The sequence below is a fragment of the Bifidobacterium sp. SKU genome (assembly GCF_026016405.1).
GTDB classification, from domain to species: Bacteria; Actinomycetota; Actinomycetes; order Actinomycetales; family Bifidobacteriaceae; genus Bifidobacterium; species Bifidobacterium bifidum.
The window spans coordinates 1,324,159-1,381,829 of record NZ_CP092890.1 but is presented as its reverse complement, the minus strand read 5'-3'; the positions used below and the strand labels follow the sequence as shown (position 1 = coordinate 1,381,829).

49 protein-coding genes and 7 pseudogenes (2 of these 56 only partly in view) are annotated in these 57,671 nt (G+C 60.4%); 44 read left to right on the top strand and 12 right to left on the bottom strand.

Going from position 1 to position 57,671, the window contains the following annotated elements; all coding sequences use genetic code 11:
- The 5 genes from MMB49_RS05955 to ychF form a co-directional block, all read left to right on the top strand.
- A protein-coding gene (locus MMB49_RS05955; RefSeq protein WP_047272380.1) for an alpha-ketoacid dehydrogenase subunit beta crosses the window boundary here: on the top strand, window positions 1-253 show its final stretch. 782 nt of this gene lie to the left of the window's left edge; 253 of the gene's 1,035 nt are visible here — the last part of the coding sequence; the start codon falls outside the window, past its left edge; its stop codon occupies window positions 251-253.
- On the top strand, window positions 250-1,392 hold the full coding sequence (locus tag MMB49_RS05950) for a methionine ABC transporter ATP-binding protein (protein WP_070097757.1): 1,143 nt from the start codon (window positions 250-252) through the stop codon (window positions 1,390-1,392). The genes MMB49_RS05955 and MMB49_RS05950 overlap by 4 nt, the downstream gene beginning before the upstream one ends.
- Window positions 1,385-2,065: a methionine ABC transporter permease gene (locus MMB49_RS05945; protein ID WP_003822142.1), complete on the top strand. Its 681-nt coding sequence runs from the start codon at window positions 1,385-1,387 to the stop codon at window positions 2,063-2,065. Before MMB49_RS05950 ends, MMB49_RS05945 begins: the two co-directional genes overlap by 8 nt.
- Window positions 2,066-2,246: 181 nt before the next feature.
- Window positions 2,247-3,449 (top strand): pyridoxal phosphate-dependent aminotransferase, encoded by a 1,203-nt coding sequence (locus MMB49_RS05940; protein WP_047272378.1) that lies wholly within the window; start codon window positions 2,247-2,249, stop codon window positions 3,447-3,449.
- A 236-nt stretch (window positions 3,450-3,685) separates the two neighbouring features.
- Window positions 3,686-4,780: a redox-regulated ATPase YchF gene (ychF, locus tag MMB49_RS05935; protein ID WP_003813598.1), complete on the top strand. Its 1,095-nt coding sequence runs from the start codon at window positions 3,686-3,688 to the stop codon at window positions 4,778-4,780.
- A gap of 393 nt (window positions 4,781-5,173) precedes the next feature.
- Here ychF and MMB49_RS05930 read toward each other — a convergent pair whose 3' ends face one another.
- Complete coding sequence (locus MMB49_RS05930; RefSeq protein WP_052773317.1) at window positions 5,174-6,496, bottom strand: Fic family protein; 1,323 nt, start codon at window positions 6,494-6,496, stop codon at window positions 5,174-5,176.
- Window positions 6,497-7,075: 579 nt separating this feature from the next.
- Here MMB49_RS05930 and MMB49_RS05925 point away from each other — a divergent pair.
- On the top strand, window positions 7,076-7,804 hold the full coding sequence (locus MMB49_RS05925; protein WP_003817222.1) for a GNAT family N-acetyltransferase: 729 nt from the start codon (window positions 7,076-7,078) through the stop codon (window positions 7,802-7,804).
- A 34-nt stretch (window positions 7,805-7,838) separates the two neighbouring features.
- On the opposite strand, the gene MMB49_RS05920 is transcribed toward MMB49_RS05925, so the two are convergent.
- The gene (locus MMB49_RS05920; RefSeq protein WP_003813590.1) at window positions 7,839-8,204 is read right to left on the bottom strand and encodes a YccF domain-containing protein; all 366 of its coding nucleotides are present in this window, start codon (window positions 8,202-8,204) and stop codon (window positions 7,839-7,841) included.
- Between the two features lie 289 nt (window positions 8,205-8,493).
- Here MMB49_RS05920 and MMB49_RS05915 point away from each other — a divergent pair, with 289 nt between their 5' ends.
- Window positions 8,494-9,360 (top strand): class I SAM-dependent methyltransferase, encoded by an 867-nt coding sequence (locus MMB49_RS05915; RefSeq protein ID WP_047272375.1) that lies wholly within the window; start codon window positions 8,494-8,496, stop codon window positions 9,358-9,360.
- A 214-nt stretch (window positions 9,361-9,574) separates the two neighbouring features.
- Entirely contained in the window at window positions 9,575-10,186 is a 612-nt protein-coding gene (locus tag MMB49_RS05910; protein WP_022173454.1) for a cupin domain-containing protein, read from the top strand.
- A gap of 133 nt (window positions 10,187-10,319) precedes the next feature.
- Here MMB49_RS05910 and MMB49_RS05905 read toward each other — a convergent pair whose 3' ends face one another.
- Both MMB49_RS05905 and MMB49_RS05900 read right to left on the bottom strand, forming a co-directional pair.
- A complete protein-coding gene (locus MMB49_RS05905) occupies window positions 10,320-11,990 on the bottom strand; it encodes a serine/threonine protein kinase (RefSeq protein ID WP_047272373.1) in 1,671 nt (556 codons plus the stop codon).
- Between the two features lie 182 nt (window positions 11,991-12,172).
- Window positions 12,173-12,613, bottom strand: coding sequence for a helix-turn-helix domain-containing protein (locus tag MMB49_RS05900; protein WP_003817229.1), 441 nt, complete (start codon window positions 12,611-12,613; stop codon window positions 12,173-12,175).
- Between the two features lie 288 nt (window positions 12,614-12,901).
- Here MMB49_RS05900 and MMB49_RS05895 point away from each other — a divergent pair, with 288 nt between their 5' ends.
- The 4 genes and pseudogenes from MMB49_RS05895 to MMB49_RS05875 all read left to right on the top strand — a co-directional run bounded on the left by MMB49_RS05895 (window position 12,902) and on the right by MMB49_RS05875 (window position 16,107).
- Window positions 12,902-13,027 carry a hypothetical protein gene (locus MMB49_RS05895; protein ID WP_003817230.1) on the top strand — a complete coding sequence of 42 codons (126 nt, stop codon included), beginning with the start codon at window positions 12,902-12,904 and terminating at the stop codon, window positions 13,025-13,027.
- Window positions 13,014-14,488, top strand: a pseudogene (locus MMB49_RS05890) (DUF6591 domain-containing protein). The gene MMB49_RS05895 and the pseudogene MMB49_RS05890 overlap by 14 nt, the downstream one beginning before the upstream one ends.
- 48 nt (window positions 14,489-14,536) lie before the next feature.
- A complete protein-coding gene (locus MMB49_RS05880) occupies window positions 14,537-14,770 on the top strand; it encodes a hypothetical protein (RefSeq protein ID WP_003817232.1) in 234 nt (77 codons plus the stop codon).
- 95 nt (window positions 14,771-14,865) lie between these two features.
- Entirely contained in the window at window positions 14,866-16,107 is a 1,242-nt protein-coding gene (locus MMB49_RS05875; RefSeq protein WP_047272372.1) for an SPFH domain-containing protein, read from the top strand.
- Between the two features lie 272 nt (window positions 16,108-16,379).
- On the opposite strand, the gene MMB49_RS05870 is transcribed toward MMB49_RS05875, so the two are convergent.
- Window positions 16,380-16,925 (bottom strand): helix-turn-helix transcriptional regulator, encoded by a 546-nt coding sequence (locus tag MMB49_RS05870; protein ID WP_047272370.1) that lies wholly within the window; start codon window positions 16,923-16,925, stop codon window positions 16,380-16,382.
- A 204-nt stretch (window positions 16,926-17,129) separates the two neighbouring features.
- Here MMB49_RS05870 and MMB49_RS05865 point away from each other — a divergent pair, with 204 nt between their 5' ends.
- From MMB49_RS05865 to MMB49_RS05855, 3 genes are all read left to right on the top strand, one after another.
- Window positions 17,130-17,498 (top strand): metallopeptidase family protein, encoded by a 369-nt coding sequence (locus MMB49_RS05865; protein ID WP_003813571.1) that lies wholly within the window; start codon window positions 17,130-17,132, stop codon window positions 17,496-17,498.
- Window positions 17,499-17,950: 452 nt separating this feature from the next.
- A complete protein-coding gene (locus MMB49_RS05860) occupies window positions 17,951-18,160 on the top strand; it encodes a zinc ribbon domain-containing protein (protein ID WP_003813569.1) in 210 nt (69 codons plus the stop codon).
- A 133-nt stretch (window positions 18,161-18,293) separates the two neighbouring features.
- The gene (locus MMB49_RS05855) at window positions 18,294-18,644 is read left to right on the top strand and encodes a hypothetical protein (RefSeq protein ID WP_047272368.1); all 351 of its coding nucleotides are present in this window, start codon (window positions 18,294-18,296) and stop codon (window positions 18,642-18,644) included.
- Between the two features lie 71 nt (window positions 18,645-18,715).
- Here the strand turns inward: MMB49_RS05855 and MMB49_RS05850 are convergent, their stop codons facing one another.
- Complete coding sequence (locus MMB49_RS05850) at window positions 18,716-19,141, bottom strand: peptide deformylase (RefSeq protein WP_003813566.1); 426 nt, start codon at window positions 19,139-19,141, stop codon at window positions 18,716-18,718.
- 377 nt (window positions 19,142-19,518) lie between these two features.
- On the opposite strand from MMB49_RS05850, the gene MMB49_RS05845 reads away from it, so the two are divergent.
- On the top strand, window positions 19,519-20,166 hold the full coding sequence (locus MMB49_RS05845) for an alpha/beta hydrolase (RefSeq protein WP_047272365.1): 648 nt from the start codon (window positions 19,519-19,521) through the stop codon (window positions 20,164-20,166).
- Between the two features lie 11 nt (window positions 20,167-20,177).
- Here MMB49_RS05845 and MMB49_RS05840 read toward each other — a convergent pair whose 3' ends face one another.
- Entirely contained in the window at window positions 20,178-22,505 is a 2,328-nt protein-coding gene (locus tag MMB49_RS05840) for a PASTA domain-containing protein (protein WP_047272363.1), read from the bottom strand.
- Between the two features lie 171 nt (window positions 22,506-22,676).
- On the bottom strand, window positions 22,677-23,330 hold the full coding sequence (locus MMB49_RS05835; RefSeq protein ID WP_229941010.1) for a hypothetical protein: 654 nt from the start codon (window positions 23,328-23,330) through the stop codon (window positions 22,677-22,679).
- A 366-nt stretch (window positions 23,331-23,696) separates the two neighbouring features.
- On the opposite strand from MMB49_RS05835, the pseudogene MMB49_RS09510 reads away from it, so the two are divergent.
- The 7 genes and pseudogenes from MMB49_RS09510 to MMB49_RS05805 all read left to right on the top strand — a co-directional run.
- Window positions 23,697-24,722: pseudogene (locus tag MMB49_RS09510) on the top strand (glycosyltransferase family 2 protein); the annotation flags it as partial.
- Between the two features lie 84 nt (window positions 24,723-24,806).
- Window positions 24,807-25,196: pseudogene (locus MMB49_RS09505) on the top strand (nucleoside 2-deoxyribosyltransferase); the annotation flags it as partial.
- A 41-nt stretch (window positions 25,197-25,237) separates the two neighbouring features.
- Window positions 25,238-25,876, top strand: coding sequence for an HAD family hydrolase (locus MMB49_RS05825; RefSeq protein ID WP_047272361.1), 639 nt, complete (start codon window positions 25,238-25,240; stop codon window positions 25,874-25,876).
- 84 nt (window positions 25,877-25,960) lie between these two features.
- A complete protein-coding gene (locus MMB49_RS05820) occupies window positions 25,961-26,776 on the top strand; it encodes a LysR family transcriptional regulator (protein ID WP_047272360.1) in 816 nt (271 codons plus the stop codon).
- A gap of 248 nt (window positions 26,777-27,024) precedes the next feature.
- Window positions 27,025-28,089, top strand: coding sequence for a YeiH family protein (locus MMB49_RS05815; protein WP_047272462.1), 1,065 nt, complete (start codon window positions 27,025-27,027; stop codon window positions 28,087-28,089).
- 651 nt (window positions 28,090-28,740) lie between these two features.
- Window positions 28,741-29,553: a histidine phosphatase family protein gene (locus MMB49_RS05810; RefSeq protein ID WP_003813549.1), complete on the top strand. Its 813-nt coding sequence runs from the start codon at window positions 28,741-28,743 to the stop codon at window positions 29,551-29,553.
- Between the two features lie 157 nt (window positions 29,554-29,710).
- On the top strand, window positions 29,711-31,000 hold the full coding sequence (locus tag MMB49_RS05805; protein WP_014760342.1) for a uracil-xanthine permease family protein: 1,290 nt from the start codon (window positions 29,711-29,713) through the stop codon (window positions 30,998-31,000).
- A gap of 207 nt (window positions 31,001-31,207) precedes the next feature.
- Here the strand turns inward: MMB49_RS05805 and MMB49_RS05800 are convergent, their stop codons facing one another.
- Window positions 31,208-31,654: a cupin domain-containing protein gene (locus tag MMB49_RS05800; protein ID WP_225840977.1), complete on the bottom strand. Its 447-nt coding sequence runs from the start codon at window positions 31,652-31,654 to the stop codon at window positions 31,208-31,210.
- Between the two features lie 255 nt (window positions 31,655-31,909).
- Between MMB49_RS05800 and MMB49_RS05795 the strand changes: the two genes are divergently transcribed.
- Both MMB49_RS05795 and MMB49_RS05790 read left to right on the top strand, forming a co-directional pair.
- On the top strand, window positions 31,910-32,086 hold the full coding sequence (locus tag MMB49_RS05795; RefSeq protein WP_192575673.1) for a hypothetical protein: 177 nt from the start codon (window positions 31,910-31,912) through the stop codon (window positions 32,084-32,086).
- Window positions 32,087-32,279: 193 nt separating this feature from the next.
- Window positions 32,280-32,453 (top strand): annotated as a pseudogene (locus MMB49_RS05790) (short-chain dehydrogenase); the annotation flags it as partial.
- A 60-nt stretch (window positions 32,454-32,513) separates the two neighbouring features.
- Here the strand turns inward: MMB49_RS05790 and MMB49_RS05785 are convergent.
- Together MMB49_RS05785 and MMB49_RS05780 are read right to left on the bottom strand one after the other, a co-directional pair.
- The gene (locus MMB49_RS05785) at window positions 32,514-33,305 is read right to left on the bottom strand and encodes an ABC transporter permease (RefSeq protein ID WP_003817259.1); all 792 of its coding nucleotides are present in this window, start codon (window positions 33,303-33,305) and stop codon (window positions 32,514-32,516) included.
- A complete protein-coding gene (locus MMB49_RS05780; protein ID WP_013390027.1) occupies window positions 33,302-34,063 on the bottom strand; it encodes an ATP-binding cassette domain-containing protein in 762 nt (253 codons plus the stop codon). The genes MMB49_RS05785 and MMB49_RS05780 overlap by 4 nt, the downstream gene beginning before the upstream one ends.
- A 137-nt stretch (window positions 34,064-34,200) precedes the next feature.
- On the opposite strand from MMB49_RS05780, the gene MMB49_RS05775 reads away from it, so the two are divergent.
- From MMB49_RS05775 to MMB49_RS05715, 13 genes and pseudogenes are all read left to right on the top strand, one after another.
- On the top strand, window positions 34,201-35,070 hold the full coding sequence (locus MMB49_RS05775) for a TrmH family RNA methyltransferase (RefSeq protein ID WP_047272356.1): 870 nt from the start codon (window positions 34,201-34,203) through the stop codon (window positions 35,068-35,070).
- A gap of 84 nt (window positions 35,071-35,154) precedes the next feature.
- Window positions 35,155-36,222 (top strand): phenylalanine--tRNA ligase subunit alpha, encoded by a 1,068-nt coding sequence (gene pheS / locus MMB49_RS05770; protein WP_003813536.1) that lies wholly within the window; start codon window positions 35,155-35,157, stop codon window positions 36,220-36,222.
- Window positions 36,223-36,229: 7 nt separating this feature from the next.
- Window positions 36,230-38,839 (top strand): phenylalanine--tRNA ligase subunit beta, encoded by a 2,610-nt coding sequence (gene pheT, locus MMB49_RS05765; RefSeq protein WP_047272355.1) that lies wholly within the window; start codon window positions 36,230-36,232, stop codon window positions 38,837-38,839.
- A 19-nt stretch (window positions 38,840-38,858) separates the two neighbouring features.
- Complete coding sequence (locus MMB49_RS05760) at window positions 38,859-39,494, top strand: DUF4190 domain-containing protein (RefSeq protein WP_047272353.1); 636 nt, start codon at window positions 38,859-38,861, stop codon at window positions 39,492-39,494.
- A gap of 102 nt (window positions 39,495-39,596) precedes the next feature.
- Window positions 39,597-40,691 carry an N-acetyl-gamma-glutamyl-phosphate reductase gene (argC, locus tag MMB49_RS05755; protein WP_047272351.1) on the top strand — a complete coding sequence of 365 codons (1,095 nt, stop codon included), beginning with the start codon at window positions 39,597-39,599 and terminating at the stop codon, window positions 40,689-40,691.
- Window positions 40,688-41,857 carry a bifunctional glutamate N-acetyltransferase/amino-acid acetyltransferase ArgJ gene (gene argJ / locus MMB49_RS05750; RefSeq protein ID WP_047272350.1) on the top strand — a complete coding sequence of 390 codons (1,170 nt, stop codon included), beginning with the start codon at window positions 40,688-40,690 and terminating at the stop codon, window positions 41,855-41,857. Before argC ends, argJ begins: the two co-directional genes overlap by 4 nt.
- 59 nt (window positions 41,858-41,916) lie before the next feature.
- The gene (gene argB / locus MMB49_RS05745) at window positions 41,917-42,873 is read left to right on the top strand and encodes an acetylglutamate kinase (RefSeq protein ID WP_003813526.1); all 957 of its coding nucleotides are present in this window, start codon (window positions 41,917-41,919) and stop codon (window positions 42,871-42,873) included.
- Complete coding sequence (locus MMB49_RS05740) at window positions 42,863-44,152, top strand: acetylornithine transaminase (RefSeq protein ID WP_047272348.1); 1,290 nt, start codon at window positions 42,863-42,865, stop codon at window positions 44,150-44,152. The genes argB and MMB49_RS05740 overlap by 11 nt, the downstream gene beginning before the upstream one ends.
- Window positions 44,153-44,254: 102 nt before the next feature.
- Window positions 44,255-45,220: an ornithine carbamoyltransferase gene (gene argF / locus MMB49_RS05735; protein WP_003813521.1), complete on the top strand. Its 966-nt coding sequence runs from the start codon at window positions 44,255-44,257 to the stop codon at window positions 45,218-45,220.
- Window positions 45,221-45,292: 72 nt separating this feature from the next.
- A complete protein-coding gene (gene argR / locus MMB49_RS05730; protein ID WP_003817270.1) occupies window positions 45,293-45,811 on the top strand; it encodes an arginine repressor in 519 nt (172 codons plus the stop codon).
- Between the two features lie 104 nt (window positions 45,812-45,915).
- The gene (locus MMB49_RS05725; RefSeq protein ID WP_003813515.1) at window positions 45,916-47,154 is read left to right on the top strand and encodes an argininosuccinate synthase; all 1,239 of its coding nucleotides are present in this window, start codon (window positions 45,916-45,918) and stop codon (window positions 47,152-47,154) included.
- A 118-nt stretch (window positions 47,155-47,272) separates the two neighbouring features.
- Window positions 47,273-47,731 (top strand): annotated as a pseudogene (locus tag MMB49_RS05720) (restriction endonuclease subunit S); the annotation flags it as partial.
- Window positions 47,732-47,836: 105 nt separating this feature from the next.
- Complete coding sequence (locus tag MMB49_RS05715; protein ID WP_047272344.1) at window positions 47,837-48,766, top strand: site-specific integrase; 930 nt, start codon at window positions 47,837-47,839, stop codon at window positions 48,764-48,766.
- Window positions 48,767-48,790: 24 nt separating this feature from the next.
- Here the strand turns inward: MMB49_RS05715 and MMB49_RS05710 are convergent.
- Window positions 48,791-50,023 (bottom strand): annotated as a pseudogene (locus MMB49_RS05710) (restriction endonuclease subunit S); the annotation flags it as partial.
- Here MMB49_RS05710 and MMB49_RS09500 point away from each other — a divergent pair.
- The 6 genes and pseudogenes from MMB49_RS09500 to MMB49_RS05685 all read left to right on the top strand — a co-directional run.
- Window positions 49,935-50,141: a YlcI/YnfO family protein gene (locus MMB49_RS09500; RefSeq protein ID WP_003818347.1), complete on the top strand. Its 207-nt coding sequence runs from the start codon at window positions 49,935-49,937 to the stop codon at window positions 50,139-50,141. The pseudogene MMB49_RS05710 and the gene MMB49_RS09500 overlap by 89 nt on opposite strands.
- Before the next feature lie 18 nt (window positions 50,142-50,159).
- Complete coding sequence (locus MMB49_RS05705; RefSeq protein ID WP_232782763.1) at window positions 50,160-50,984, top strand: GIY-YIG nuclease family protein; 825 nt, start codon at window positions 50,160-50,162, stop codon at window positions 50,982-50,984.
- The gene (locus MMB49_RS05700) at window positions 50,977-53,544 is read left to right on the top strand and encodes a type I restriction-modification system subunit M (RefSeq protein ID WP_047272339.1); all 2,568 of its coding nucleotides are present in this window, start codon (window positions 50,977-50,979) and stop codon (window positions 53,542-53,544) included. The genes MMB49_RS05705 and MMB49_RS05700 overlap by 8 nt, the downstream gene beginning before the upstream one ends.
- Window positions 53,544-54,167, top strand: coding sequence for a restriction endonuclease subunit S (locus MMB49_RS05695; protein WP_101357271.1), 624 nt, complete (start codon window positions 53,544-53,546; stop codon window positions 54,165-54,167). The genes MMB49_RS05700 and MMB49_RS05695 overlap by 1 nt, the downstream gene beginning before the upstream one ends.
- Window positions 54,168-54,181: 14 nt before the next feature.
- Window positions 54,182-55,780 (top strand): RNA-binding domain-containing protein, encoded by a 1,599-nt coding sequence (locus MMB49_RS05690; RefSeq protein WP_047272338.1) that lies wholly within the window; start codon window positions 54,182-54,184, stop codon window positions 55,778-55,780.
- A pseudogene (locus tag MMB49_RS05685) lies at window positions 55,767-57,671 on the top strand (type I restriction endonuclease subunit R, EcoR124 family) (it continues 1,364 nt past the right edge of the window). The gene MMB49_RS05690 and the pseudogene MMB49_RS05685 overlap by 14 nt, the downstream one beginning before the upstream one ends.

Here is a 57,671-nt window from a genome sequence, read left to right as displayed (position 1 = left end):
GCACGAGGCCATCAAGATCGGCGGCGTGGGCGGCGAGATCGCGGCGCGCGTGGCCGAGAACCATTTCGATTATCTGCGCGGGCCGGTGCTGCGCGTCGGCGCGCGGTTCACGCCGCTGCCGTTCAGCCCGGTGATGGAGGACTTCGTGCTGTCCGGCGAGAAGGAGATCCTCGACGCCGTGCTCGCGGCGGCCGGCAAGTCCGCCGTCGATGGGGCGGATGGTGCTGCGGGTCGGGCGGGTGAGGCCGCGTGAGCGATGCAACCGTCAACGCAACCGCAGCCGCAGCGGCGGAGGCTTCGGATTCCGTCGCCGCCGGCGCCCCTCTGATCTCGCTTGACCACGTCACCGTCGAATTCGGCCGCGGCAAAAACCGCTTCCGCGCCGTCGACGACGTGTCCCTGACCATCAACAAGGGCTCCATATACGGCATCATCGGTTTCTCCGGCGCCGGAAAATCGACGCTGGTGCGCACGATGAACGTCCTGCAGCGTCCGACCAGCGGCACCGTGACCTTCAATGGAACCACCATCAGCACGCTCGGCGAGGGCCGGCTGCTACCGCTGCGCCGCAAGATTGCGATGATCTTCCAGCACTTCAACCTGATGCCATCCAGAACCGTGCTTGACAATGTCACCCTGCCGCTCATCCACGAGAAGGTATCCCGCAAGGACGCCCGCGCGAAGGCCATGCATCTGCTGGAACTCGTCGGTATCGCCGACAAGGCCAAGGCGTATCCGCGGCAGCTTTCCGGTGGCCAGCAGCAGCGCGTCGCCATCGCGCGTGCGCTGATCGGCGACCCGGAGGTGCTGCTGTGCGACGAGGCGACCAGCGCGCTCGACCCGCGCACCACCCGGTCGATCCTCGCCCTGCTCAAGGACCTCAATGCACGGCTTGGCCTGACCATCGTGCTCATCACCCACCAGATGCAGGTCGTCAAGGACATCTGCACCGACCTGGCGGTCATGAGCCACGGCAAGGTCGTCGACGACGGGTCCATCCTCGACGTGTTCGACCACCCGTCCAACGAACTGACCCGCGAGTTCATCTACACGTCCGGCAACATGAACAAGGGCATCACGCTCGTCCAGGAGCACCCGCTGTTCAGCAAGGAGCGGGAGAGCGGCAGCGTGTATCTGCTGTTCTCGGTCGGCTCCGGTGCGGAGGAGACGCTGATGGCCGACATACGCGAACGGTTCGGCGTGAGAGGCAACATCATGTTCGGCAACGTGGACGTGATTCACGGCACGCCGGTCGGCATGATCCTGGTCAGTCTGGATGGTCCGGCCGAGGCGGTCAGCAAGGCGCTCGCGTATTTCCCGACGGTCGGGGTGAGCGCGACGCCGCTCGCCGACCTGCATGTGAACGAGGTGGAGGAGAACGACAATGAATGATCTGCTGGAGACATGGCTGCCGAATGTGTCGATGATCTGGCCGGAGGTCTGGGACGCGACCTACGAGACCCTGTACATGGTGATCGTCGGCGCGGTGATCGGATACGCGATCGGCCTTGTGCTCGGTCTGCTGCTGTTGCTTACCAGACGCGGCGGGCTCACGCAGAACGTGATCGTCTACAACATCCTCGACAAGATCGTCAACATCGTGCGATCCATCCCGTTCATCATCCTCATGGCCCTGCTGGTCGGCGTGACGCGAGTGATCGTCGGCACCTCCATCGGCACCGAGGCGATGATCGTGCCGATCGTGGGCGCGACCGTGCCGTTCTACGCCCGGCAGGTCGAGAACGCGCTGCTGGAGATAGACCCCGGCCTGGTCGAAGCGGCCAAGGCATCCGGCCTGGGCACGCTCGACATCATATGGCGCGTGTACCTGCGCGAAGGGCGCGTGCCGATCATCCGAGTGTCGGCGCTGTCGTTCATCAACGTGGTCGCCTTCTCCGCCATGGCTGGCGTGGTCGGTGGAGGTGGTTTGGGTAACCTCGCGATCATCCGCGGCTACAACCGGTTCCAGAGCGACGTGACGCTGGTGGCTACACTGATCATTCTCGTCATCGTGTTCGTCAGCCAGCTGATCTGCAACCTGCTCGCCAAGCGGCTGCAGCACTGAGATTCGCTTCCTCCCCGGACCGCCCGAAGTCGGCTACGCCGACAGTCCTTCGCCAGCGGGGCGACGGCATGCCACCTCCCGCTGGCGGGAGATGGCGCGTAACGCCGGAGGGCGGTCCTTGCCACATGTCCCCTCTTTTCCCGTTCCTATATAACCCCCATCCCAAAGGAGCAATACCGCAATGAGCGCCGCACAAGACGACGACACCCGCGATGGAGTATGGGCGCCCCGGTTCGCGCCGGTCGCCCAGATCATCCCGCCGAACGTGTTCGCCGACATGGACGTGAAGGTCGCCGCAGCCGTGGCGTCCGGCGCCGACGTGATCGACCTGGCGAAGGGCAACCCCGACGCATACCCGGCCGAATTCATCCGCGACGTCGCCAAATCGTCGGTCGACGACCCGCTCAACGCGCGATACACGCCGTTCGATGGTAAGCCGGCGTTCCTGCAGTCCGCCGCGAACTGGTACCGCAACGTGCATGGTGTCGAACTGGACTGGCGTTCCCAGCTGTTCGCCGTGGAAGGCGCGGTCGACGGGCTCGCCGGACTGTTCGCGATTCTGATCGACCGCGGTGACGCCGTCGCGTTCGTCGACCCCTACTATCCGTCGTACCATTGCATGTCCGTCATGCACGGGGCGGAGGAGATACTGCTGCCCGCCCGCGCCGAACTCGGCTGGCTGCCCGACCTGGACGCGGTGGATGAATCGGTGTGGCGCCGGCTGCGCATGCTGATACTCAACTATCCGAACAACCCCACGGGCGCGCAGGCGCCGGCGTCATTCTTCGAGCACGCGGTGGAGCTCGCCAAGCGGTACGGCTTCCTCATCGTGCATGACTTCGCATACACGGGACTCGGCGTGAGCGACCAGCAGGTCAGCCTGCTGACGGTGCCGGGCGCGTCCGACGTGTCCGTTGAAGTGGATTCACTGTCGAAGATGTACGCGATGGCCGGGTGGAGGGCCGGGTTCGTCGCCGGAAACCGGGACGTGGTCGCACGGCTCAAGCAATACCATTATCAGATGGGTTCGATGGTCACCGGCATGATCCAGGATGCCGGCGCCGTGGCACTGAACAGCGACCAGTCGTGCGTCGACGAACTGGCCCGGCGGTATGCCGGGCGGCGCGAGATCGTCGCCGGGGGACTGCGCTCGCTCGGATTCGACGTGTTCGACTCCGCCGGCGGTATCTACGTGTGGTTCAAGGCGCCTGAGGGGTGGAGCGGGCAACGTTTCGCCGACGCGTTGCTTGACGTGGCGCAGGTGGCCGGGCTGCCGGGCACGTGCTTCGGCCGCGTCGGCAAGGATTGGGTGCGGCTCAGCCTGCTGAAGGACGAATCGCTGCTGCGCGAGGCAGTGCGGCGCATCGGCGCGGCCGAGCTGTGACGTTTTTGCTGTCTGCCAATCGCAGCGAATCGTTCTCAATAAGAAACGTGTGAGGAAAACGAACAAAACCACTCAACCGCACATTGTCCAGAACCCTTATATTCCGGGCAATATACGGTGTTCATGTTCGTTTTGCCGAGCGTGAGACTCGCACTTTTGCTATTGAGAACGATTCGCTGCAACGAATTGCGTCATCGGCGCGGCCAACGTCCACCTTGACACCAATACTGGATACTATGTCTCTAACTATCGGAATCGTTGGCCTGCCGAATGTCGGCAAGTCCACCATGTTCAACGCGCTGACGCGCAATAATGTCCTCGCCGAAAACTACCCGTTCGCCACCATCGAGCCGAACACCGGCATCGTTCCGCTGCCGGACAAGCGCCTTCCCGTGCTCGCCGAGCTGGTGCACACCGAGAAGATCGTGCCCGCGACCGTCACCTTCGTCGACATCGCCGGCATCGTCAAGGGCGCCTCCGAAGGCGAAGGCCTGGGCAACAAGTTCCTGGCCAACATCCGCGAGGCCGACGCGATCTGCGAGGTCGTGCGCGCGTTCGAGGACGACGACATCGTGCATGTCAACGGCAAGGTGGATCCGGCCGACGACATCGACACGATCAACACCGAGCTGATCCTCGCCGACATGCAGACCATCGAGAACGCGCTGCCGAAGCTCGAAAAGGACCTGCGCGGCAAGAAGATCGAGCAGGCGTACATGGACGCGGTCAAGAAGGCCAAGGAGATCCTTGAAGCCGGCGAGACCATCGACCATGCCGCCGCCGCAGGCAAGATCAACAAGGACGACATCTACGACCTGCACCTGATGACCGCCAAGCCGTTCATCTACGTGTTCAACGTGGACGATAACGAGCTCGCCAACAAGGAGTTGCAGGCCAAGCTCGCCGCATCCGTGGCGCCGGCGCCGGCCGTGTTCCTCAACGCCCAGTTCGAATCCGACCTGACCGACCTCGACGAGGCGGACGCCCGCGAGATGCTGGAGGACGCCGGGCTGTCCGAATCCGGTCTCGACCAGCTCGCCCGCGTCGGCTTCGACATCCTCGGCCTGCAGACCTTCCTGACCGCTGGAGTCAAGGAGGTGCGCGCCTGGCAAATCCACAAGGGCTGGACCGCCCCGCAGGCGGCCGGCGTCATCCACACCGATTTTGAAAGGGGCTTCATCAAGGCCGACATCGTCTCCTACGACGACTTCGTGGCCGCCGAAGGCTCCATGGTCAAGATCAAGGAGGAAGGCAAGCTCCGCCAGGAGGGACGCGACTACGTCATGCAGGACGGCGACATCGTCGAGTTCAAGTTCAATGTGAGCAAGTAGGGGGTTGCAGCCCTGAAAAACGGCGGAATACCAACGTTTCCGGTCTCCGGACACGTGCGGATTCCGCCGTTTTTCGATTACTGGGGAATGGCCGTTTTTGCCACGTATCTGGCCATTTGTGGCCCGGATAGAGTGCCAATAGAGTGCCCTTGAGAGGGCGCTTGCGGCAGATGCCCGAAGGCGCTCCCGACAGGGAGGAACATCATGGCGGCCAATGGCAGACGACGTACGAAGGGATCTGGCGGCATCGTCCATCGCGCGGACGGGACGTGGGAGTTCCGCCGCGAGAAACACGTTTCACTCGACGTTTCACGCAGCGGATAAACCTTGACCATCCATCCGGTCGCGATGTTTAATGATAACTCAACTATCCGGAATTTCCGGATAGTTGAGTTATGCGGGATCGCCCTCGTGGGCGGTTTCTGTTTCTTCTTGTTGGGTTTTGCCGCCATGCTCTCCGGCGTCCTCGCCCATTCCGGCCTCAAGGATGCCCTTCAACGATTCCGATGCCCGTATTTTCAGTGGGCGCTTCCCGGACTGGATGGCGAGACCCGCGTCCATGAGCTCTCCCACGTACTTTCTCGCGCTTTGCTTGGATAGTCTGATATGGTATGCGGCATCGTTCAGCGTCATGGACTTGGTCGAGTCGAACATCTCCTCCTGGATCACGCCATATAGTATCGAGACCGCCTTCGCGGACAGACCGTGCTTCCGTTCGAGCTGGTCGCAGACCGCCCGGCCCTTGTCGAGCTGGTCGACTCTAACTTCGAGTTCGTCGATCAGCTCGTCCTGGGCCTTCCGGATGAATCCGAGGATGGTGTTCACGAAGAGCGTGAGTTCGCCACAGTTCAGCTTGTCCTCCGCCTCCATGAATGCCTTGTAGTAGGCGTTCTTGTTCTCCGCGATGGTGCGGGACAACGACAGCACGGTGGGCATGGTTAGGTCGTGGTTCAGGTACAGGGCCAGGAGATACCGGCCGGTTCTGCCGTTGCCGTCGTAGAACGGGTGGACGTATTCGAACAGGAAGTGCGACATGATGGCCGACTGCAGCCGGGGAATCTCGTCGGAGGTCGCGAGATGGATCATGTCGGTGAGGAGTGCGCCGATATTGCCTTCGCCTTTGACTCCATTGTGGATCGCGAGACCGTGCGGGCCTTGTATTTCCACGTCGCCTTTCCGGAACAGTTCGCCGTCCGGCTTGTCGCTCTCGTTGATTTCGTCGAGCACGATCTTGTCGTAGATGTCGCGGATGTCGGCGATTCCCGCCGGCAGTGCGGAGTCCTTGTCGGTGAGGTTCAGGTACAGCTTGGCGAATTCGCTGAACCGAGCCTTGGGGTCGTCGCCGTCCTTCCTCGCCTTGTCGGCCGCTTCCACGGCTTCCTGGGTTTCCTTGCGGGTGCTGCGTACGCCTTCCATCTCGTTGGTGGCGAACAATTCCTCGCTGATGGAGTGCCGTATGTAGTCCCAGCGCATGACGCCAGGGATTTGGTTCCAGAGCCGGGATACCCGCCGTTCCGCGAGAAGTATCTTTTCCGTGAGCATGGATGTCTCGCGTGGTGTGGCGGCGAACAGTTCGCCCAGAGGGGTGACGACCCCGGTCCTGAATGTGGAGTCCGCCTCGAGCCGTTGCCGGGCAAGCTTCGCATGGTTGTTGAAGGCGTCATTGGATCTGTCGGTATGGAACGACCGCGCCAAACTCCTATATTTCATACCCATTGTTCCGCCTCTCTTTCCGAGTTAGGCTCTTAATTGTAGAAACTATAAGATAAGACGAGAAATAAGTCAAATAAAAGTAGCCGATTGCATAATTAATATCAATTTAATCGCGATTAGACATGAAGGACGAAGCCCCGCACGGCACCACATCCGGCTTTACGCCGGATCGTCTTCATCGCCATCGTACTTATGCTCATCCTCATGCGCCGCGAAGTCGAGATCACCGCGCCTGCAGAAACTCAGGCAAACGCACAGGAGCCTTAAGGCCATTGCGAATGTCTCGGATGCATCCGTATGTGATCGTTCCATCGCAGAGACGGTCGATTTCTCTGTTTCCGTATCCGCTGCTTCGGATTAGGGCATCGATGACCTTTACGGAGGCGTAGTCGCAAGCTTGTTGTGTGACTTTTGAAAGAACGGGGCTCTGTTCCGTCATTCTTGGCGATTGGCTCTGACGGCTTTGTGACACATCCAGGCGTGTCTCGGCAGGAGAGTCGTTGTGCTGCGTTTCCGTCCGTCCCGCCTCGCCGTGTCTCACTTTGCTCCGTCAACGTCTCGGTGCCACGTCACCATTGCGGTATGAACGATTCCTCGAGTACGATTGCGGATGTGACCTCGGTCGCCGCGGTTTCGACAGCATCGTCATCGACAGCAGCGACCCCGCGTCGCCCCGCAGTGCGTCTGCGCACCTTGCGGCGCGACGATTATCCTGCGCTGATCGAGATTCTGCGGCGTACATGGTACAGCGAATGGTCAGGCGGCCAAAAAACGGACAGCGATTGTTCCCGTCGGCTGGCGGAGGCGGACTTCCATTCATGTCTGGCGCGCTCTTCCGAGGCGACCGTCGCGGTGCTGCACGGCCGGCCGGTGGGCGTGATATTGGCGCGGGTCGACATCAATGTTCCGAAACGATTGTGCCTCCTGCCGAACCGGCACCATCGTCATATCATCAGGGCATTGTTCCCGTTGCTGTTTTCGACCGCAGGTCGCTCCGGCATTGCTGAAATGCTGCGTATCAACCGTGTCGACAGACGGCTGATACGAGGGGCAAAGAACCGATACGACGCCGAGGTGACGCTCTTCCTGGTCGACGAGCGAATCCGTGGCGGGGGAGTGGGCGGCTTCCTGTTCGATGATCTGCTGGAACGGTTCCGCCGCGTTGGCGTCCGGCGGTACTATCTGTTTACCGACACCGGCTGCAATGTCGGTTTTTATACGCGTCGCGGCCTGACGCACAGGCGCGAGGAGAAGGTCGAATGGGATGACGGTGGCTCGACCGTTTTTTATCTTGAGGAAGGAACGGTATAGGCAGACCGCCGTATGAGGCCTGCGAGCCGGACGCTCACAGGCTGACGATGTCCGCGCCGAACGGCCAGAGCGCCAGTTTCGCCATCTTGAACGACTGGATGCCGAACGGGATGCCGATGATCGTGATGCAGTTCAGCAGGCCGGCGCCCACGTAACTGAGCGCCATCCAAAAGCCGACGAGCACGACCCAGATGATGTTGGCCAGCGTCGAGCCGACACCGCCACCGTAGCGGACGGTTTTGCCGAACGGCGTCAGAGTGAGCCCCGCCATCTTGAATGCCTGGAGGCCCAGCGGAATGCCGATGATCGTCACGCACAGCACGAGCCCGATCAGCGCCCAGCCGATGGCGATGATCAGACCGCCTAGGATAATCCACAGAATATTGCTGATAACTCTCATTCTTCCTGTCCTCGATTGTCTCCGATTGTTGTCGTGCGGTGCGCGGATGACGTGACTGGTGAATGATCTGCCGCGCATCGTCGCACTGGTTTCATTGTGGCATATTGTCAACAGGATGGCTCACTGACGAGTGCCTGTATGACTGGTTCTTCACACAAGACGTAGCCGTCGGCATGTCGGAAATGCTGCTCGGCCGATTCCGCCGGTCGAAGTGAGTTCAATCACATTACGCTGATGAAAGACCGAAAACCCTTGTGCATGGGGCGCATCGCCGATAGTGTCGCGTGATATGGGAACTCAGACTACGAATACAGCGCCACAATCCACGACCAATGCGCAGGGGAACGGCAGCCTTCCGCTGCCTCAGTCAGATCGTGATGTGGAGCATCTGCAGGGACACTGGCTGCTCGCCCGCATCGGTAAGCGCGTTCTGCGCCCTGGCGGCAAGAAGCTGACCGGGCGCATGCTGGCGAAAACCGAGTTGGAAGGCAAGGACGTCGTCGAATTCGCGCCCGGCCTTGGCCGTACCACGCAGCTCATTCTTGAGCGCAAGCCGAAAAGCTATCGCGGCGTCGACCGCGACCCGCAGGTGGTGGACATCATCACCAAGCTGACGGCCGAGAATGCACCGTCCATTCCGACGAGCTGCGCTCTGCACGACGCAGCGGACACGGGGTTGGAATCCGAAAGCGCCGACGCCGTGATCGGTGAGGCGATGCTTACCATGCAGACTGAGCGCGGCAAGCGGGCCATCATCGCAGAAGCCTACCGTCTGCTGCGCGCTGGCGGCACCTATTCGATTCACGAGCTTGGGCTGCAGCCGGACGATCTGCCTGAGCCGGTCAAGGACGAGGTGCGCAAGGCACTCGCCCGCAGCATCAAGGTCAACGCCCGTCCTCTCACCGAGAAAGAGTGGCGCGAGCTGCTGGAATCCGAGGGCTTTGAAGTGCTGTGGAGCGGCAAGGAGCCGATGGCGCTGCTGGATATGCACCGCAATCTCGCCGATGAGGGGCTTGGCGGCGTGCTGCGCATCCTGCGTAATGTGTTGGGGAACAAGGACATCCGCGCCCGCGTGATGAACATGAAATCCACGTTCCACAAGTACAGCAAGGAGCTCAACGGCATTGCGTTCGTGGTGCGCAAGCCTGCGAAGTGACGATGTGCCGGCCGACAGCCGGGCGGATGATTCCGCCGGCGGCCGTGCTGGCAGATAATGATGGTGGATGGTGTCGGAAGATCAGCCGCGGTTCGATGCCCGGTACGGCGTCCGACATTGATATGCACTGATATACGTGGATGCGCGTCCGCGCAGCAATATGCGGCGCGAACGCGCAACAAAAAGATACGGCAACGTAACGAAGGAGAACATCATGGCAGATGAGAACGAACAGCAGTCCGCATGTGAGGCGGGACGTGACGAGCAGCACTGCAAGTGCCGTCAGCGCAGGGCCGCGGCCGAGGCAGCCGCAGAGAACGCTTCGGCCGCTCAGCAGCCGGCCGCCCACCATTGCACGTGCAAGCACGACGGCGCCGCGGAAGCCGGCGAAGGCGAAGCGCACCATTGCAAGTGCAAGCACGGTGATGCCGAGGAATCCGGTGATGAGCAGCCCAAGCACTGCGCGTGCAAGCACGATGCCGAAGGCCACGCCATTTCCACGGAACCGCACCTGGGCTATGTGGCCGATCTTGCATCGCTGATCGAGATCCAGCAGGAATCCACCGTCTCGCGCGTGGTGATGCGTGAGGACGGCCTGCGTGTCGTGCTGTTCGGTTTCGACAAGGATCAGGCGCTGAGCGAGCATACGGCCGCCATGCCGGTGACCATTCAGGTGCTTGAGGGCAAACTGCGCGTCGGCGGCGAAGGCCGCGAGGTCGAACTCGTACCCGGTGGCGTCGTCTACCTGAGCGCCCGCCTGCCGCACACCGTCTACGCCGTCGAACCCAGCAAGATGCTCCTGTCGATGTTCGACAACCGCGGCTGAGGATAATTCGGGCCACCTGTATTGTTGCGTAGCCGCTTGCCGCTCCGATTACATCGCCGGAGCGGCAAGCGGCATAGTGGTGAGATGACCGTGATACGCAATGGGCGGCGTCGAATTTCCGGCAAATCAAAAGTCAAATTGACGCATGAATCTCATACGAGGCATAATCGGGACAATCGTCTATAGGGATTGAGAAGGAATGCGTTTTTCCGTCAAAAATCGAATCGATAAGCTGGACATCCCCGTAGATGATGTCGCCTTTCTTGTTGCGTAGCACGACTGTCACATATGCCCCATTTAGAATGGAATCGTAGCCGGTGTTTTTGGCTTCGATCTCTCCATTGAATAAGGTACGGCTAAAACTATCATGCGACACCGAGAGATTTGACGTTGTGAAGGTGATGACACCATGTGATTGCCGGATATTGGTGCCGCCAGGTTGGTTTATGGAGAATTCCACACTTTCCGGAGTTTCGCTTCCGGGGCCATTGCCAGCTTGTCCGACAAGATATATGGTCTGCTTCGGGAACGATACTACCCTGACGTGATCCTCAGCGAACAGTATCGAGCCGTCTTTCGCACGCCCGGTGATGCTAATCGCAGGAAACTCGACCTGCAAGGTGCTGCTGGTGTTCTTTACCGCGACGGCATAATGGATATAGCCGGCACTGTCCGCCGACCACCCTGATTCCGTGATTTTCAGCGGGTTCTCCGTTGTATCGCTCTGCGTATTGTCAGTGCTGTTTCCATCCGTTGTCTGCCCGTTCGCGGAGCCGTTGAACTGATTGCTGTCGTTCGTGCCATCCTTGCCCGGCTGTTGTGCGTCTGACGTATTGCTGTGAGATGATGACGTAGTGCTGCTGTTCGGCGTGGACTGTTTGCCGGTTTTGAACACATTGCCGAGAACCAGCATGCCGGCTATGAGCGTGGCGATCAGAATCGCAGAGATGGCACCGATGATAATCGCCTTGCGCTTGGAGCGCTTCCGGGCCGATTGCGGCGCGACGTTCACGATGGCGGGCCTGGCGATGTTCTCATTTTGCTGTGCAGGCTGTCCCAGTATCGCGCGGCGCAGTTCGTCGGCGCTTTGAATACGGGCGCTCGGTTCGAATGAGCACGCCCGGTCGATGACCGACTTCAGCTGGGATGGCACCACATGGGGGTCGGCGAGCAGCTGGCCGTATCGCTTGTCGTCAGGGTAGACGCCGGTCAGCATGTATCCAAGCAGCCGTCCCAGCGAGTACACGTCCGATCGGGCGTCGGTCTGTGTGAACCCGAACTGCTCTGGGGAAGCGAAGCCGTAGGTGCCCAATGCCTTGGTGTCGTGCGTCGCATTCGCTGCGACGGTCCTGGCGATGCCGAAGTCGACCAGATGCGCTCCGTCGTCGGCGACAATCACGTTGGATGGGGTGATGTCCCGATGGATGATGCCATGCCGGTGCAGCTCGGTCACGGCATCGCACAGTTGGCAGATCAGTTGTGTCGCCGTGCGCTCAGGAAGTTTTTCCTGTTGCTGAACGACGTGCTCCAGAGGCCGCCCCGATACGTAGTCATACACCACCACGAAATGATCGGGCAACTCGTATGTTGCCTCGACGTGTGGCAGGCGTGGGTTCGTGCAGGCGCTGAGAGCCGCCCATACGTTGCGTTGGGCCAGCTGGGATGGGATCTTCTTGCGCACGAACGGACCGATGCCGTCGATGTTGACCAGTTCGGTGACGCCGCCCTGACCGCGAGCGAGCGTGCGCTCGACGCGGTAGGTGTCGTCGATCCCCATCGCGTGCGCGGTCTGCTTATCGTCCATCTTGCTCCCCAGTCTTGGTCGTTACCCGCTATCCTAACCCGTTCCCGATCGACATGCTCCATGGTCTAAGATTCCGCCCCCGCTGGCGGAGACAAGCGCACGAGTGATGTGCTAAGAATCTCGCCCCCGCTGGCGGGGGCTCCCGCGAAGCGGGTGGGGGCGTCGCCGGCTACCTCCCCGCACTAGTCCTTCGGCACCAAGGTATCCTCGCCCATCCGATACAGTTCATCGTCGGTAGCGGGAAGGTCCCGGCCGTTCTGAATGCACCAGATGATGATTGCGTCGCGCCGCTGCTTGCAGTAGAGCTCGCTCACGCCGGCAAGCCGCAGCAGCCGCTGGGTCTCGCGCAGGTCGCACCCAAGCCCGAACGCGAGTCTGATGGCGTTGTTCCTTCCCGGCCGGGATTTGCCGGCGAAAATATCGTAGATGAACGTCTGATTCATGCCTGTTTTTTCTGCGAGAGGGTTGCGCTTGATTCCGCTTCTGTCGAGCAGTTCGTTCAGATAATCGGGCAACGCACGATCTGTGATGTGCTCCTCGTCGAGATACGTTTCGATCTTGGCACTGTGAAGCAGCCGGTCAAGCAGCTCTTCGGTCAGATGCTCTTCGGGGGTGTCTGCCATGTTGCGCTCCTCTTGTTATGTCGTGTGATTCTGATGTTTCAGCGTAGCGAGACTCGCCCGGCGAAACGCCGGAGAAAAAAACAGTTGGCAACTGATGCGGGGCCATGTCGCCATCCTGAAAATTGACGTTGCCACTGCCGTAAGGGCACGTGGCGGAAAGGATAGATTCAGCTCAGATTGACTAGCTAAACTTATTACATAATGCTAATTTGCGTACATATTCACAGTGACATACACTAATTGATGAGTACAGTGACATCAAGTGGCTGACGAGAGAAGGATGTGACAATGAACGAACGCAGCCGGTTTGCCATCGAGGTCGGACTGGCGGTCATGCTCACATGTCTCGCCGTTTGCGCGCTGGCGATGTCGCTGGCAAAGAAAGAGGAAGAAGAAAATCATGACAAACGATAGTCAACAGCCGGCACCCTTCCCCGCCGGCGGCAATCAGCCAACGACTTCGGGCAGTAATGATGCGCCCACCCAATTCATTCCTCCGACCGAACAGCCTGTGCCGCCGACGCAGACAATGCCGCCAGTTCAAGATGTTCCCGCCCAGACTCCGTCGTACAACGATCGTGTGTATGCGACCAGTCTGCAGCAGGTAATGCAGGCCGTCCACGACCAGCTGTCCACCAGCGCCACGTTCACCGTGGATGAAGAGAACGTCGCTGAGGGAACGGTGACATTCCACGCATATGACGGAGCACAATTCACGCTGAAGGCCAGCGCTCAGGGTGCTGACGGGACGGCCATCAAACTGGACGTGACCGGTGATGATGGTGGCACTCGGACCGCTGAATTCCTGTCTGTTCTTGATCCGGCACTTGCTCTGCCCACAGCGGCACCCGCCGATGCGGCGAATGCCCCGAAGAAGGAGAACAAGGCCTGGAAGATTTTGAATAATCCTCGGTTCACCGGCGCTTCCGGTAACCGCTCTAAACTCGCCATTGCAGCACTTGTATACAGCATCCTGATGGTGCTGAGCACGTTCGCGCCGGCGACATTGGAATGGGGAATGTTGTTCTCCATGGCGTTCATATCCTTGTTGCTGACATTTGCTGCGTTGTATGTAACACGTCCCGGCGGCAAGGTGACTGGTCAGCTGTTTGCTTGGATTGCCGCAGTACTTACAGTGTTGGGTTTTGTCATTGGCAGTGTAGGCATTGTTGTCTCCGGAGCTCTCGAAAAGGCCGCTCCGGCCGCCGCACCGGAAATTGAGCGCAAAGCTTTCTCTTGGCCAAAAACCAATATTGGCACCAAACTTCCAACCCCGAAATCTACGACTGGTGGCAATCTCATTGAACATGATGACATGCTCTCTATTGATGTGTGTGATACCAATGATGAACAGTATGCCGCGTATATTGATGCTGTTCTTGAGAAGGGCTTCACTGTAGATTACAGACGCAGGGGCGGATGGTTTAGAGGTAAGACCAAGGATGGCTATTCCGTAAGGATTTCACATGATGAGTCGAATAAGGACATCATGTCGATAAGCCTGCGCGGTCCTGATGATTCATCTACATCAGATACCAGCACAAGCTCTGATACATCTGCGAGTAATTCAAGTAATTCAAGCAGCAGTGCAGGCACCACGACGAAAGAGGATATGAAAAAACCGAGGACAAGAAATCCACTTCCAGCGACTTCAAATCCACGATGGATAGTTACGAGGCATTCGTTGACAAGTACAAGAGCTCCGGCGACCCGGTCAGCATGCTCAGTGATTACAGCGCCATGATGGACGAACTCAACACATATAGCACCAAGATAGATTCCATCGATTCCGGCTCGCTCAGCGCCAGCGACCTCGCGTACTACAACGAGGTCATGGCTCGATGCACGCAGAAACTTGCGTTCATCAGCCAGTGACACGGTATTCGGCACTCCGACAATCCACATAAGGAAGAAGGACAAGCAATGGGTTTTCTCGATCAGATCCAAAACAAGCAACAGGCGTTCAGCAAGGCCATACCCGGCACGGAGGCGCTGGCCGGTACGTTGAAGGACACGTTCGGCGCGTTTCGCAACGGGCTTGGCATCGCCGAGACGCGGTCGTCGGGAACCTGTGAGGGATGCGGCGCGCCGCTGTCCGGCCATAAGCGCGAGGCGGTTCGCTGCGAATACTGCAATCGCGAGACGCAGCTGAACTAACCGACCGAACCTGTGCGCTGGGCGGATGCGCCGTCATGCAGGCAACACGCATGGCGGCGCATCCGCGCTTGCGCGAGAAGACGAGGAGAAAGCACATGGCAATCATCAAGGCGTTCGCGGGCGCGCTCGGCGGAACGTTCGCGGATCTATGGAAAGACATCATCACTGCCGGTCGGTTCGACGAGTATGTAGTGGTCGCGCCGGGAGTCCCAAGAGGCACGAACAACGGACGCGGGTCGAACGAGTACGGTTCTGAAGGCGTCATCAGCAACGGTTCCCACATTTATGTGCCCGAAAACACGGCGGCCTTCATCTTCTCCGAATCCGGCATCGAGAACGTGATTACCGAGCCGGGCGGTTACGAGTACCGCGACGGCGAGAAAAGCGTGCTCGCCGGTGACGGCATCGGATCGCTGTTCAGTTCGGTCGCCAGTCGATTCACATTCGGCGGGCAGCCGGTGGAGACGAAGTATGTGGCGTTCGTCAACCTGCGTGAGATCCGCGGCATTAAGTTCGGCACTCCAGCGCCGCTGGTCTACAATGACAAATTCTATGGCGTGGATTTGGAGATACGGGCGCGGGGCACGATGTCACTGAAAGTCACCGACCCGGTTCGCTTCGTGCGCAATTACGTTCCCGCCAACGTAACGTCGTACGCGTTCGACAATCCCAAGGCTAGGGAACAGATTCTTTCCGAATTCGTCCAGTCGTTCATCGTCGCCATCAACTCGTTGTCCGATCAGTATCGAATTTCGCAGCTGCCTGCCCATGCGAACGATATCGCCACACGCGTGCGCAACGATGAGACGAATGCGGGGACGTGGAGGAATCGCTTCGGATTCGAGGTGTCCGGCGTCGGCATCGAGAGCATCGAGTTCGATGAGGAGTCTCGCCAGCTCGTGCGCCAATTCGCTTCGAACAAGATGAATGTCTCTGCGTACGAGGGCGTCTCGCAGACGGCCGGCAACATGGCCGCGCAGCAGCAGATCGCCCGAGGTATCCAGAACAACGGTTTCGGTGATGGCGGCGGCATGCTCCTCGGCATGAACATGGCTCAGGCCATCAATCCGATGACCGCGGCGCCGGCAGCGCCGATGCCGATGGCCGCGCAACCGCAACAGCAGCAGCCGCAGCCTCAAGCCGCACTTGCAGCCGAAAGCACGGGCGGTGCCGATACGGCAACCTCCGGAGCCGGCGCGGCAGCGCCCTCGCACGCCACCTCCATGAGCGTCGCAGAACAGGTGGAAACGTTGAAGAAGCTCAAGGAACTCGTCGACATCGGCATCCTCTCCCAAGAGGAGTTCGACATGAAGAAGCATGAAATCCTAGGCCTGTAACGTTTTTTCTGCCGTAACGAATCGTCAAATCTCCCGGTGCATGAAGAGCCTTGCCTTTATATGCCGGGAGATTTATATTTCTCTGTTCAAACGCGCCGCCACATGATGCAGTCGCAGCCGCGCTGATGCGCGAAGAGAATCCCGGACTTTTCCGGAAGTTGATCGAGATGAGGCATTGTTCGTGGCAGCGGAAATAGACACGAATCGTCATGCCGAATCAGTACGACTGTCGATGATCGGCCTTGCCGCGGTCTGCAGTGCGGTCCGCTCTGTCAACGTCTGCTGTTTTTGCCGGGATTGCCGTTGGGAAACAGCAGATAGGTGAGAACACCGGCGGCGGTGCCGCTGGCGAGAGCCGCGGTGATGACGGCAAGTGCCTGCATGGCCGTGCTCAGCGGTCGTTCCTTGTTTTTGCGTGCCCGTCTGCCGGCAGCCGGCTTGGACGCCGGTGCGACCGGCCGTGCATCGTCTGCTTCGCTGGGAGCGTCAGGCTCGGTAGCGCTGTTTGCTTTGGTATTGTCGGCCGTCCCAAGCTCCTTGATGCGCAGTTCAATCGGATCGTCAACAAGGGTCTTGATGATCTTCGCCAGTTCGCGGTTGCCGCATTCGGCGATTTCGGCGCTGAACACGGTGCGCAGGGCGAGGTACTGCAATTTGGTCATGGGACTTCGGCCGGTCTCCAGATTGGAGATGGTCTGCCGTGCGACTCCTAGCTCGTTGGCCAACTGCTGGGTGGTCCATCCCGCCACTTTGCGAAGCGCCCCCAGATTCTCCTGAAACTGGCTGATCCACAACTGTTCGATTTCCGACGTCGCCAATGCGCACCTCCTTTCGCACAGTCACTAGTGTACGTTACGAATGACTGAAGCGTATACCGGTCGTGTGACGTACGGTCTATGTGGCGCATCGGTCCACGCCGTCCTATGCTTGGAACATGGAGTCAGACTGCTCCCGATTGTGCCGGGGCATCCGCCTGATCGTGGCGGGCAAGGCGACTGTTCAATGACAAGGAAGGCTGTGGAATGCGCATCAGCGACGAGGAGTTCGAGCACGAGGTCGAAACGGCCATCGACAGTCTTCCGGACCGGTTCAAACGCGCGCTGGACAATGTCGGTATCGCGGTCGCCGACGAGCCGAACGAGCGTGAGCGGGCGACGATGCAGCGCCAGTGCGATGAGCTGCTCGGCCTGTACGAAGGTGTGCCAATCACGCGGCGCTTCACCGGATACAGTGGCGTCATGCCCGATATCATCACCATATACAAGGGCCCGCACGAGCGCGTCTGCGCCACGCGCGACGACCTGCGCCGGCAGATTCGCAAGACAGTGCTGCATGAGCTCGGCCATTATTTCGGTTTTGACGACGATTATCTGCACGCGCACGGCTACTGAGGACATCCGACCCGCCGATTTGTACGGTATATGAACTTTGGGGGGTTGATTCGGGGCTCTCCGAACATCTATCTGCGTTTCAAGGGGTTGCCAAAACACGATATGCAGGGTATTAGAAGCTGTATGTTGCTGGAATCATGCGGTTTTGGGAGCGTTTATACTTGAGCACCACCCCCTCGAAACGCAGATAGATGTTTTGACGCATCCGAATCAACCCCTCGAAACGAAGATAGCCTCTGGATTTGTCGGCTGTTGGCGTTTTTCAGCGTGATTTCTTCTCCGATGCGCACTGATGCCGATATGGGGCGCCCGCATCGCGAAGGAGCGCGGACGATTTTGTTGATTGTATGCGCGTTACGTGCGGATATGGGATAACCGGCAATCGGGCGAATCCTGTCTGATAGGGTGAACCACTATCGGGGGATGTTAGGTTCCGATGAAAGGAATTCATTATGCAGCAGATTCAGTACGTTTGCGTCAAATGCGGATGCCGGTCATACGACAGCGACCAGTTCCAGGCGACCGGCGGCGATTTCGCCAAACTGTTCAACGTGCAGAACAAGAAGTTCGTCACCATCTCCTGCCGCCAGTGCGGATACACCGAGTTGTATCGCGCGCAGACCGGCACCGGCATGAACGTCCTCGACTTCCTCGTCGGCTGACGTCATGACGGTATAGGGGACCTCCCGCATCCCGGCCCGATCGGGGGCCGGCACATGACGGGAGGCCTCTAAGATCAGGCTGATATCATCAAACAACCACCATACTCACCGGCAAAGGAGACTGACCTTGCACATGCAGTTCGTGCACGCCGTGTTGTCCTTGCATATTGCTCAAAACTCGCAGATCTCTCAAACATCACAGACCGTGCGGTCCGGATTCGACCAGTTCGTCCTGTGGTATGGCAATCTGCCGCAGCTGGCTCAAACCGCGATCACCGTCGTCGTCGGCGCGATTGTCTCCTATCTGGTGTTCAAGATCGTCGCCCGTCTTGTCAAAGGTCTGGTGACGGCGGTCATCGCCGCGATTCTGGCATTCCTGATCAGTACGGTTCCGGGTAATCTGCTGCTGTCCAGCGCGTTTGACCGCATTCAGCAGGAAGTCACCACGCATCTGCCGTCCGACATCAAGGACCAGTTGGGCTGAGTGTGTGGTGTGCTTTGTGACGCGTCACATTGTCGATTTCGGCGATATGACGCGATGACCGTCATTATTCGTCAGATGATGATGCCGTTGACGTGATCGATTTCGTGTTGGATGATTTGCGCGGTGAATCCGTCGAAGGCAGTCGTGTATTCGCGCCCGCTGCGAGCCTGATAGGTGACGGTGATGCTCTGGTAGCGTGTTGTCGGACGTTCGCCATCCAGTGACAGACATCCTTCGGCGGTATCGAATGGGTCGCTCCCAGCAATGATGCGCGGGTTGAACATGATTGCGTTGCGGTTGTTTTCCTTGTCTTGGAACACGATGATCCGCTTTGCCACGCCTATCATGTTCGCGGCCATGCCCACACATTCGCCGCGATGCGCCGCCAGCGTGTCACGCAGGTCGGTCGCGGTGGCGCGGTCCTCGTCGTTCGACGGGTCGGCAGGGGCCGATGCCTGCGACAGAAAAGCGACGGAGGTCATGATCGGTTGTTGCATTGATACTCCCGTGTCGTCGGTGGATGCCGGTGTTGCGGCGCCGGATTCGATGTCGAGTTATATGGTACGCCATGCAATCCCGCAGCCTCCATTCCGCGCGTAGTCCCATTGGCTGACTTTCCCGTGGGACTATGAGCGGATATCCGTGCCGCGGCGTGACCCTTCATCCGGAGAAAGTCCCATGTGACGACCTTGAGATGGGACTTTGGCGGGATGAGATGATGAAATGGAGTGGGGGCGGATGCGCGATGGTGTGACTGCCGGCGCCCGTGCGACTACCATGGGTGACGGAACATGACATTGAAACGTGATTCGCCGGCCGCTCTAAAGCCGGTGGCGAACGCAAAACACGAACACACAAGAGGGGAGTGAGTGCGATGAGGATCGAACATGCGGTGGCCAGTCTGCCGGCCAATGGAAGCGGCCCGGTGTTCTTGCTGTTGCACGGCTGGGGGTCGAACGAGCATGACCTGCCGGGATTGCTGGATTATTGTGCGCCCGGCGCCGATTACGCGTCGTTGCGTGCGCCGATTTCGTACGGCCCGGGCTACACGTGGTTCGGCTCATGGGATTACGAAGGCGTCCCGACCGGCGAATCGCTCGATCGGCAATCACGCCAAGCCGGCGAGGCCATCGACGCATGGGTGGCCGACAGCATCGCCCCGGAGCGCCCCATCGTGGTCATGGGCTTCTCCCAAGGCGGTCTACTCGCCGGCGAGATGCTGCGCGTCAACCCGAAACGGTACGCCGCCGCAGTCAGTTTCTCCGGCTTCCTCGCACATGGCGAGTTGCCTGGCGACGACGAGCTTGCGCGACTGAAGCCGCCAATGTTCTACGGCCACGGCTCTGCGGACGACATCTTCCCCAAGTCCGAACTCGACGCGATGAGCGCGTTCTATGCCTCGCACACCACGCTCACCGAGAAAATCTACCCCGGCATGACGCACAGCATCAACATGCCGGAGCTGCGTGACGTCGCCGCGTTCTTGGAACACAACGGTTTCGTACGGTCTCGCATCTGGTGACGATAGCCCCATCACCCCACGAACTTCAAGGTCAGCGGAACCGTCTCCGCGAGTTTGTCTCCGCTCGAGCGTTCGCTGGTCGGATACGTGATTTCGATGGCCGCGATCTTCCCTCCGGTGACGACTTCGCGGATATACGTGATGGTTCCGTTCTGCTCATAGCTGAGGTACACCGATTGGCCGGCCACCTGCGCGAGCGATATGTTCGCGTTGCCGCCGAGATTCTCCTTGAGCCAGTCGAGCTCCTCCTGCGGGGAGTGAGACAGCGCGTTGTTGCTGCCCCACACGCTGATCTGCGCGGAGCCGGACGTCGCGTCGAACTTGCGACCGTCGCCGTTGTCGGACTCCTGCTGCCACTTGTAACCGGCAGGCACGTCGACACGGTATGAGAACCGCGCGTTCGTGTAGGTTCTCGCACCGGATTGCGATGACTGGGATTGCGATGAGTCATCGGATTCAGTGGTATCATCGCCGTTGCCGTCGGAAGAGATGCCGTCGTCAGGCGACGAGTCGGAGCCGTCTCCCTGCCGCCCGCCGGATACGGTGGCTTCCTTGAACTGGCTGAAATCGACCGGCTGCTCGACCAGATAGTACACGTTGTGGGCGTTGGGCGCCTTCTTGAACGGCTGCATGTTGGTGCCGGGCGCGTACGGGTTGGGCTTCCGGTGGAAGGCGTCATTCGTCGCCTTGATTTCCGGGTATGCGGAGTTTTCGCGGCGGATGAGATACGGGCGGTCCGCATAGGGCTTGTACGTAGTCGAGCCGTCGAAATATCCGTTGGATTCCAGCTGGTCGAGGTTGGCTCCGACCGGCATCACCACGAAGAAATCACGAGCCACGTATTTGAGATATTTTTCGCTCATGGCCTGTTCGGCGGTTCCATCCGAGCCATCCTCGACTTGTTTCTCCGACGTGCCGTCGCAGTATGTCGGCCCGTCGCCCACGTAAGACGTGGTGCCGCATACGGGCAGTCCGAAGCCTGCGTACAGCTCCATGGCGCCGGTATCGCCCTGAATCAGGAAGTCCTTCATTGCGTTGTAGTAGCCGCCGGAGGACGGGTTGCAGCCGCTGATGTCCTGCGAATACGTGCAGAGGGTCAGCTGGTCGAAGAAATCCGAGGAACCTTTGCCGTCGAGCACCAGACCACTCGGGTTTGGATCGGTCTGACCGGGTTCCAATGTCAGGCAGTTGCCGCCATCGGTGCAATACTTCCCTGCCAGAGCCACGGTGTTCGTCATGATCTTGTCCGATCCCCTGTCGGGAATGGACGTGCCGACCACGTCGTAGCGTTTGCTGGCATCCACGCCGTAATACAGGGTCACGTTGGTCTCGCTGGTCCGCACGCCGATGCCGGGATCGGCTCGGACAATCTTGCCGAGATTCTTTCGGCTGGAGAAACGCGGCTTGAGCGTGACGTCGAAGCCCTGTTGCTGGAGCTTTGTTTTCGCCTCGTCCTTGTCCATTCCGGCGATTTCGACGGGTATGCCGTCACCTGTGATCCCGACTCCGATATGGATGCCGTCGTCGGTGTCGCGCACCGGCTCACCGTCCGCGGGCATGGTGACGGCGACTTTGCCGGGATGCTCCGAGACGACTTCGTGCTCGACGACTCTGACGCCCATTTTCAGTAGCGCGGTTTCGGCCTTGCTCGGTTCAGAGCCGACTGTGCCTTCGGGTACACCGGGTCCCATCGATTCGATGACCGTCACCGTAGTGCCCTTGGGCAGACGGTCGCCCGCCTTGACTCCTACCAGACCGAGGCACTTGCCCTTGCCCAGGGCGTTGAACATCTGCTTCTTCTTGACGAGAAAGCCTTTGGTCTCCAGCTCACGTGACACTTCGGCTGCCGTGCGGTATCGGACCGTCGGCACGGTGCGCGGGCCGATCCATTCCAGTTTCCTCGCGGCGAGACCGAACCCGGTTCCAGCGAGAACCACCAATACGGCGATGATCGCCGCGATGAGTTTCATGCGTGGGCGCTTGGCGGACGGCTGCGCGGTGGCGGATCCGGTGGGATTGGCCGGTGGCGTGGCGGATCCGGTGGGATTGGCCGGTGGCGTGGCGGAGTTTCCGGCGGGGACGGTCGGAGGTGTGCCGGCATCGCCCGCATTCGCTGCGAATGCGGCAAAACCATCATCGGATGCCGTCTCGGATGCTCTCGGAGGCGATGGAACCGGTGGCTGCGCCGCCATGTTGCCATAGCCCGACACGGGTATCGGAGCGGTCGGTATCGCAGGAGCACCAGGCGTTCCAGCGGCGGATTGCCGCGGAGCGCCGCACTGGAAGCAGAACCGACTGCCCTCGTCATATGGGGCACCGCAATGCGGACAATATTCCATGATCTCCCACCTCTCTCGCAGCGTTGCTATAAACACCATGATATTCCAGTGCGGCCCGTAGCGGAACCATAGTTCGGCGAGTCGCGCCGTTGCGCCAGTCGGCGTCTGGCGGCATAAAAGAACTCCGCTGATTCGGTGTGGATGTCAGCGGAGTCTGCGGGGTTGTGCGGATTAGTGTTGTGGCGACGGCGTCATGGGACGCATTGTGTTCGGCGTTCCTCCAGCCGGATTCTGTGGTTGCGCGCTATATGGCACGGCAGGCTGCTGATACGCCGCTCCGGCGCCCGGCGCGGCTCCGTAGTTTTGCGTCGGCATGCCACCGTACGCGACTGCGGGCGGATTCGTCGGAGCCGGACTGGCGAATGCCGCCATGTGCGCATGGCTGCGATTCACCACGGAAACGATGGCTCCCACGAACATGAACAACGTTCCCGCGATGATCGCATACATCCCATACGACGGAACGAGTGAGAAGGACAGGTCATTGGCGAGATTCAGCCCAGGCTGAGATGCCGTCGAGCGTACGACATCCATCTCGTGGGAGGCGGAGACGAGAATGAAGATGAGTATTCCCGCGTACAAAGCGCATAAGAGCAGGTTGAGGATGGAGAACGTCAGCGTGGCGGCGTGCAGACGAAGCAGCGCGAACAACAGGATGAACGCCGCCAGCACGAGGAACGCCCAGAACGGGAATGTGCGATCGCTGAACAGCGATGCGCTGATCGAGCTGTCCCCGTCATAGTATTTGAGGAGCTCTTCGCTGGACATGTTGTTGAGCATCTGCTTGATCGCCGCGCTGTCGCCGCTGACGGCCATATACGGCAAAAAGCATCCCGCCACGGTGATCGGTTGCGGGGTTCGGCAAAATGCTGCATGGTGTCAAAAGACTGACGGGAGGGGTCTACGCGACCTCAGGGCGGATGGAAAATCCGGTGGCCGACGCACACCGGCATGGCGTTCTGCCGCCGTTTCCGCGCGGGTAAAAGGCACGGTTGAGCGGCGCGGTTAAGATATGGCAAACAACAGGATGGAGTCGTCCGCCCTGCGCAAGCCCTGGCCTATCATGGACAATGGAGGGCGACGCACGTGCCGCCGTGCGTCAGCAGTGAGTGGAGCCGAACGGACCGGGGAGCATCGAGGAGAGGCATGTCAGCGGAATCGGAAACATCGTCGAATGTGATGGCGGAGGCCATGAATGGTGACGGGGCCACGCCGCTCGTGTCGGTCATCGTGCCGGTGTACGGAGTCGAGCGGTATCTCGACGCGTGCGTGGAAGGACTGGTCGGCCAGACGTACCGCAATCTTGAGATCCTGCTCGTCGACGACGGGTCGCCCGACCGCTGCCCTGCGATGTGCGATGCGTGGACGGCGAGGGATGAGCGGATCCGTGTGATCCACAAGGCCAATGGCGGCCTGTCCGATGCGCGCAATGTCGGACTGGCGAAGGCCACTGGCGACTATATCTACTTCGTCGATTCCGATGACATGGTCGAGCGCAATCTCATTGAACGTGCGATGGCGACGATGCGCGACTATGACGCCGATTTGGTGATGTTCCAGTTCGACACGATCAGCGAAGATGGCAAGCCGCTGACATCCTCGTACAAGCACAACCATTATGACGACGTGATCATCATGACCCCGATCGAGGCGATCAAGGCGCAGGTCAAGGCCGAGATCGACGGGTATTTCTGGTCGTTCGTCGCGGCGGCGTCGATCTACCGCAATCACGGGTTCTCCTTCCCCGTCGGGCGCAAGATCGAGGACATGGCCCGTATCTGCAATGTGATCGGCGAGTCGCATCGCGTCGTGCGCATTCCCGAAGCGCTGTACCATTACCGCATGCGCCGCGGATCCATCACCGGCGACTGGAGCATGCAGCTGACCCGCGACTGGGTGAGGGCCACGGATGATCGCGAGACGTACATCGTTGAGCGGTTCCCCGAGCTGAAGAACTTCATGAAGCTGCAGCAGCTTATCTTCTTCGTCAACCTTGATTATGAGACGATACGGCAGTCGCTCGTGGCGAAGTTCAGCATCGACCCGCAGGATGCCGACCGGATTCGTCGCCGCATCGAGGGACTCACCAAGGACGTCGCCGGAGCGGGCGACGAGGTTCCGGAAAGCACGCAGTCGCTGCTGGATACGATGAAGCAGACGTTCGCCGAGATGGTGGAGCCGGATGCGGGCGCAGAGGCGGGCCAAGCGGCGGATGGGCGAGAACCCGATCGCGAGCCCGGCCGCAAGCGCGAGAAAGCCTATTCGCGCAAACGCCGCCGCTACGATTTCTACGTCGCTGGCCCGTTCTTCAATCCCGAGCAGGTCGCGTCGATGGAACGCTTGGAGCATGTGCTCGACACCCACGGCAAGACGATGTTCAGGCCGCGGTTCGCCAGTGACATCGCCGAGGTCGGTCCCGCGGGCTGCTTCGACGACGACGTGAACGGCATCTGCGCTTCCAAGGCGGTGATAGCCAATCTGATGGACGAGGATTCCGGCACGATGTTCGAGATCGGATTCGCCCACTCTCTTGGCATCCCCGTGTACGCATATCGCGAGGGCCTGCGCGACGGCGACAGCATCAACCTGATGATCGCCCAGTCGGTGCGCGCTGTGTTCTCGTCGTCCGACGATCTTGCACGGTACCTTGAGACGGGGGAACATAAGGATGCGGACTATGCGCAGTTCTGACGGGCCGGGAGCGGCGCGAGGGTGAGAGGGAACGAGACACGATGAGGGTGTTCGATTTCGACGGCACGATATATGACGGCGAAAGCCTGTTCGACCTGTATATGTTCAGTGCCCGATACGAGCCGAAGGTGCTGCGGCATCTGGCTCAGGTGCTGCGATACGCGGTGCAGTACAAGATGGGGCGGGCCACGCTTGCGCAAATGGAACGCGGCGTGGGCGGCGTGACGTGCGATTACCTGCACGATGTCGCGGCTTCCCGACGGATACTGCGACTGGACGGCGCGGCTCCCGATGCCGGTCTCGCCGGGGAGGCCGCGATCGCAGAGGGCGTATCCGCGTTGGTGAACGAGTTCTGGAACCGGCATATGGACCGCATCAAGCCGTGGTATGAGCCGCGTCCGGATGACGTGATCCTGACGGCATCGTTCGACGTGACCGTGGGGGAGGCATGCCGGCGTCTCGGATTGAACCGTCTGGTCTCATCCACCGTGGATCCGCGGACGATGCGGGTCACCTGTCTGAATTTCAATACGAACAAGCCGAAACGGTTCCGCGAAGTCGTCGGCCCGGACACGGTCATCGACGAGTTCTACACCGACAGCCGGTTCGACCAGCCGATGATCGACATGGCGAGAACGGCGTTCATGGTCAGCGGCAACCGGATCACGCAGGTCAAATGATGCAAGCCGATCGGCAACGCCTGCCGGAACGGACGCACTGACGTTCCGGCAGGCGTTGCCGAACACGACGGAAAGGAGCGGTTCATGTTCCCCTTGCTGGACACTCTGGTCGCGGTCTACGAGATCGGCCAGTTCACGTTGGCCGCCGACGAGCTCAAGGTCTCGCAGTCCACGGTGTCGTCGCGCATCGCCCAACTGGAGCGCATGGTCGGGGCGCCGCTGTTCGTCCGCAATGCCAAAAGCGATGTGACGCCGACCGAGGCTGGGCGGTTGCTGTACCGTGCGGCGACCGGCATCGATGGCACGTGGCGCGACGCCTGCGAGCAGATCGCCCGCATGCGCGAGAGCCGTGAGCCGTTGTCCGTCGCATTCTCGCACACCACGGCGGCCGTGCTGCTGCCAGTCGCACTGCCGGTGATGGCCGAGGCGCTGAGCAGCTTCGACTGCTCGATTCGGGTGCTCAATTCCGACGCGATCCTGGAACAGGCCGGTATGAAAGCCGTGCAGTTGGGTGTGGTGGAGAAGCCCATCGTCAACGACTCGGTCGATCGTGTCACGCTGCGCGAGGACAGGCTGGTGCTGGCCGGTGATCCGCATGGCGTGTGGATGGTGCGCGAGCACGGCTCCGGCGTGCGCTATTACACGGATCTGTACTTCAAGACGGTCGGCTCCATGCCGTCTCGCATGATCGAGGTCGCCAATAACGCGGCCATCGGCGCGGCGCTCGCGGCCGGTTTCGGCTGCTCCCTGGTGTCGGCGGCCGCCGTGCCGGCCGGCGTGCCGACACGGGAGCTGGGCGACGAGTTCGTGCGGCGGTTCTATGCGTTGGTGCCGCGTTCCGGTCTGACGCCGGGGCAGCGGGAACTTGCCGGCAGAGTCATTGCGGCCCTGCGCGGCTGACTGTGTCGCAGCGAATGGTTCTCAATAAGAAACGTGCGAGGATTCCTCACATTTTCGCACAAGTGAACAAGCCGACGAAGCCCGGAATTCCGGGCTTTCGGCGGTGTTTGTGTTCATTTCCGCCCGCGTCTGGCTCGCACCTTTCTTATTGAGAACGATTCGCTGCAATCTGGCATCAAAAATATCAATACCATCCATCACTATCACTGATTTGACCGATGGCATATGACGGTAGTTCAATGGACATCATGAGAGAGTTCTGTACGAAATGGTGGAAACGCATCGCCACCGTCGATATGCTGTTCATCGCCGTCCTGACCCTGATCGCTTCACTGATCGGCTCATGGCTCAAGCAATACCCCGGATTCAAACTGTTCGGCGCGCTGATCATCGCGCTGCTGATCGGCATGATCATCCAGTTCCCGATCGGCAAATGGTACGTCGGTGCCAGCGACAAGCGCAAGGCCGGCGTCAAGGACGCGGCCGGGCTGATCTCCAACAAGCTGCTGCGCCTCGGCATCATCCTGCTCGGCTTCAAGCTCAACCTGCAAGTGCTGTTCACGCAGGGCATCAAGTGCCTGCCCATCGCCGCGGTCGTGGTGACGCTCACTATCGTCGTGACCTACTGGGTGGCGCGCAAGATGGGCGTCGACCCGATGCTCGCGATCCTGACCGCCGGCGGCACGGGCATCTGCGGCGCCGCCGCCGTCATGGGCCTGTCCGGCTCCATCAAGGTGCCGCCCGAGAAGGAGCAGGAGAAGGACGACGACGTAACCATGGCCGTCGCCATCGTCGCCATCATGGGCACGATCTTCGCGTTGCTTGAGATCGCGCTCGGCCCCCTGACCGGCATGACGCAGGACCAGCTCGGCATCACCGCCGGCGCGTCCCTGCACGAGATCGCCCACGCGGTCGCCGCCGGCGACGCCTTCAACGCGGTCAACATCGCCACCATCATGAAGCTGTCGCGCGTGCTGATGCTCGTGTTCGCCGCCATCATCATCGCCATCTGGTGGGAGAAGAAGCATTCCGAGGTCGCGCCCACCGGCAAACGCTCCGTCGCGTTCCCCTGGTTCATGCTCGGCTTCATCGGCGCGTCCGTGATCGGCACCTTCGTGCCGTTCATCGCCGCCATCACCCCGCAGCTCGTGGACTTCGCGTACATCGTGCTCGGCATGGCCATGGCCGCGCTCGGCATCAACGTGAACTTCAAGGCCATCGCGGTCAAGGGCCGCAAGCCGTTCCTCGCGAGCTTCCTCGTGTCGATCCTGCTGATGCTGTTCGCTGCCGGCGTCGCCGTGCTGTTCTTCTGATTCCCGGCATCGCGTTGCCAGCGGGCTGAAATGGGCGCTCCCGGCCTGGGAGCCTCCGTTTCAGCCCGCTGACGTATCTGAGGGCATGGAGCCCCTATCTCAGGAAATCACGGATGTCGTCGATCTCGCGGTCGCAGATCGCATGCGCCATGCCCGGGTACATGCACAGCCGCGCGCCGCGGGTTCCGGATATCACCCGTCGGGCCGTATCCTGATCCTCGACGGGTATCGTGCGGTCCTGGTCGCCATATGCCAGAAGGAAGCGCGTTCCGCAGTCCGCCTCAGCGTCCTGCTCGCCACGGAACGTCGGGCACCGGGTAACAGTTGAATCACCGGTGACATGTGCGTGAATTATTGCGCTGTGGGCATGAGCGCGGCTGCGAAGCGGCATGATTGCGTGTACCGTGGGGGAAGGCTGGAGCAATCTGGAGGAATCGCGAAGCCATGCCGCGAACTTGAATCGAAGCGGTACGATTCCCGCAGGGCGCGGCAGACGGCAGGGCCGCTCTGACGATGACGGAAACGGCGGGACGAGGGGACAGCACGGCAGGAAACGGCGGAAGACGGCGGCGACAGAAGACAACGAAACACAACGCAACAAGACAGCAAACACAGCAACATAGCAAGATAACGAAATGAGGAAACGCATTCATGGGAATGCCATTGGACCTATATGTCATCCGACACGGAGAGTCGGAGGCGAACGTCATCATCAACGCGGGGGAGCAGGGCGATAACTCCCTGTACACGCAGGACAACGTGACCGTGCCCGACCGGTCGTGGCGACTCACTGCCACCGGGCGCAAGCAGGCCGACTGCATCGGCCGCTGGCTCGTCGCGCAACAGCAGCTGTTCGACCGGTATCTGGTCTCGCCATACGTACGCACGCGCGAAACCGCCGCGACGATGGCGCTGCCGAAAGCCAAGTGGGAGGAGACGCGCGTGCTACGCGAACGCTCCTGGGGTGAGATCAACACCATCACGCAGGACGATTTCCGCACGAACTACGCGCGCAACTGGATGTTCAAGCGCACCGACCCGCTGTACTGGCGTCCGCCGGCAGGCGAGTCTATTGCCGACGTGTCGGAGAACCGCGTGCATAACCTGCTCACGTCGCTCAACCGGCGTGCTGAGGCGGAATCCGTCGTCGCCGTCACGCACGGCGACTTCATGCTCGCGCTGATGCTCACCCTGGAGGACCTGTCGGACGAGGAGTTCATGCGCCGCGCCGACGACCCGGCATGGGCGATCACCAATTGCACGTGCCTGCATTATTCGCGGCGAGACCCGGCCACCGGCCGCACGTCGTCGCGCGTGCGCTGGGAGCAGACCGCGCGCCCGGTGTTCGACGAGTCGACCGGACGCTGGGAGGTGCGCGTCGATCCGTGGCGCGAATTCCAGCGCCCGTTGCTCTCGAACGGCGACCTCGTCGACGTGGTGCATTCAGTCGACCCGCACCTGTGACTGCACGAGGCGCCTCACGGCGCTCACGGGCCGCGCATGACGAGTCGCGCGCCGCGCGTGGCTCGTCATCGCAACGGTGGGCGAACGGGTTACAATGGCCTCAACGCGGCACATGGCTGCATGGATGTGCCACCTGAGAGAACCGAAGGAGTTCGTGATGGGAAACCTGTTCACATGGAAACTGCATGGCGATGGCAAGACGCTCGCGCCCGGCGAGGTCGTGGAGCCCGATGAGCGACTGACCTGGACCCGTACCATCGGCATCGGCGCCCAGCACGTCATCGCCATGTTCGGCGCGACGTTCCTGGTGCCGATCCTGACGCATTTCGACCCGTCGACGACGCTGTTCTTCACCGCGATGTCGACCGCGCTGTTCCTGCTCATCAACAAGAACGTGCTGCCGAGCTACCTGGGGTCGTCGTTCGGGTTCATCGCCCCGATCGCCGCCGTCGCCTCCGCGGGCAAGGGCATTCCGGCCGCCAGCTTCGGCATCATGGTCACAGGCCTGCTGCTCGCCCTGGTGGGCGTGGCCGTCCACTTCGCCGGCGCGAAGTGGATTGACATCATCATGCCGCCGGTCGTCAACGGCGCCATCGTCGCGATCATCGGCTTCAACCTGGCTCCCAGCGTGTGGTCGAACTGGCAGAAGGGCTGGGACACCGCCCTGGTGACGCTGCTCGCCGTGCTGCTCATCGCCGTGCTGTTCCGCGGTCTTGTCGGACGTCTGAACATCCTGCTCGGTGTGATCGTCGGCTATGTGTACGCATGCTTCCGCGGTCAGGTCGACTTTTCGGCCATCGGCGACGCGGCGTGGATCGGCTTTCCGAAATTCCATCTTCCGCAGGTCGACTTCTCGATCCTGCCGATGTTCATCCCCGTCGTGCTGGTGCTGGTCGCCGAGAACGTCGGCCACGTCAAGTCTGTGGCGCAGATGACTGGGCGCGATTATGACGGGCATATGGGCACCGCGCTGTTCGCGGACGGCCTCGGTACCGCAATCGCCGGCTTCGGCGGCGGCTCCGGCACCACCACGTACGGCGAGAACATCGGCGTGATGGCCGCGACCAAGGTGTATTCGACCGCCGCCTACTGGTGCGCGGCCGCATTCGCCCTGCTGCTGAGCCTGTGCCCGAAGTTCGGCGCGGTCATCAACACGATTCCCGGCGGCGTGCTCGGCGGCGTGACCACGCTGCTGTACGGCATGATCGGCATGATTGGTGTGCGCATCTGGGTGGAGAACAAGGTCAACTTCGACAAGCCGCTCAACATCATGGTCGCCGCGATCGTGATGATCATCGGCATCGCCGATTTCACGTTCGCGTTCCAGGGCGTGCAGTTCAACGGCATCGCCATCGGCACGGTCGTCATTCTCGTCGCCTACCACGGGCTCAAGGCCATCGGTAAGGTCACGGGCACCATCGACAAGGACGACCCCGACATTCTGTAGCGGGTTCGTGGCCGCTGTCAGGTATGTCATTGTGCGTGGGGCGTGTCACCGTGCGAGGGTTACGTCACGTTGCGTGCCCCCCCCCTCGCACAGTGACGGACATGGCAAATCCCTTATTTTCCAATGGTCTGCAGCATTCGTCACTGTGCGTGCCCCCTCGCACGGTGACATGACCCACGCACAGTGACGCGATTGGCGCAGCGTGACTCACGCCAGACGCGCGGAGTGACGCCTCGCCGCCGTCGGAACACGTTGATGAAGTAGCTCGCCGACGAAAACCCGCTCATCCGCGCCGAGCAGCTCAAGCAGTTCTGGGTCGACCACCACGCAGGTGAACCAGCATTGCCTCTGCTGCGGCGAGAACCCGTAATGCAGCCGGCTCGAATTGACGACCAATCCGTTGCCGGCTTCCAGCGTCACTATGGCGCCGTTGACGAAATATTGCATCTGACCGCTGATGACATGGATGAATTCCAGATCGCGATGCCAGTGACATGGGCAGCGGTAGTCCGGGAACGACGACAATGCGTCCCGTCTGGCATATATGGGCAGGTCGGGGATGTTGTAGTCGATCCGCTCCGAAAGATCCGACGAGAATGATGGTCTTCCTGCCCGCCCTGCCAGGTTCCGGGCCCGGTCGCGCCGCCTGTGCACCGAAGTGCCCCATTGCCGCTCCCTGCGTGATGTAACGTATATGAAAATACTATATTTCTTTTGATGCGCAAAAGTATCATTGCGCCGGTGTCGTCGTTACATTCCATCCCTATCGTAGGTATCAGTTCTTCTTGCTGCAGGAGAGGGACTCAATCGATGATTCGGACATCGCGAGAATGACGAAATTAATATTTTGTCGTTCATGTGACCGTCTGCATCCTTGAAACACCCTGATGGAAAGGCAAGGTGAGTGTGATGACTCGCATGATGGAACTGATCAATGGATGGCTCGCCCGGTATTATGCCGTCGTCCGTGCCCGGATGGCCGTCCGGCTGGCTTCGGTCCGTGCCGCGGCGCAAGGGGACGGCGAGGAGAACATCGCGCCGTTCGCGCGGTGGTGCCCGGCATCCGCCGCGCAGTTCGCCGGCTGACGGGGATCTGCGCGGGACCAATCGGGTGGCCGGTGCGGCGGGGGTCTGAATGGTCCGATACTCTGACCATACATTGTATGGGAGATCGGAGCATGATATAACGAACTCGAACGGCCGCAACATCGCTATCGTCACTGGTAGTGCACTGGGATTGGGATACGAGCTGACCAAACAGCTGATCGCCGACGGCTGGTTCGTGGCCGGCATCGACACCGCGTTCTACCGCGACAGCCGCGACTACGTGTCGGAGGAGAAGCAGCACACCTTCATGGATCCGGGCGAACTGGCCCGAGTGATCCTGTTCAATCTGGTCAACGACGCGAACCTGACCGTCTCCGACATCCTCATAGAACGCAGTTACCGCTGAGCTGGATGAGTTCCGCCGGCTCAGCGGCAATGCAAGTCGCGCTTCTGCGCGCCCGTCGGCTCAGCGATCCTCGGGCGGCTTGTACTGGTCCTTGTCGGTGAAGCAGGTCCGATAGGTCATCGTCATGATGAGCGCGTCGGCCACGAGGGTGAGCGCGGCGATGGCGGCGAGCACGACGAACTGGTATTTCGCCGCGTTCAGCGGGTCTCCGCCGGCGATGACCTGGCCGGCCATCATGCCGGGGATGGTCACGATGCCGCACGACGCCAGAGAGGCGGTGGTGGGCAGCAATCCCAGCCGTATGGACGAGACGATCGAAGGACGGGCGGCCTCCCACGGGGTGGCGCCCAAGGCGAGCAGCGTGTCCACCTCGTCGCGGCGCTCGTTCATGCTCTCATAGAACCGGCTCAGGCCGACGGCGAGCGCCGACACGGTGTTGCCCAGCAGCATGCCGGTAAGCGGCACCACCAGCTGCGGCGCATACCAGGGGTGCGGGCGCACCACCAGCTCGGTCACCAGCGAGATCATCAGCAGCATGGTTATGACCAGACTGAGCAGTACCGGGCCGGCGAGCCCCTTCGGGATGCCCTTGGCGCGGGAGAGTGTGATCTGCACGGCCGCGACCAGCATCACCGCGATGACGCCGAACACCAGCCACGGGTTGTTGGAGCGGATCACGTACCCGATGATCACGCCCATCACGCACAGCTGCACCAGCGCGCGTATCGCCGACCACATCAGCGTCTTGCCGATGCTGATGCGCATGAGCTCGGAGACGAGCGCCGCGACCGCCACCATCAGCAGCGCGACCAGAAGGCCCCAATTATCGATCACGTAACCGTTGCCGCTCATGACAGCCTCCCTGAGGACAGTGTGACGATGCGTGTGGCTCGGCCGTCGGGCGGACGGTGCCGTATGCGCACGATGGCCATGCCCCTGGCGGCCGCGCTGGCCATGATCGAGGCGACCTTGTCCGCGTTGTCGTCGTCGAGGCCTGCGTCCACCTCGTCGGCCAGCAGCACGGCCGGGCGGGTCAGCAGCGTCCTCGCGAGGCTGACGCGGGCCGCCTGACCGCCGGAAAGGTCGTGCGGCGCACGGGCCAGGTCGATATCCTCGCATCCCATGGCGTCCAACGTATTGCGAATGAGCTGGTCGGGTAGCGCCAGCTTCGCCTGCGACTGTTCGGAGCGGAACAGCCGGCTGAACCTGCCGCGTCTCGCGGAAGTCTTCTTGCCGGTGGCCGCATGGTCGTCGGGCGCACTCGCCTCGTCCGCTCTGCGCACGGCCAGCGTCCAGGGAAGCCGAATCGTGTCGGCGACGCTGTCTCCCATCAGCATGGGCTTCTGCGGCAGATACGCGACGTTCCTCCGCCACTGCTGCAGCGAGAACGATGAGCTGTCCGCGCCGTCCAGCGTGAACGTGCCGTCGGCATGGGGGTTGAGCAGCGCGAAGGCGGTCAGCAGGCTGCTCTTGCCGGAACCGGACGGGCCGACCAGATCGACGATCTGGCCGCGATCGACGTCGAACGACAGATCCTCGAAGATGGTGCGGTCTGACTGCGCAGAAGGCACGACGCAGGAGACCCTACGGGCTGTGAACAACATTTGCATAGTGGCAACGTTACCCGTTCGCCGGCCATAGTCGATGTTGACAGCGTTTCTTAGTCCAGTGTTAGAGACGCACGCGGCGAGCCGGCCGAATCGTGGCGCCAGGCACCGCTGTATCGCTTGGCGCGTACAGTTGCAGTATGCCGATCGATTCCAGAATGATAGACAACATGAAGGCTGACCGCGTGCGCAAGGTGGCCGATCTTGCCAACCGCCGCACCCGGGAGCGTTTCGGTCGTTTCCTGATAGAGGGCCCCCAGTCGGTTCGCGAGGCGGTGACGTGGATGCCCGACGCCGTCCGTGACCTTTATGTGCAGGCCGCGGACGGGCCGGACGGGCCGCGGATCGCAGGCGAGACGCTGACGTCCATCGTCGAGCGATCCCAGGAACACCGTATATATGTGCATCCGGCGAGCGAGGCGGTGATGCGCCGCATCAGCCCCGATTGCCAGGGCATTGCGGCGGTCGGCGACGCCGATGCGGTGCGCGCGACGGCGCAGGGGACGCAATTGCCCGAAGAGCCGTTCGTCGCGGCGTTCTGGCAGGTGCGCGACCCCGGCAACGCGGGCACGGTTATCCGTGCGGCGGACGCGGCCGGATGCGATGCCGTGGTGTTCGTCGACGATTGCGTCGACATGCTCAATCCCAAGGTGATCCGCGCGACCGCGGGCTCGCTGTTCCATATCCCCGTGATGACGATGGGCGTGGACGAGTTCTTCGGATGGGCCGGCGAGAAGGTGCTCCGCACCGTCGCCGCCGACGTCTACGGGACGGACGGGCGCGAGCCAAGGGAGCTGCCCGAGGCGCTGAGGGACCAGGATCTCTCCGGGGTGGGCAAGGCCGTGATCTTCGGCAACGAGGCCCGCGGACTTGAGCCGGGTCTGCTGGGTAGGTGCGACGACATCGTGCGCATTCCGCTCTATGGCAAGGCCGAGTCGCTGAATCTGGCGACCAGCGCCGCGATCATGCTCATGAGTATGGCTATGTCGAGCCATATAGGGACAATGTGAACTCGGTAAACGCTTGGATTATTTGATTTTTGGCGCAGATAAACCGGTAGTTTCGGTAGTTGTAGGTAGGACGAAAGGGTTCTCGTGGCAGACAATGCTCTCTTCGATGCCCAGTCAGTGACCGATGCGGTCGCCGAGGGCATCAGCAAGATTCAGAACGCCTCCAGCTTGGAGGAGCTCAAAGCCATCAAAACGCAATACGCCGGTGCCGAATCGGCGATGACCAAGGCCAGCAAAGCCATCGGGTCGCTGCCGGTCGATCAGAAGAAGGAAGCCGGCAAGCTTATGGGCAAGCTCCGCGCCGACTTCGGCCGCGCGTTCGGCCCCAAGGAGGCCGAGCTCAAGGCGCAGGAGGAGCAGCGCGCGCTGGAGGCCGAGACCGTCGACATGACGCTGCCGGTCAACCGTCGCCCGCTCGGCGCCCGCCACCCGCTGGCCAAGCTCATGGAGGACGTCGAGGACCTGTTCATCTCCATGGGATGGCAGATCTCCGCCGGCCCCGAGGTGGAGACCGAATGGTATGACTTCGACGCCCTGAACTTCGGCCCGGATCATCCCGCCCGCCAGATGCAGGACACCTTCTATGTCAAGGGCAACCAGGCCCATGACGCGGCCGGCTTCGTCGGCTCCAACATGGTGCTGCGCACGCAGACCTCCTCCGATCAGGTGCGTGCCCTGCTGACCCGCGGCGTCCCGCTGTACATCGCCAGCCCGGGCCGTGTGTTCCGCACCGACGAGCTCGACGCGACGCACACCCCCGTGTTCCACCAGTGCGAGGCTCTGGCCGTCGACAAGCACCTGACGATGGCCGACCTGAAGGGCGTGCTCGACAAGCTCGCCGTGGCCATGTTCGGCCCCGAGGCGAAGACGCGTCTGCGCCCGAGCTACTTCCCGTTCACCGAGCCGAGCGCCGAACTCGACCTGTGGTTCCCCGACAAGAAGGGCGGCGCGGGCTGGCTCGAATGGGGTGGCTGCGGCATGGTGAACCCGAACGTGCTGAAGTCCGCGGGCATCGACCCCGAGGAGTACACCGGTTTCGCGTTCGGTGTGGGCATGGAACGCACGCTGCTGCTGCGTTCCGATATCAACGACATGCACGACCTCGTTGAGGGCGACGTGCGATTCAGCGAACAGTTTGTGATGGGGGAGTGAGAAGCCCATGCCTATGGTTGACATTGATTGGCTCAAGGAGCACGTCGAGGTTCCGTCTGACCTCACCTACGAGCAGCTGGCCAAGGACCTGGTCAGGGTCGGTCTTGAGGAGGAGGAGATCCACGCCTCCCAGGTCACCGGTCCGATCGTCGTCGGATATGTCGTCGACGCGACGCCGGAACCGCAGAAGAACGGCAAGACCATCAACTGGTGTCATGTCGACGTCGGCCCCGCGTACAACGCGGTCGACGAGAACGGCAAGAAGGTGCCGCGCGGCATCATCTGCGGCGCACCGAACATGGCCGCCGGCGAGAAGGTCGTCGTGACCTTGCCGGGCGCAGTGCTGCCCGGCGATTTCAAGATCGAACCGCGCAAGACCTACGGCCACGTTTCCGACGGCATGTGCGCCTCGGAGCGCGAGCTCGGCCTGGGCGACAGCCACGAAGGCATCATCCTGCTGCGCGACTACGGCTTCACGCCCCAGGAATACAAGGCGCTCAAGCCCGGCGACGACGCGATGCACCTGCTGCACCTCGACCAGCCGATCCTGGAAATCAACATCACCCCGGATCGCGGCTATGCGTTCTCGTACCGCGGCGTGGCCCGCGAATACCATCATTCCACCGGCGCGAAGTTCGTCGATCCGGTGACCGAGCTCAACAAGCGCGCCCCCGCCGCTCCCGCGGCGGAGTCCGGCGTCTCCAGCGACATCGAGGTCATCGTCGACGACAACAACCCGATTCACGGCGTCACCGGCTGCGACCGCTACGTCGCCCGCGCCATCCACGGGTTCGACCCGACGAATCACACGCCGAACTGGATGCGCCGCCGTCTTATCCGCGCGGGCATGCGTTCGATCTCCCTCGCCGTGGATGTGACGAACTACGTGATGCTGGACCTTGGCCAGCCGATGCACGCCTACGACCTTGACAAGATCGAAGGGCCGATCGTGGTGCGTCGCGCGGCCGAAGGCGAGAAGCTCACCACGCTCGACGGCAAGGAACACGACCTGAGCGTCGAGGACCTGCTGATCACCGATTCGCCCGACGGCAAGCGTGGCTCGCGCATTCTCGGCATCGCCGGCGTCATGGGCGGCCTGTACGGTGAGGTCACTGCGGACACCAAGAACATCCTGCTGGAGGCCGCGCATTTCGACAGCGTCTCCATCGCACGTTCCGCACGACGCCACAAGATCCCCTCCGAGGCGTCCCGCCGGTTCGAGCGCGGCGTCGACACGCAGCTGCAGCCCGCGGCCGCGCAGATGGCGGCCGAACTGCTCACCAAGTTCGGCAACGGCGAGCCGTCCGAGCACCCGACCGACGTGAACACGACGATGTATCGCCGTCCGATCCCCTTCAAGGCCACCGAGGTCGCCCGCGTCGCCGGGCTCGACGTGGACGTCAACCGCATCAGCGACATCCTCACCGATGTCGGATGCCGTGTCGCTGGTGGCGGCAACGGCGAGTTCTCCGTGTCCGCGCCGACCTGGCGCCCCGATCTGAACGAGCCGTGCGACCTGGTCGAAGAAGTCGCCCGACTGGTCGGCTACGACGAGATCCCCGTCACCGTGCCTCCGGCCCCGGTCAAGGGCGCGGTCGGGCTGACCCCCGACCAGCGTCGCCAGCGCTGGGTCGCAGACACGCTTGCCGAATACGGCATGGTCGAGTCGCTGAGCTACCCGTTCGTCGGCGATGAGGACTTCAAGGCGTTCTCCTATGATCCGGCGGTCATCAAGCCGGTGAGCGTCGAGATCGCCAACCCGCTGGCCGGCGACCGCCCGTACCTGCGTCGTGATGTGCTCCCCACGCTCGCCACCACCGTGCAGCGCAACCTGCGCCGAGGCCTCGAAGACATCCGCCTGTACGAGATCGGCCACGTGTACCTGTGGGATCCGAACGCGCCCGCCATCCCGGCTCTTCCGGGAGGCGTACGCCCCAGCGATGAGCAGCTTGCCGCGCTGGATGCGGGCCTTCCCGATCAGCCGCTGCACGTCGCCGGCCTGCTGACCGGCAACGCGGTCGACTCCGGATGGCTCGGCGATCGTCGCGCCGTCGATTGGAGCGACGCCGTCGAGGCCGTTCGCCGTGTCTGCGACCGTTTGGGTGCGCGTTACGAGCTGCGGCAGCCCGCCGCGCAGGATGTGCCCTCGCAGTGGCACCCCGGCCGCGCCGCGCAGATCGTCGCGGGCGAACAGGTCGTCGGCATGGTCGGAGAGCTGCACCCGCGTGTCAACGAGGCGCTGGGACTGCCGGCGCACTCCGCGGCGTTCGAGCTGAACCTTACCGCGCTGTTCGGCACGCTTGACGGCAAGCCCGTGCAGGCGAAGCCCATCGCCACGTTCCCGCCCGTCAAGCAGGACCTCGCCTTCACCGTTGACCAGTCGGTGACCGCGGCCCAGCTTGAGGCCGTGGTCCGCGAGGCGGCCGGCGCCAACCTCGAATCCATCGAGCTGTTCGACGTGTTCACCGGCGAGCAGGTGGGAGAGGGCAAGAAGTCGCTCGCCTTCGCGGTGACCTTCCGCTCCCCGTCCAAGACACTGTCCGCGGAGGACAGCGAGGCCATTCGCAAGGCCATCGTCGACAAGGCGGAGGCCATCGGCGCACAGCTGCGCGCCTGACCGCCGACGAAAAGGCACCATGGAGGACATGCATATGACAGAGCCGCAACAACAGCCGCAATCGTCTGACGATAGTTCGGGCGAGTCCCGGCATGTTGCGGCCCAGCCGCAATACGGTCAGCGCATCGAGCCTGAATATGGTGCCAGGGCGGATGAGTTTCCGCCGAATTACAACCCTTACGTATATGGAGGCCAGCCTGAGCAGCCGGCTCCGCAGGCGCAGCCGTCGCCGTCTCAGCCGGCCTCCGTGTTCGGAGCCGGGCCGGCTCCCGCTCAGGGTGGGCCCGACCAAGGCGGTCCCCGACGGGAGCCTCCCCGATATTTCAACGGCATCGACCTCAACGACCCGCAGCAGAACCCTATTTACGGGCATTGGGATTTCTACGCCATATTCTCGTTCATCTTCGCCCTGGTGTCCTCGTTCCCGGTGCTGCCCGCGCTGATCGGCTGCCTGGCCATCTGGCGCACCCGTCGTTTCCATACGCGGGGCCGCGGACTGGCCATCGCGGCCGTCGTCATCAACGTGCTGACCACCATCATCGTCATATGGATGACGATGCACGGCATATCGATGGACGACATGTACCAGGCCATGCTCAACATGCTGGCGCCCGGCACGGGCGGAAGCGGGTCGGGGGACTCCGTTTCGGTGTGATGGGACGTGTGCTGCGACACGCAAGCCGATGAATGAATATATGCAATGTACTGCATAACATGTATACTCGCCGTAGTTCGTCTTCGATGAAAAGAGCGTGATATGGCGAGATATACGGTAGCTGTGGCTGGCGCCACCGGATACGCGGGTGGGGAGGCGTTGCGCATCCTTGCCGCCCACCCGGACTTCGAGGTGACCTGCGTGGCGGGCCATTCCTCGGTGGGGCAGAAACTCGGACGGCATATGCCGCATATTCCCCAGCTGGCGGATCTGACGGTGGAGGACACCACCGCCGAAGTGCTGAACGGCCATGACGTGATCATCCTGGCGCTGCCCCACGGCGCGTCCGGGGCGTTGGCCGCGCAGCTTGACCCCGGTGCCGTGGTCGTCGACCTGGGTGCGGACCATCGTCTTGAGGAGCGCTCCGCGTGGGACGCGTTCTACGGAGGCGAGTTCTTCGACCATTGGACATACGGCATGCCCGAGCTGATCACCGGCAAGAGCGCAGACGGAGAGTACACGCGTCAGCGCGACATGCTCCCCGGCGCCAAGCGCATTGCCGGGCCGGGCTGCAACGTGACTGCGACTACGCTCGCCATGCAGCCGGCCATCGCCGAGGGACTCGTGGAACGTCGTGACCTCGTCGCCGATCTGGTGGTGGGGTATTCGGGCGCGGGCAAGAACCTCAAGCGCACGAACCTGCTCGCCGCCGAGGCGTTCGGCTCCGCCGTGCCCTATGGCGTGGGCGGCACGCATCGCCATATCCCCGAGATTTTGCAGAACTTCGCCCATGCGGCAGGTTTGGACGCCGCCCGGGCCGAGGAGTTCACGCTCGGATTCACGCCGATACTCGCGCCGATGGCGCGTGGCATCCTCGCCACGGTCAGCGCGAAGATGACCGACAAGGCGCTTTCCATGAGCGACGAGGAAATCCACGACGTGTGGGCCAAGGCATACGCCGGCCAGGAGTTCATCGTGCTGCTGGAGCCGGGCACGCTCCCGGCCACGGCGAACGTCGTCGGATCGAACGCCGCCCACGTGCAGGTGGTCACCGACCGGCACGCCGGGCGTCTCATCGCCTTCGCCGCCATCGACAACCTGAACCGCGGCACCGCGGGCCAGGCCGTGCAGTCGCTGAACGTCGCACTTGGACTTCCCGAAGACAAGGGACTTACGAAGATTGGAGTAGCACCGTGAGTGTCACATTCGCCAAAGGATTCAGCGCCGCGGGCGTCGCGGCGGGCATCTCCTCCATCGAGGGCAAGAAGGATCTCGCCCTGGTCGTCAATCAGGGGCCGCTCGACAGCGCGGCCGGCGTGTTCACGTTCAACCGATTCTGCGCGGCACCGGTGCAGTGGTCCCGCAAGACGGTCGCCGACGGCCATATCAAGGCGGTGGTCCTCAACTCCGGTGGAGCCAACGCATGCACCGGCCAGGCGGGATACGAGCAATCGGCGGCGACGGCCAAGAAGGTCGCGGATCTCGTCGGGACGCAGCCCGACGAGATCGCCGTATGCTCCACAGGCCTGATCGGCGAGCTGCTGCCGCTGGATCATGTGCTGTCGGGAGTGGAAAGCGCGTACGCGGCCCTGTCGGACGACGACCAGGCGGGAAGCGACGCGTCCCACGCCATCATGACGACGGACACGAAGCCGAAGACCGTATCGCTGGAAGGCGATGGATACCGCATCGGCGGCATGGTCAAGGGATCGGGCATGATCGCCCCCCAGCTCGCCACGATGCTGTGCGTCATCACCACGGACGCCGCCGTCGGCGCCGGTCAGCTGCAGGCTGCGCTGAACGCCGCGGTGGACCATTCGTTCAACCGCATCGACGTGGACGGGTGCATGTCCACGAACGACACGGTGCTGCTGCTCGCATCCGGCGCGTCCGGCGTCGAGCCCGATCCGGACGAGTTCAACGCCCTGGTCGCCAAGGCATGCGCATCGCTGGCCCGGCAGATCATCGGCGACGGCGAGGGAGCGAGCCACGACGTGCGCATCACCGTCACCGGCGCCACCACGGAGAGCGCCGCCTTGGCCTGCGCCCGCGCGGTCGCGGCCTCGAACCTGCTCAAATGCGCCATTGCGGGCAACGACCCGAACTGGGGACGCATCGTATCCTCGCTGGGCACCGTGCCCGTCGAAGAGGCACCCTACGATTCGCAGAAGGTCACCGTGGACGTCAACGGCGTGAGGATCTGCGAGAATGGGGGCGCGGGACGCGACCGCTCCGAAGTCGACATGACCCCCCGCGAGGTGCACATCGACATCGATCTCAACGCCGGTGACGAACAGGCCACGGTGTGGACCGATGACCTCACCCACGAGTACGTTCATATCAATGCCGATTACGAAAGCTAGTCTCCCGGTTCCTCCCCGGCACATGCCGGCCGGAGAAGCGGGACGCGATAGAGGAGAATATGGCTACTGAACTGAAGGGACCAGGGTTCCATTTCGACGTGCACACCGACCTGCGCGCCGACCAGAAAGCGGAGGTGCTGATCGATGCGCTGCCGTGGCTGGAGGAGTTCGCCGGGCAGCGCATCGTGGTGAAATACGGCGGCAACGCCATGGTCGACGAGCATCTCAAGCGTTGCTTCGCCGAAGACATGGTGTTTTTGCGGCAGGTGGGCCTGCATCCGGTCGTCGTCCATGGCGGCGGCCCGCAGATCTCGCACATGCTCAAGGCATTGGGCATCAAGTCGGAGTTCAAGGGCGGCCTGCGCGTCACCACTCCGGAGGCCATGGACGTGGTGCGCATGGTGCTCACCGGCAAGGTGTCCAGGGAACTGGTCGGACTGATCAACGCGCATGGGCCGTTCGCCGTGGGACTGTCCGGTGAGGACGGCGCCCTGTTCTCCGCCATGCAGCGCAAACCCATCATCGACGGCAAGCCTACCGACATCGGGCTGGTGGGCGACGTGGTGAGCGTCGACGCCTCCGCGGTGGAGGACCTGATCTCGGCCGGCCGCATCCCCGTCGTCTCCTCGGTCGCCCCCGATGAGGACGACGCCACGGAAGTGCTGAACGTCAACGCTGATTCGGCCGCCGCCGCGCTGGCCGCGGCACTCGGCGCCAGGAAGCTGATCATCCTGACCGACGTCGACGGCCTGTACGCCGATTGGCCCGACAAGAACTCGCTGATCGGCCGCATCGGTGTGGAGAACCTGCGTGACATGCTTCCCGACCTCGAATCCGGGATGCGCCCGAAGATGGAGGCCTGCGTCCGCGCCCTCGATGGCGGCGTGCCGCAGGCGCACATCATCGACGGCCGCAAGCCGCATTCCATCCTGAATGAGATTTTCACCACCGCCGGCATCGGCACCATGGTCGTGCCCGATGATGGCATCGAAATGAGGAGTTCCTATGCCTACTAAGGAAACGCTCGGCCCCACCGACTCGCAATGGCTGGGACAGTACAGCCAGGTCCACATGAACGTGTTCGGCACGCCGCTGCGCGTGATGGACCACGGCGAAGGCGTGCGCGTATGGGACGTGGACGGCAACGAATACCTTGACTTCCTCGCGGGCATCGCCGTCAATTCGCTGGGCTACGCGCACCCCGCATGGGTGAAGGCGGTGTCCGAGCAGGCCGCGAAATGCGCCCACGTGAGCAACTATTTCGCGACCGAGCCGCAGATCAGGCTCGCGTCGCGACTGATTGAGCTCGCCGGGGCCCCGGAAGGCTCCCACGTCTACTTCGGCAACTCCGGTGCCGAAGGCAATGAGGCTGCGCTGAAGCTCGCCAAGCTGTACGGTCGCACGCTGCCGGGCGCGAGCCCGAGCATCGGCGGCAAGCCGGCGCGCATCCTGGCGCTCACCCACGGATTCCACGGACGTACCATGGGCGCTCTGTCCGCCACGTGGAAGCCCGTGATCCGCAAGCCGTTCGAGCCGCTGGTGCCGAACATCGAATTCGTGCGTGCAGGCGACCCCATCGCGATGTATGAGGCGTTCTCTGCCACCGGACTCGGCCAGTACGGCAAGGGTCCTGTGGCCGCGGTCATCCTCGAACTCATTCAGGGCGAGGCCGGCGTGCGTCCGCTGGACGTCGCATATGTGAAGAAGGTGCGGGAGTTGTGCGACATCAACCACGCCCTGCTCATCATCGACGAGGTCCAGACCGGCATCGGTCGCACAGGCTCGTGGTTCGCGTTCCAGCGCGAGGACCTGACGGGCGGCATCACTCCCGACATCGTGACGTTCGCCAAGGGCGTCGCCGGAGGATTCCCCATGGGCGGCATGATCTCATTCGGAGGCAAGCTGTCCGCGCTGTTCACGCCGGGATCCCACGGCTCCACCTTCGCGGGCAATCCCTTGGGCGCGGCGGCGGCCCTCGCCACGCTGGACACCATCGAGAACGAGCATCTGGTCGAGAACGCCGAAGGGCGCGGCGAGCAACTGCGCCAGGGCATCATGGCATCCGGCAACCCGCTGTTCACCTCCGTGCGCGGCCGCGGTCTGCTCAACGCCATCCTCCTGTCCCACCGCTGCTCGCATGCGGCGATGAACTGGGCTCTGGAACATGGCCTGATCGTCAACGCGGTCGCACCCGACGCACTGCGCCTGGCACCGCCGCTGATCGTCTCCGAGCAGGAAATCGACGAAGCCGTGTCCATCCTCGCGAAGATCCCCGCCGACCTGCCCAACGACTGACCTCCACGACGATTACGGGACGGGCCGCGACAACCAGCCCGCCCCGCACGCCCAAGCCGATACAACATCCGCACCCATCCCGAACCACAGAAGGAGCACCTCATGGCCGGTCAACTTCGCCATATGCTGCGTGACGACGACATCAACCATGCCGAACAGAAGCAGATTCTGGAACTCGGCATGAAATTCCGCGAGAACCGCTTCTACCGTCAGCCGTTCGCCGGCCCCCAGGCCGTCGCCGTGCTGTTCGACAAGCCCTCCACCCGCACCCGTTCCAGCTTCTCCATCGGCGTGGCGGAACTCGGCGGGTATCCGCTGGTCATCGACAAGTCCGGTTCCCAGCTGGGCCGCGGCGAGCCGGTCGCCGACACTGCGCGAGTGCTCACCAGCATGGCCTACAGCATCGTCTGGCGAACGTTCGGTCAGGACCGCGTCGAAGAGATGGCGAAATACGCCACCTGCCCGGTCGTCAACGCGCTGACCGACCAGTTCCACCCCTGTCAGGTGCTCGCCGACCTGCTCACCATCGCGCAGCACCGTGGCGGTGTGGATGCTTTGCCGGGCAAGACCATCGCCTATCTCGGCGATTCGGCCAACAACATGGCCAACTCGTATCTGCTGGGCGGTGCCACCGCAGGCATGAACGTCCGCATCGCCGGTCCGTTCGGGTATCTTCCTGATCCCGCCATCGTCGCCGACGCGGAGCGGATCGCCGCCGAGAACGGCGGCTCCATCCTGGTCACCACCGATCCGCGGGAGGCGGTCGCCGACGCCGACTGCATCTTCACCGACACGTGGGTGTCGATGGGAGAGGAAGCCGAGTACGCCATCCGCTCCAAGCCGTTCCGGGATTATCAGGTGAACGACGAGCTCATGGCTCTGGCCAAGCCCGACGCGCTGTTCCAGCATTGCCTGCCGGCATACCGCGGCAAGGAGGTCACCGCGTCGGTGATCGACGGCCCGCAGTCCGTGGTGTGGGATGAGGCCGAGAACCGTCTGCACGCGCAGAAGGCGCTGTTGACCTGGTTGATCGGGCAGCAGCGGGGCGACGAATCGCTGCTGGCCTAATGCTCGATGCCGTAGTATGCGGGTGGCTTGCAGGGTGCGCAGACGTTCGGCAAGCCACCGGAAAGGGCATAAATGAGTGAATCGACACCTCCCGTGCAGCGGCCGGCCACACGTGCCGCGCGATTGAGCGCCATCGAACAGGTGCTGCTCAAGCACATCGTCACGTCCCAGTCGCAACTGTCGGATCTGCTCTCTCAGGAGGGCATCGAGGTTACGCAGGCGACGCTCAGCCGAGATCTGGACGAGATCAACGCAATGAAGACGCGACTGTCCAACGGCAGCATCGCCTATACGATCGGCGACCGTCCGCTCAGGGAGTCGGTCGGCAGCGGCATCGGGTCCAAGGCCGAGCAGCAGATATCCCGCGTGCTCAGCGGCTTGGTCACATCGGTCGCGTCGGCCAAGAACCTGGTCGTCATCCACACGCCTTCGGGCGCGGCCCAGTATGTGGCGAGCGTCATCGACAAGCAACCCATCGACGGCGTGCTCGGCACCATCGCAGGCGATGACACGGTGATGGTGATATGCGCCGAGGATGACATCGCCTTCGAGCGCTCGCAGTGGCTGCTGACGCTCGCGTCGAAGAACTGAATCGCTCGGGAAGGGGCTCGTTTCAGTATTCGCCACACCGATTGCATAAATATACAGACATTCGTATATACTTGCAGCAGTTTGTTTTTGTAGAAAGGCATCCCATGGCAGACAACAACCGAATCGTACTCGCATATTCCGGTGGCCTTGACACCTCCGTGGCCATCCCGTACCTCAAGGATCGTACCGGCAAGGACGTCGTCGCGGTGTCCCTCGATGTCGGCCAGGGCGGCGAAAGCCTGGAGACCATCAAGAACCGTGCGCTCGCCTGCGGTGCCGTCGAGGCGTATGTGGTCGACGCCCGCAACGAGTTCGCCAACGAGTACTGCATGAAGGCCCTGAAGGCCAACGCCATGTACGAGGGCGTGTACCCGCTGGTCTCCGCCATCTCCCGTCCGCTGATCTCCAAGCACCTCGTGCGCGCCGCCCACCAGTTCGGCGCCGACACCATCTCTCACGGCTGCACCGGCAAGGGTAACGACCAGGTGCGTTTCGAGGTTTCCATCTCGTCCATCGACCCGACCCTGAGGGCAATCAGCCCGATTCGCGACCTGTCGTTGACCCGTGACGTCGAGATCGCGTTCGCCAAGGAGCACAAGCTGCCGATTACCCAGACTGAGAAGTCCCCGTACTCCATCGACCAGAACGTGTGGGGCCGCGCCATCGAGACCGGCTTCCTTGAGGATCCGTGGAACGGCCCGACCAAGGACTGCTACTCCTACACCGACGACCCGGCGTTCCCGCCCGTCGAGGACGAAGTGGTCATCGAGTTCAAGGAAGGCATTCCCGTCAAGATCGACGGCCGCGACGTCACCCCGCTGCAGGCCATCGAGGAGATGAACCGCCGCGCCGGCGCCCAGGGCATCGGCCGTATCGACTTGATCGAGGATCGTCTGGTCGGCATCAAGTCCCGCGAGCTGTACGAGGCCCCGGGCGCCGTTGCTCTGATTACCGCACACCAGGAGCTGGAGAACTGCTGCCTGGAGCGCGAACAGCACCGCATCAAGCGTGACATCGACAAGCGCTGGGGTGAGCTGGTGTACGATGCGCAGTGGTTCAGCCCCGCCACCCAGTCGCTCAACGCCTTCATCGAGGATACCCAGAAGTACGTCTCCGGCGAGATTCGCATGGTGCTGCACGGCGGTCGCGCCGTCGTCACCGGCCGTCGCTCCGACAGCTCACTGTACGACTACAACCTCGCCACCTACGACTCCGGCGACAGCTTCGACCAGAAGTCCTCCAACGGCTTCATCGACATCTACGGCCTGCCGTCCCGCGTGGCCGCCGCCCGCGACGTCAAGTTCGGCAACGGCATCGAGGTGCCGAAGAACACCGTCGAGTAATATCGACGAACGGCTCCCGCTGATTTGCAAGGCTCTTTTGCGCATATGCGCAGGGGAGCCTTTTGCCTTACTTGAGGACAACTGACATGACAGGGTTACACCCGCTTGGGAACAGCGTAAGTTGGGGGAACTTGAAAAAGATGCCACCCTTTACATGGGCAGAGGGAGGGTAATCTCCGCGAAGGATATGTCGAATACACCGGGAACATTTCCGGTGTATTCCTCCAGTGCTCTTGATAATGGACGCATGGGGGCTTACGGGAAGTACATGTTCAATCAGGAGCTAATCACCTGGTCGATTGATGGAGGAGGGGCTGTCTTTTACCGAAGAAAGCACCGTTTCTCGGTTACGAACGTATCAGGCTATATCGCAGTTAATCCAGAGAAGATAAACTGCAAGTTCCTTGCCTACGCGATGTCTCTTGCGCATTCTCGAATTAAATTTGACTACACGGTTAAAGCGCATCCGTCCGTAATACGGTCGCTTTATACGATGGGTATACCAATTTCGCTTCAAGAGCAGCAAGTCATCGGCTCCTTCTTCTCCCGTCTTGACGACCTCATCACCCTTCATCAGCGTAAGCGCGAAAGCCGCATCATCCGCGTGTGCTCATTCATATGGTTAGCTGGTGATATATCCGGCATCGGCGTAAGCGCATATCAACCAGAAAGAGAAGACCGTATGACCGAAGGCAACACCAACGCCGAAACGTTGTTCTGCGATTACTACGAGCAATGGATCAGCGTATACAAGGAAGGTGCAATTCGTGAAGTGACCATGAAGAAATACCGGCTCACGCAGGCATGGTTGGGTCGGCTCATTCCCGATCTCAAACTCGCCGACATGGATCGCGTGAACTATCAGAAGCTCATCAACGGCTACGCCGAACATCACGAGCGCCAGACGACGATGGATTTCCATCATCAATTGAAAGGAGCCATTCTTGACGCGGTCGACGAAGGGCTGATTCAGCGCGACCCGACTCGTAAGGCAATCATCAAGGGCAAGCCGCCATGCTCAAAGAAAACGAAGTATCTCAATCAGTTCGAGCTTCATGCGGTCCTTGCGGATCTCGAACTCGGCAAGGGACCAAGCTGGGATTGGCTGATACTGTTGGTGGCGAAAACCGGGTTACGGTTCTCGGAAGCTTTGGGACTCACACCCGACGACTTTGATTTCGTGCATCAGACCCTTTCGGTCAGTAAAACGTGGGATTACAAGAACGGCGGAGGATTCGTCCCCACCAAGAACGCATCCTCCGTACGAAAGGTGCAGCTCGATTGGCAGCTTATCATGCAGCTCTCAACGCTCCTGAAAGATTTGCCTGCGGGCGACCCCATTTTCGTGAATGGCAAGGTGTATAACTCCACCGCGAATAACATCCTCGCCAGGCATTGCGAACGGGCCAACGTTCCCGTGATTTCGATTCATGGGTTAAGGCACACCCATGCCTCGCTGTTGTTGTTTGCCGGCGTATCGATTGCCAGTGTGTCCAAGCGACTTGGTCATGCAAGCATGAACACCACACAGGACACTTATCTTCATGTCATCCGCGAACTTGAAAACAAGGATGTCGATATCGTGATGCGTGCCCTCTCCACCCTCATCTAACCATTTCAACCACTGCCGCTTACGCTGATGAAGGGTGATGAGGTCGTCAAGACGGGAGAAGAAGGAGCCGATGACTTGCTGCTCTTGAAGCGAAATTGGTATACCCATCGTATAAAGCGACCGTATTACGGACGGATGCGCTTTAACCGTGTAGTCAAATTTAATTCGAGAATGCGCAAGAGACATCGCGTAGGCAAGGAACTTGCAGTTTATCTTCTCTGGATTAACTGCGATATAGCCTGATACGTTCGTAACCGAGAAACGGTGCTTTCTTCGGTAAAAGACAGCCCCTCCTCCATCAATCGACCAGGTGATTAGCTCCTGATTGAACATGTACTTCCCGTAAGCCCCCATGCGTCCATTATCAAGAGCACTGGAGGAATACACCGGAAATGTTCCCGGTGTATTCGACATATCCTTCGCGGAGATTACCCTCCCTCTGCCCATGTAAAGGGTGGCATCTTTTTCAAGTTCCCCCAACTTACGCTGTTCCCAAGGGTCAGTAAAACCAGCAAAGCGAATTTCGGGTACAGACTCACCATCTTTCGGAAACATTTTTTCAAGCATCGATTTTTTGAACACGACGAGCTTGTCATACTTACGCTGATGAAGGGTGATGAGGTCATCGAGAGATCGCAATGTCATCCCGATTTGCTGCTGTTCCGTTTTTGAAGGAAGCATCAATTGATAATCTGCGTATTCCTGCGCATTGACACCAGGCTGCCCGGACCGCTGCGAGGTTATGGCAACATACTTCTTGTATGCATCGGTCAAGGTTGCCTGATAGGCGAATTCGGGGTCAGCGCCTTCGCCGATTCGGGCACGGATAAGGAATCCAGCAAAGTAGACCATTCCATCGAATTGCCTGTACAGATATGTTTTTCCTACACTCGCGCCTGTGCGAGCAAAGAGCAGATCGCTCTCTTTCAGTAAATAATCTGCACTCATTGCAAGGTCAGCTAACGGCGTCGTAAGATCGCTTTTCGAGAACTCATGGGTTTCGTCATCAATGTCGGTGATACGCAGATATTTATTTTGGCCATCGTATTCTGTTGCAGCAGCGTTCAAGCCGTAATCAAATGAAGACGCAACGTCTCCCAACTTACGCTGTTCCCAAGCGGGTGTATAATTAATGCATTTATACTGCGGTTTGAAAGCGTGGGATGCGATGACGTACTCCGATTTGATTGAACATGAGGCTGGTGAAACAGAGATACGCTCATATCTAGTAGACGGTGACGTGGTGCCAGTTACCATGCGCATTCCCGCTAACCTGCGGGATTCCGCCAAAGAAGCCGCGTCTCTGAGAGGAATGAGCTTCTCGGCGTTCGTAAGGACATGCATGATCAATGAGCTGGCGAAGGGCGGCAAGTAATTGATTGCGCTCACCGCCATGACCATACAAATAATTGACAACAATCCGGATGGTATCCGTATTTGCCGGGTGGACGGGGAATCGCTTGTCACTGTCGTGGTGCCCAGAGACATGTTAGGCGAGGCGAAGTGTCTTCCCGATCTGCCAGACCGCGGTGTGTATTACCTGCTTGATGAGGATCATGGTGTGCTGAGTCGTGTGTACGCGGGGCAAACCACGAGGGGACTTGTCAGACTTGATGCGCACAAGACCAAAAAGGAGTTCTGGAACAAAGCCATCATGTTCCTCGATAACGATGTCAATATCGACCGTGATGTTCTGGATTCGCTTGAGGCGAAGGCCATCGATTACGTGCGTGAACACGGCTCATATGAGACCGATAACGGGAATACTCCCGCTCCTCGCATGAACCCATACAAAGAGCAGCGGGTGGAGGACCTGCACGGCAGCATTCTTTTCCGCATGCGCGTGCTCGGATATGATCTCGACCGCAAGGAGACAACGCCGGTTGCAGTGAATACCGTGTTCCGCACCAAGAAGAATGGCGTGCGTGCGACTGGACGATACAACCGGGATACCGGCCGTTTCACGGTTCTTTCGGGCTCCGAGGTGGACCTTGGTCATGCGGTGATCAAAAATCAAGGAGCCGTGGCAGCTCGACGGCAGCTTTTCGCCGCGCAGACAGGCAAAGTGATTCTTGCGGACGATGTCGAGCTGTCCAGTCCCTCCTCCGCCGCTGTATTCGTTCTCGGCGGCAGCCAAAACGGGTGGATCGAATGGGTCAATGAGCAGGGGCAGACCCTTGATTATGTGTACAGAAGCAAGGAGCATATGAATGAATAAGCAGCAGCTCGCCGCCAAGATCTGGGAGTCGGCCAACAAAATGCGCTCGAAGATCGAAGCCAACGAATACAAGGATTACATCCTCGGCTTCATCTTCTACAAGTTCCTTTCCGAGACCGAAGTCACTCGTCTGCATGTTGATGGCATGGGGGACGAAGACCTCGAAGAATTGCGGGAGGATGATACCGAGACCGCGCAGTACGTGCGCGATCTGTGCGGCTACTTCATCTCCTACGATAACCTGTTCTCCACATGGGTGGCGAAGAAGGGGGATTTCGCCATCGCCAATGTGCGCGACGCGCTTTCCGCGTTCGACCGCAACATCGACCCTGCCCGCAAGCGCGTGTTCGCGGGCATCTTCGACACCTTGCAGACCGGCCTGTCCAAACTCGGCACCGATGAGAAAAGCCGCAGCAAGGCCGCACGTGACCTCATCTACCTCATCAAGGACATTCCGATGGACAGCCGGCAGGACTACGACACCCTCGGCTTCATCTATGAATACCTGATCAGCAATTTCGCCTCCAACGCGGGTAAGAAGGCCGGCGAGTTCTACACGCCGAGCGAGGTCTCACAGCTCATGAGCGAAATCGTGGCCTGGCATCTCGCCGGCCGTGAGGAAATCAACATCTATGACCCCACAAGCGGTTCGGGTTCGTTGCTCATCCACATCGGCCAGGCGGTGGCCCGTCGCAACGGCAACCCGAATGACATCAGGTATTACGCGCAGGAACTCAAGGAGAACACCTACAACCTCACGCGCATGAACCTTGTCATGCGCGGCATCCTGCCGGACAACATCGTGGCCCGCAACGGAGACACACTGAAAAGCGACTGGCCGTGGTTCGACACTGACGAGACCAAGGATGAGACCTATGAGCCGCTGTTCGTGGACGCTGTGGTCTCGAATCCTCCCTACTCCCAGAATTGGGAACCGCCGGAGGCCGGCGAGGATATCCGCTTCGAATACGGCATCGCGCCCAAGTCCAAGGCGGACTACGCCTTCCTGCTGCATGACCTCTACCATCTGCGCGACGACGGCATCATGACCATCGTATTGCCCCATGGCGTGCTGTTCCGTGGTGGTGAGGAAGGCACTATTCGCCGGAACCTAGTGGAGAACCACCACATTCAGGCCATCATCGGCTTGCCCGCGAACATCTTCTTCGGCACCGGCATCCCCACCATCGTGATGGTGCTGCGCAAACATCGTGACGACGATCATGTGCTCATCGTGGACGCTTCCAAATACTTCACCAAGGAAGGCAAGAACAACAAGCTGCGTGCGAGCGATATCAAACGCATCGTGGATGCGGTGACAGGGAATCGTGACGTCGATAAGTTCAGCCGCTTGGTGGGTATTGATGAGATTCGGCAGAACGACTATAACCTCAATATTCCTCGCTACGTGGATTCCTCCGACAATGCCGAGAGCTGGGATGTGTATTCCACTATGTTCGGCGGCATTCCTAAGCGGGACATCGATGCACTCAGCAAATATTGGACCGTGTTCCCCGGACTACGCCGGTGCCTTTTCGCGGAGGAGAACGGCCATTCGGCCAAGCTCGCCGTGCAAGACGTTCGTGAGGCGGTGAATGCCGACTCAGATGTGAAGGCATATATCCAGCGTTATCGTGAGGCGTTCATCGATTATCCGGCTTATATACGCGGTGAATTGGTGGGTAATGCCGCCAATGTGGGCATTGCCGCCGAAGAGGAGACTCTGGCAAATGATCTGCTGCGTCGTTTGGCTGGTATCCCTCTCGTAGATGCCTATACGGCATATCAGGTGCTTGACGATAGCTGGCAGAAGACCATCTCCACCGACCTTGAAACCATACAGAGCGAGGGCCATGACGCCGTTCGCAAAGTTGACGCCAACATGGTTGTTAAGAAGAAAGGCGGTAAGGATGTCGAAGTGCCGGATGGCTGGGCTGGACATATCCTGCCGTTCGATCTCGTACAGGGGAAATTACTTACCTCTGATCTTGCGGAAATTGCCACATTTGAATCTCGGCTGAGTGAGATTGGCGGCGAAATCGCTGACATTCTTGAAAATCTGGATGAGGATGACAAGAGTTCGACTGATGCCGTCAGCGAGGATGGAGATTCTTTCGTTGCCGCTGAATTGAAGAAAGCAGTGAAATCGATTGGGAAGAATCCCGAGACTGACTTTGACCGTGCTCTTGTGAGTGCACAGCGGTTGTTTGATGAAGAGCGTGAAGTCAAAAAGAACGTTAAGAATCTCCGTTCAGCGCTTGATGAAAAGACCCGGACCGTTATTGAAGGACTGAGCGATGAACATGCTGATGACTTGCTTGCTGCCAAGTGGGTGGAACCATTGCAGCGCAAGCTTGAGGAGCTCCCTCAGACGGCTGTTGATGAGTTGATTGCAGCGGTGAATGCGCTGAACGACAAGTATTCGACCACATACTCTGATGTGTGCGAACAGATCGAACAGGCTGAGGCAGAACTTGGCAATATGCTTGGTCAACTAACCGGCAATGAGTTCGATATGGCCGGTATTGCCGAGCTGAAGACCCTGTTGGGAGGTGAATGATGACTGAACAGGTAAAAGTTCCCGAAATTCGCTTTGCTGGTTTTACTGACCCTTGGGAACAGCGTAAGTTGAGTGAAGTAGCAACGTTTGGCGGCGGGCATACTCCGCCAATGGCAGATCCCGATAACTATGAAGATGGATACGTGCTGTGGGTTACGTCCCAAGACGTGAAATCTAATTATCTTGATAGAACTACGACTCAGATAACTGAGAAGGGCGCAAAAGAGTTGACTCTTTATCCTGCCGGATCTTTAGTAATGGTAACGAGGAGCGGGATTCTTCGCCATACCCTTCCGGTGGCTGAACTGCGCAAACCTTCAACTGTTAACCAGGATATTCGCGTCATTCTGCCCCAAGGCGAGTGCTGTGGAGAATGGCTACTTCAGTTCTTTATTTCGCATAACAAGGAATTGCTGCTTGAGTTTGGCAAGACTGGAACAACCGTAGAAAGTGTTGACTTTGGCAAGATCAAAGACATGCTTTTGTATATGCCAAGCACCGTCGAACAACAGCAAATTGGCGACTTCTTTGCTAAGCTCGACTCCCTCATCACCCTTCATCAGCGTAAGTTGGAATTGCTGCAGAATATCAAGAAATCCTTGCTTGACAAGATGTTTGTGTGAGGGGAGGTGGAGCAATGGAGACCTTCGATATCGTGAAGCTCGCCTCATATCGCGAGAATAACCGGATCGAGGCGAAAGCCGCAAAGGGCGGCCTCCCACGCAGCATGTGGGAGACCTATTCCGCCTTCGCCAACACCTACGGCGGCGTCATCCTGCTTGGCGTCAAGGAGCGCGAAGACGGTACCTTCGCGCCGATTGGACTTACACCAACTGAAGCGGAACATCTTCGCCAGGACTTTTGGAACACGGTCAGCAACCGGTCCAAGGTGAGCGCCGTGCTGCCCATCGAATCGGAAGTTGAAGTGCTCGAAGCGGATGGTGGGATGGTGCTGGCTATTCACGTTCCGCGCGCTCCGCGTGACGAACGCCCCGTGTATATCAATAATGATCTCTTCGGGGGAACCTACCGTCGGCGTGGTGAGGGCGACTACCGTTGCATGCGGCAGGAGATCTCAGCAATGCTCCGGGATCAGGGAGCTGAGACGATGGATTCCAAGGTGCTGGACGATCTCACTGTTGCCGACTTCAATACAGACACAGTGCGGGCATATCGCAATCGTTTCCGTGCGGTACGTCAGGGCAGTTCTTGGACCGATCTCGATGACGAGCGTTTTCTGCGTGCTGTTGGCGCGGCGGCGGTAAGCCGTGAGGATGGCAGGCTGCATCCCACGTTCGGCGGCCTGCTCATGTTCGGCAACGACTATGACATCGTGCGCGAATGCCCGCAGTATTATCTTGACTATCAGGAGACTCTGGACCCGGCGATTCGCTGGACCGATCGTGTCCATTCCGGCGATGGCATGTGGTCGGGCAACCTGTTCGATTTCTTCTTCCGCGTGAACCGCAAGCTTGCCGAATCCCTGAAGACTCCATTCAAGCTCGACGGCATTTTCCGCGTCGATGACACCCCCATGCATAAGGCGGTCCGTGAGGCGTTGGCCAACTGCTTGTTCAACGCCGATTACCATGGCGTACGCGGAGTGGTGGTCAGGCGCACCCCCGACAAGCTGGTGTTCGAGAATCCGGGTGATATCCGAACCGGCATTGAACAGATGCGCCTCGGCGGGGTGTCTGATCCGCGCAACGGTCTTGTCATGAAGATGTTCAGCCTAATCGATGTGGGCGAGCGAGCTGGTACGGGTGTCCCCGATGTGTTCGCCACATGGGCGAATGCAGGACTTCCTGAACCACGGATTGAAGAGAACTTCGGAGAAGCTGATCGCACGATACTCACGCTCATGTTGGAGGCGGATGCCAAGCCTGATAACAATGAGCAGATACCTGACGATTATGAGCAGATAAATAGTTCGAATGAGCAGATATCTGACGATTATGAGCAGATAAATAGTTCGAATGAGCAGATAACTGACAATAATGAGCAGTTAAATGGTTTGAATGAGCAGATAACCGAGAGACAGCGAGTCATTCTTCATTTTGTAGAGAAGAGCCCCAGCGCGACATACGATGATATGGCGCGTGCTGTGGGAGTCTCATCAGCGACTGTGCGAAGGGATGCTGAGATACTCATTGGGTGTGGATTGCTTAAGCGCGTCGGCTCGCGAAAGGCAGGACACTGGGAAGTTCGGGGAGAGAAGAATCATGATATTCGATAGCGAATCGGTGTTTGAGGAAAACGTCATCACCGTGCTTAAGCAGCATGGATGGAAGGACGGTGTCCTGCGCTATCCAACTGAGCGGGATTTGCTCGACAATTGGAAAGACATACTGTACCGCAACAACAACGACATAGACAGGCTTGGCAAATACCCGCTGACGGACGGGGAAATGGCACAGATAATCGAGCAGATCGAGACCCTGCGAACGCCGCTCGCGCTCAATTCGTTCGTCAACGGGCGTACCGTGTCTATCACGCGTGACAACAAAGAAGATGTGGCGCATTTCGGCAAGGAAGTCAGTCTCTACATCTATGACCGCAAGGAGATCGCGGGAGGCAAAAGCACCTACCAAATCGTTCAGCAACCGGTCTATCCAGCCAAGAACACGATGCTGAACTCGCGGCGCGGCGACCTCGTGCTCCTCATCAATGGCATGCCATTGATCCATATCGAGCTCAAGAAAAGCGGCATACCCGTCAGCCAAGCGACCAATCAGATCGAAAAATACGCGCACGAAGGCGTGTTCACCGGCCTGTTCCGTCTCGTGCAGATCTTCGTGGCCATGACCCCCGACGACGCCGTCTACTTCGCCAATCCCGGCGCGGACAAATTCAATCCAAGCTATTACTTCCATTGGGCGGACTACAACAACGAGCCTATCTGTGGCGGGCAACACCCAGGCAAAGACGAATGGAAGCTGTTCATCGGCGGCACTTCCGGCACCGCCGGCCTGCTGTCCATTCCCATGGCGCACCAGCTCATCGGCTTCTACACCATCGCTGATTCAGCGGATGGATGCCTTAAGGTGCTGCGCAGCTACCAGTACATCGCGGCAAACGCCATCTCCGATGTGGTGAGGAAATGTGATTGGGAACAGCGACCCTCCATGCCGGGACGACCCGGCGGCTATGTGTGGCACACCACCGGTTCAGGCAAGACCATGACCAGCTTCAAATCGGCTCAGCTCATTGCTGACTCGCATGACGCCGACAAGGTCGTGTTCCTCATGGACCGAATCGAACTGGGCACTCAATCATTGAAGGAGTACCGCAGCTTTGCCGACAGCGAGACGGAAGTGCAGGGCACGGAGAACACCGGTGTTTTGCGGGACAAACTCAACAGCACCGATGTCAACGACACCCTGATCGTCACCTCTATCCAGAAGATGAGCAACGTGAAAGCAGGGGAGCGGGCGTCACCCAGACATGGCTGGATCAACTTGCTGCACGACGCATCGTCTTCATCGTGGACGAATGCCATCGCTCCACCTTCGGCGACATGTTGCAAGTCATCCGCCGTTCCTTCCCCAACGCGCTGTTCTTCGGATTCACAGGCACACCCATTCTGGGCGAAAACCAGAAGAAGAACTCCACCACCGCCATGGTATTCGGCCGTTGCTTGCACCGGTACAGCATCGCCGACGGCATTCGTGACCATAATGTACTCGGATTCGATCCGTACATGGTGACCACGTACAAGGATTCTGAAGTCAGACGTGCCGTGGCTCTCGACAAGGCGAAAGCTGAGAGTACGGAAGATGCACTTGCTGACCCCATTAAAGCTAAGGTGTTTCAGCATTACATGGATAAATCCGAGGTCCCTATGGGGCCGATGGTTGATGGCGCTGGAAACCGTATCAGTGGCATCGAGGATTTCCTTGGACGAGACCAATATGGCATCGACTCACCGCATCCGAACATGGTGGTCTCGGACATTCTCGAACAGTTCCCGGTGCTCAGCCATGCGGGCAAATTCCATGCGATGCTCGCCACTAGCTCCATTCCTGAAGCTGTCAACTATTATCACTTGTTCAAGCAGCAAGCACCTAAGTTGCATGTAACGGCGTTGTTCGATCCCAACATCGACAACAACGAAGGAGCAACGGACA

What these genes read in the sequence shown, in the direction of transcription:
- MMB49_RS05945 (WP_003822142.1), top strand. Translation starts at nt 1,385, where the DNA reads ATGAATGATCTGCTGGAGACATGGCTGCCGAATGTGTCGATGATCTGG.
- MMB49_RS05940 (WP_047272378.1), top strand. Translation starts at nt 2,247, where the DNA reads ATGAGCGCCGCACAAGACGACGACACCCGCGATGGAGTATGGGCGCCC.
- ychF (WP_003813598.1), top strand. Translation starts at nt 3,686, where the DNA reads ATGTCTCTAACTATCGGAATCGTTGGCCTGCCGAATGTCGGCAAGTCC.
- MMB49_RS05930 (WP_052773317.1), bottom strand. Translation starts at nt 6,496, where the DNA reads ATGGGTATGAAATATAGGAGTTTGGCGCGGTCGTTCCATACCGACAGA.
- MMB49_RS05925 (WP_003817222.1), top strand. Translation starts at nt 7,076, where the DNA reads ATGAACGATTCCTCGAGTACGATTGCGGATGTGACCTCGGTCGCCGCG.
- MMB49_RS05920 (WP_003813590.1), bottom strand. Translation starts at nt 8,204, where the DNA reads ATGAGAGTTATCAGCAATATTCTGTGGATTATCCTAGGCGGTCTGATC.
- MMB49_RS05915 (WP_047272375.1), top strand. Translation starts at nt 8,494, where the DNA reads ATGGGAACTCAGACTACGAATACAGCGCCACAATCCACGACCAATGCG.
- MMB49_RS05910 (WP_022173454.1), top strand. Translation starts at nt 9,575, where the DNA reads ATGGCAGATGAGAACGAACAGCAGTCCGCATGTGAGGCGGGACGTGAC.
- MMB49_RS05905 (WP_047272373.1), bottom strand. Translation starts at nt 11,990, where the DNA reads ATGGACGATAAGCAGACCGCGCACGCGATGGGGATCGACGACACCTAC.
- MMB49_RS05900 (WP_003817229.1), bottom strand. Translation starts at nt 12,613, where the DNA reads ATGGCAGACACCCCCGAAGAGCATCTGACCGAAGAGCTGCTTGACCGG.
- MMB49_RS05895 (WP_003817230.1), top strand. Translation starts at nt 12,902, where the DNA reads ATGAACGAACGCAGCCGGTTTGCCATCGAGGTCGGACTGGCGGTCATG.
- MMB49_RS05880 (WP_003817232.1), top strand. Translation starts at nt 14,537, where the DNA reads ATGGGTTTTCTCGATCAGATCCAAAACAAGCAACAGGCGTTCAGCAAG.
- MMB49_RS05875 (WP_047272372.1), top strand. Translation starts at nt 14,866, where the DNA reads ATGGCAATCATCAAGGCGTTCGCGGGCGCGCTCGGCGGAACGTTCGCG.
- MMB49_RS05865 (WP_003813571.1), top strand. Translation starts at nt 17,130, where the DNA reads ATGCGCATCAGCGACGAGGAGTTCGAGCACGAGGTCGAAACGGCCATC.
- MMB49_RS05860 (WP_003813569.1), top strand. Translation starts at nt 17,951, where the DNA reads ATGCAGCAGATTCAGTACGTTTGCGTCAAATGCGGATGCCGGTCATAC.
- MMB49_RS05855 (WP_047272368.1), top strand. Translation starts at nt 18,294, where the DNA reads ATGCAGTTCGTGCACGCCGTGTTGTCCTTGCATATTGCTCAAAACTCG.
- MMB49_RS05850 (WP_003813566.1), bottom strand. Translation starts at nt 19,141, where the DNA reads ATGCAACAACCGATCATGACCTCCGTCGCTTTTCTGTCGCAGGCATCG.
- MMB49_RS05845 (WP_047272365.1), top strand. Translation starts at nt 19,519, where the DNA reads ATGAGGATCGAACATGCGGTGGCCAGTCTGCCGGCCAATGGAAGCGGC.
- MMB49_RS05840 (WP_047272363.1), bottom strand. Translation starts at nt 22,505, where the DNA reads ATGGAATATTGTCCGCATTGCGGTGCCCCATATGACGAGGGCAGTCGG.
- MMB49_RS05825 (WP_047272361.1), top strand. Translation starts at nt 25,238, where the DNA reads ATGAGGGTGTTCGATTTCGACGGCACGATATATGACGGCGAAAGCCTG.
- MMB49_RS05820 (WP_047272360.1), top strand. Translation starts at nt 25,961, where the DNA reads ATGTTCCCCTTGCTGGACACTCTGGTCGCGGTCTACGAGATCGGCCAG.
- MMB49_RS05815 (WP_047272462.1), top strand. Translation starts at nt 27,025, where the DNA reads ATGAGAGAGTTCTGTACGAAATGGTGGAAACGCATCGCCACCGTCGAT.
- MMB49_RS05810 (WP_003813549.1), top strand. Translation starts at nt 28,741, where the DNA reads ATGGGAATGCCATTGGACCTATATGTCATCCGACACGGAGAGTCGGAG.
- MMB49_RS05805 (WP_014760342.1), top strand. Translation starts at nt 29,711, where the DNA reads ATGGGAAACCTGTTCACATGGAAACTGCATGGCGATGGCAAGACGCTC.
- MMB49_RS05795 (WP_192575673.1), top strand. Translation starts at nt 31,910, where the DNA reads ATGACTCGCATGATGGAACTGATCAATGGATGGCTCGCCCGGTATTAT.
- MMB49_RS05785 (WP_003817259.1), bottom strand. Translation starts at nt 33,305, where the DNA reads ATGAGCGGCAACGGTTACGTGATCGATAATTGGGGCCTTCTGGTCGCG.
- MMB49_RS05780 (WP_013390027.1), bottom strand. Translation starts at nt 34,063, where the DNA reads ATGCAAATGTTGTTCACAGCCCGTAGGGTCTCCTGCGTCGTGCCTTCT.
- MMB49_RS05775 (WP_047272356.1), top strand. Translation starts at nt 34,201, where the DNA reads ATGCCGATCGATTCCAGAATGATAGACAACATGAAGGCTGACCGCGTG.
- pheT (WP_047272355.1), top strand. Translation starts at nt 36,230, where the DNA reads ATGCCTATGGTTGACATTGATTGGCTCAAGGAGCACGTCGAGGTTCCG.
- MMB49_RS05760 (WP_047272353.1), top strand. Translation starts at nt 38,859, where the DNA reads ATGGAGGACATGCATATGACAGAGCCGCAACAACAGCCGCAATCGTCT.
- argC (WP_047272351.1), top strand. Translation starts at nt 39,597, where the DNA reads ATGGCGAGATATACGGTAGCTGTGGCTGGCGCCACCGGATACGCGGGT.
- argB (WP_003813526.1), top strand. Translation starts at nt 41,917, where the DNA reads ATGGCTACTGAACTGAAGGGACCAGGGTTCCATTTCGACGTGCACACC.
- MMB49_RS05740 (WP_047272348.1), top strand. Translation starts at nt 42,863, where the DNA reads ATGCCTACTAAGGAAACGCTCGGCCCCACCGACTCGCAATGGCTGGGA.
- argF (WP_003813521.1), top strand. Translation starts at nt 44,255, where the DNA reads ATGGCCGGTCAACTTCGCCATATGCTGCGTGACGACGACATCAACCAT.
- argR (WP_003817270.1), top strand. Translation starts at nt 45,293, where the DNA reads ATGAGTGAATCGACACCTCCCGTGCAGCGGCCGGCCACACGTGCCGCG.
- MMB49_RS05725 (WP_003813515.1), top strand. Translation starts at nt 45,916, where the DNA reads ATGGCAGACAACAACCGAATCGTACTCGCATATTCCGGTGGCCTTGAC.
- MMB49_RS05715 (WP_047272344.1), top strand. Translation starts at nt 47,837, where the DNA reads ATGACCGAAGGCAACACCAACGCCGAAACGTTGTTCTGCGATTACTAC.
- MMB49_RS09500 (WP_003818347.1), top strand. Translation starts at nt 49,935, where the DNA reads ATGACGTACTCCGATTTGATTGAACATGAGGCTGGTGAAACAGAGATA.
- MMB49_RS05705 (WP_232782763.1), top strand. Translation starts at nt 50,160, where the DNA reads ATGACCATACAAATAATTGACAACAATCCGGATGGTATCCGTATTTGC.
- MMB49_RS05700 (WP_047272339.1), top strand. Translation starts at nt 50,977, where the DNA reads ATGAATAAGCAGCAGCTCGCCGCCAAGATCTGGGAGTCGGCCAACAAA.
- MMB49_RS05695 (WP_101357271.1), top strand. Translation starts at nt 53,544, where the DNA reads ATGACTGAACAGGTAAAAGTTCCCGAAATTCGCTTTGCTGGTTTTACT.
- MMB49_RS05690 (WP_047272338.1), top strand. Translation starts at nt 54,182, where the DNA reads ATGGAGACCTTCGATATCGTGAAGCTCGCCTCATATCGCGAGAATAAC.